At 63.5% G+C, this 57,671-nt stretch carries 48 protein-coding genes and 1 pseudogene (1 of these 49 running past the window's edge); 35 read left to right on the top strand and 14 right to left on the bottom strand.

Going from position 1 to position 57,671, the window contains the following annotated elements:
• Nucleotides 1-242: the end of a lysozyme inhibitor LprI family protein gene (locus tag ACTHNR_RS22575; RefSeq protein WP_440550384.1), read on the top strand. 613 nt of this gene lie to the left of the window's left edge; the window shows 242 of its 855 coding nt (coding positions 614-855); the start codon falls outside the window, past its left edge; it ends in the stop codon at nucleotides 240-242.
• A 19-nt stretch (nucleotides 243-261) separates the two neighbouring features.
• Here ACTHNR_RS22575 and ACTHNR_RS22570 read toward each other — a convergent pair whose 3' ends face one another.
• Complete coding sequence (locus tag ACTHNR_RS22570; protein WP_440550466.1) at nucleotides 262-1,848, bottom strand: NAD(P)H-hydrate dehydratase; 1,587 nt, start codon at nucleotides 1,846-1,848, stop codon at nucleotides 262-264.
• Nucleotides 1,849-1,964: 116 nt separating this feature from the next.
• Nucleotides 1,965-3,266 carry an FAD-dependent oxidoreductase gene (locus tag ACTHNR_RS22565; RefSeq protein ID WP_440550381.1) on the bottom strand — a complete coding sequence of 434 codons (1,302 nt, stop codon included), beginning with the start codon at nucleotides 3,264-3,266 and terminating at the stop codon, nucleotides 1,965-1,967.
• A 348-nt stretch (nucleotides 3,267-3,614) separates the two neighbouring features.
• On the opposite strand from ACTHNR_RS22565, the gene purL reads away from it, so the two are divergent.
• Nucleotides 3,615-7,694, top strand: coding sequence for a phosphoribosylformylglycinamidine synthase (gene purL / locus ACTHNR_RS22560; RefSeq protein ID WP_440550379.1), 4,080 nt, complete (start codon nucleotides 3,615-3,617; stop codon nucleotides 7,692-7,694).
• 117 nt (nucleotides 7,695-7,811) lie between these two features.
• Here purL and ACTHNR_RS22555 read toward each other — a convergent pair whose 3' ends face one another.
• The 5 genes from ACTHNR_RS22555 to ACTHNR_RS22535 all read right to left on the bottom strand — a co-directional run bounded on the left by ACTHNR_RS22555 (nucleotide 7,812) and on the right by ACTHNR_RS22535 (nucleotide 11,861).
• Nucleotides 7,812-8,591 carry a peptidylprolyl isomerase gene (locus tag ACTHNR_RS22555; protein WP_440550376.1) on the bottom strand — a complete coding sequence of 260 codons (780 nt, stop codon included), beginning with the start codon at nucleotides 8,589-8,591 and terminating at the stop codon, nucleotides 7,812-7,814.
• 121 nt (nucleotides 8,592-8,712) lie between these two features.
• Nucleotides 8,713-9,030: a BolA family protein gene (locus ACTHNR_RS22550; protein ID WP_440550374.1), complete on the bottom strand. Its 318-nt coding sequence runs from the start codon at nucleotides 9,028-9,030 to the stop codon at nucleotides 8,713-8,715.
• Nucleotides 9,031-9,033: 3 nt separating this feature from the next.
• Nucleotides 9,034-9,564, bottom strand: a complete 531-nt coding sequence (locus tag ACTHNR_RS22545) for a septation protein A (protein WP_440550371.1) — start codon at nucleotides 9,562-9,564, stop codon at nucleotides 9,034-9,036.
• A 118-nt stretch (nucleotides 9,565-9,682) separates the two neighbouring features.
• The gene (gene msrB, locus ACTHNR_RS22540; protein ID WP_440550368.1) at nucleotides 9,683-10,126 is read right to left on the bottom strand and encodes a peptide-methionine (R)-S-oxide reductase MsrB; all 444 of its coding nucleotides are present in this window, start codon (nucleotides 10,124-10,126) and stop codon (nucleotides 9,683-9,685) included.
• 178 nt (nucleotides 10,127-10,304) lie between these two features.
• Complete coding sequence (locus ACTHNR_RS22535) at nucleotides 10,305-11,861, bottom strand: protein adenylyltransferase SelO (RefSeq protein WP_440550365.1); 1,557 nt, start codon at nucleotides 11,859-11,861, stop codon at nucleotides 10,305-10,307.
• Nucleotides 11,862-11,996: 135 nt separating this feature from the next.
• Here ACTHNR_RS22535 and ACTHNR_RS22530 point away from each other — a divergent pair, with 135 nt between their 5' ends.
• The 15 genes and pseudogenes from ACTHNR_RS22530 (at nucleotide 11,997) to ACTHNR_RS22460 (ending at nucleotide 29,357) form a co-directional block, all read left to right on the top strand.
• Nucleotides 11,997-13,634 (top strand): 3-(methylthio)propionyl-CoA ligase, encoded by a 1,638-nt coding sequence (locus ACTHNR_RS22530; protein ID WP_440550362.1) that lies wholly within the window; start codon nucleotides 11,997-11,999, stop codon nucleotides 13,632-13,634.
• 14 nt (nucleotides 13,635-13,648) lie between these two features.
• A pseudogene (locus ACTHNR_RS22525) lies at nucleotides 13,649-14,938 on the top strand (3-hydroxyacyl-CoA dehydrogenase NAD-binding domain-containing protein); the annotation flags it as partial.
• A 58-nt stretch (nucleotides 14,939-14,996) separates the two neighbouring features.
• Nucleotides 14,997-15,623 carry a bifunctional nicotinamidase/pyrazinamidase gene (gene pncA / locus ACTHNR_RS22520; RefSeq protein ID WP_440550360.1) on the top strand — a complete coding sequence of 209 codons (627 nt, stop codon included), beginning with the start codon at nucleotides 14,997-14,999 and terminating at the stop codon, nucleotides 15,621-15,623.
• Between the two features lie 530 nt (nucleotides 15,624-16,153).
• Entirely contained in the window at nucleotides 16,154-16,819 is a 666-nt protein-coding gene (locus tag ACTHNR_RS22515; protein WP_440550357.1) for a lasso peptide biosynthesis B2 protein, read from the top strand.
• A gap of 9 nt (nucleotides 16,820-16,828) precedes the next feature.
• Nucleotides 16,829-18,589, top strand: coding sequence for an asparagine synthase-related protein (locus ACTHNR_RS22510; protein WP_440550354.1), 1,761 nt, complete (start codon nucleotides 16,829-16,831; stop codon nucleotides 18,587-18,589).
• Between the two features lie 23 nt (nucleotides 18,590-18,612).
• On the top strand, nucleotides 18,613-20,370 hold the full coding sequence (locus tag ACTHNR_RS22505) for an ATP-binding cassette domain-containing protein (RefSeq protein WP_440550351.1): 1,758 nt from the start codon (nucleotides 18,613-18,615) through the stop codon (nucleotides 20,368-20,370).
• A gap of 86 nt (nucleotides 20,371-20,456) precedes the next feature.
• Entirely contained in the window at nucleotides 20,457-21,062 is a 606-nt protein-coding gene (locus ACTHNR_RS22500) for a hypothetical protein (RefSeq protein ID WP_440550348.1), read from the top strand.
• Between the two features lie 265 nt (nucleotides 21,063-21,327).
• Nucleotides 21,328-22,524 (top strand): efflux RND transporter periplasmic adaptor subunit, encoded by a 1,197-nt coding sequence (locus ACTHNR_RS22495; protein WP_440550345.1) that lies wholly within the window; start codon nucleotides 21,328-21,330, stop codon nucleotides 22,522-22,524.
• A 2-nt stretch (nucleotides 22,525-22,526) separates the two neighbouring features.
• On the top strand, nucleotides 22,527-24,482 hold the full coding sequence (locus ACTHNR_RS22490) for a MacB family efflux pump subunit (protein ID WP_440550465.1): 1,956 nt from the start codon (nucleotides 22,527-22,529) through the stop codon (nucleotides 24,480-24,482).
• Between the two features lie 19 nt (nucleotides 24,483-24,501).
• Nucleotides 24,502-25,911 carry an efflux transporter outer membrane subunit gene (locus tag ACTHNR_RS22485; RefSeq protein ID WP_440550342.1) on the top strand — a complete coding sequence of 470 codons (1,410 nt, stop codon included), beginning with the start codon at nucleotides 24,502-24,504 and terminating at the stop codon, nucleotides 25,909-25,911.
• Nucleotides 25,912-26,017: 106 nt separating this feature from the next.
• Entirely contained in the window at nucleotides 26,018-26,320 is a 303-nt protein-coding gene (locus ACTHNR_RS22480) for a Dabb family protein (protein WP_440550339.1), read from the top strand.
• Nucleotides 26,321-26,332: 12 nt separating this feature from the next.
• Complete coding sequence (locus ACTHNR_RS22475) at nucleotides 26,333-26,842, top strand: PaaI family thioesterase (protein WP_440550336.1); 510 nt, start codon at nucleotides 26,333-26,335, stop codon at nucleotides 26,840-26,842.
• An 82-nt stretch (nucleotides 26,843-26,924) separates the two neighbouring features.
• Nucleotides 26,925-27,923: an NADP-dependent oxidoreductase gene (locus ACTHNR_RS22470; protein ID WP_440550333.1), complete on the top strand. Its 999-nt coding sequence runs from the start codon at nucleotides 26,925-26,927 to the stop codon at nucleotides 27,921-27,923.
• 76 nt (nucleotides 27,924-27,999) lie between these two features.
• Complete coding sequence (locus ACTHNR_RS22465; RefSeq protein WP_440550330.1) at nucleotides 28,000-28,857, top strand: SDR family oxidoreductase; 858 nt, start codon at nucleotides 28,000-28,002, stop codon at nucleotides 28,855-28,857.
• A gap of 68 nt (nucleotides 28,858-28,925) precedes the next feature.
• Nucleotides 28,926-29,357 (top strand): GNAT family N-acetyltransferase, encoded by a 432-nt coding sequence (locus ACTHNR_RS22460; protein WP_440550327.1) that lies wholly within the window; start codon nucleotides 28,926-28,928, stop codon nucleotides 29,355-29,357.
• 24 nt (nucleotides 29,358-29,381) lie between these two features.
• Here the strand turns inward: ACTHNR_RS22460 and ACTHNR_RS22455 are convergent, their stop codons facing one another.
• On the bottom strand, nucleotides 29,382-30,248 hold the full coding sequence (locus tag ACTHNR_RS22455) for an NRDE family protein (protein ID WP_440550325.1): 867 nt from the start codon (nucleotides 30,246-30,248) through the stop codon (nucleotides 29,382-29,384).
• Nucleotides 30,249-30,268: 20 nt separating this feature from the next.
• On the bottom strand, nucleotides 30,269-31,327 hold the full coding sequence (gene ygfZ, locus ACTHNR_RS22450; protein WP_440550322.1) for a CAF17-like 4Fe-4S cluster assembly/insertion protein YgfZ: 1,059 nt from the start codon (nucleotides 31,325-31,327) through the stop codon (nucleotides 30,269-30,271).
• Between the two features lie 78 nt (nucleotides 31,328-31,405).
• Here ygfZ and mltG point away from each other — a divergent pair, with 78 nt between their 5' ends.
• From mltG to ACTHNR_RS22410, 8 genes are all read left to right on the top strand, one after another.
• Nucleotides 31,406-32,458, top strand: coding sequence for an endolytic transglycosylase MltG (mltG, locus tag ACTHNR_RS22445; RefSeq protein WP_440550320.1), 1,053 nt, complete (start codon nucleotides 31,406-31,408; stop codon nucleotides 32,456-32,458).
• Nucleotides 32,459-33,079 (top strand): dTMP kinase, encoded by a 621-nt coding sequence (gene tmk / locus ACTHNR_RS22440; protein WP_440550318.1) that lies wholly within the window; start codon nucleotides 32,459-32,461, stop codon nucleotides 33,077-33,079.
• Between the two features lie 79 nt (nucleotides 33,080-33,158).
• Nucleotides 33,159-34,187, top strand: coding sequence for a DNA polymerase III subunit delta' (locus tag ACTHNR_RS22435; RefSeq protein ID WP_440550464.1), 1,029 nt, complete (start codon nucleotides 33,159-33,161; stop codon nucleotides 34,185-34,187).
• 19 nt (nucleotides 34,188-34,206) lie between these two features.
• Nucleotides 34,207-34,998: a TatD family hydrolase gene (locus ACTHNR_RS22430; RefSeq protein ID WP_440550315.1), complete on the top strand. Its 792-nt coding sequence runs from the start codon at nucleotides 34,207-34,209 to the stop codon at nucleotides 34,996-34,998.
• Between the two features lie 58 nt (nucleotides 34,999-35,056).
• Complete coding sequence (locus ACTHNR_RS22425) at nucleotides 35,057-35,788, top strand: ankyrin repeat domain-containing protein (protein WP_440550312.1); 732 nt, start codon at nucleotides 35,057-35,059, stop codon at nucleotides 35,786-35,788.
• 76 nt (nucleotides 35,789-35,864) lie between these two features.
• A complete protein-coding gene (locus ACTHNR_RS22420; protein WP_440550309.1) occupies nucleotides 35,865-36,242 on the top strand; it encodes a Rap1a/Tai family immunity protein in 378 nt (125 codons plus the stop codon).
• A 30-nt stretch (nucleotides 36,243-36,272) separates the two neighbouring features.
• Nucleotides 36,273-37,649, top strand: a complete 1,377-nt coding sequence (gene otsA, locus ACTHNR_RS22415; RefSeq protein WP_440550307.1) for an alpha,alpha-trehalose-phosphate synthase (UDP-forming) — start codon at nucleotides 36,273-36,275, stop codon at nucleotides 37,647-37,649.
• Between the two features lie 229 nt (nucleotides 37,650-37,878).
• Nucleotides 37,879-38,961, top strand: coding sequence for a glycosyltransferase family 4 protein (locus tag ACTHNR_RS22410; RefSeq protein ID WP_440550304.1), 1,083 nt, complete (start codon nucleotides 37,879-37,881; stop codon nucleotides 38,959-38,961).
• Nucleotides 38,962-39,042: 81 nt separating this feature from the next.
• Here the strand turns inward: ACTHNR_RS22410 and ACTHNR_RS22405 are convergent, their stop codons facing one another.
• The gene (locus ACTHNR_RS22405; protein WP_440550301.1) at nucleotides 39,043-39,642 is read right to left on the bottom strand and encodes a BPSL1445 family SYLF domain-containing lipoprotein; all 600 of its coding nucleotides are present in this window, start codon (nucleotides 39,640-39,642) and stop codon (nucleotides 39,043-39,045) included.
• Nucleotides 39,643-39,792: 150 nt separating this feature from the next.
• A complete protein-coding gene (locus ACTHNR_RS22400) occupies nucleotides 39,793-40,236 on the bottom strand; it encodes a hypothetical protein (protein ID WP_440550298.1) in 444 nt (147 codons plus the stop codon).
• 408 nt (nucleotides 40,237-40,644) lie between these two features.
• Between ACTHNR_RS22400 and ACTHNR_RS22395 the strand changes: the two genes are divergently transcribed.
• The 10 genes from ACTHNR_RS22395 to ACTHNR_RS22350 all read left to right on the top strand — a co-directional run bounded on the left by ACTHNR_RS22395 (nucleotide 40,645) and on the right by ACTHNR_RS22350 (nucleotide 55,040).
• Complete coding sequence (locus ACTHNR_RS22395; protein ID WP_440550296.1) at nucleotides 40,645-40,926, top strand: hypothetical protein; 282 nt, start codon at nucleotides 40,645-40,647, stop codon at nucleotides 40,924-40,926.
• Between the two features lie 256 nt (nucleotides 40,927-41,182).
• Entirely contained in the window at nucleotides 41,183-42,151 is a 969-nt protein-coding gene (locus tag ACTHNR_RS22390; RefSeq protein WP_440550293.1) for a sugar ABC transporter substrate-binding protein, read from the top strand.
• A gap of 194 nt (nucleotides 42,152-42,345) precedes the next feature.
• The gene (locus tag ACTHNR_RS22385; protein ID WP_440550290.1) at nucleotides 42,346-43,929 is read left to right on the top strand and encodes a sugar ABC transporter ATP-binding protein; all 1,584 of its coding nucleotides are present in this window, start codon (nucleotides 42,346-42,348) and stop codon (nucleotides 43,927-43,929) included.
• The gene (locus ACTHNR_RS22380) at nucleotides 43,926-44,936 is read left to right on the top strand and encodes an ABC transporter permease (protein WP_440550287.1); all 1,011 of its coding nucleotides are present in this window, start codon (nucleotides 43,926-43,928) and stop codon (nucleotides 44,934-44,936) included. The genes ACTHNR_RS22385 and ACTHNR_RS22380 overlap by 4 nt, the downstream gene beginning before the upstream one ends.
• A gap of 131 nt (nucleotides 44,937-45,067) precedes the next feature.
• Nucleotides 45,068-46,096 carry a LacI family DNA-binding transcriptional regulator gene (locus ACTHNR_RS22375; RefSeq protein WP_440550284.1) on the top strand — a complete coding sequence of 343 codons (1,029 nt, stop codon included), beginning with the start codon at nucleotides 45,068-45,070 and terminating at the stop codon, nucleotides 46,094-46,096.
• 34 nt (nucleotides 46,097-46,130) lie between these two features.
• Nucleotides 46,131-47,066, top strand: a complete 936-nt coding sequence (gene rbsK, locus ACTHNR_RS22370) for a ribokinase (protein WP_440550281.1) — start codon at nucleotides 46,131-46,133, stop codon at nucleotides 47,064-47,066.
• 205 nt (nucleotides 47,067-47,271) lie between these two features.
• A complete protein-coding gene (locus tag ACTHNR_RS22365) occupies nucleotides 47,272-49,170 on the top strand; it encodes a methyl-accepting chemotaxis protein (protein WP_440550279.1) in 1,899 nt (632 codons plus the stop codon).
• Nucleotides 49,171-49,983: 813 nt separating this feature from the next.
• Nucleotides 49,984-51,906, top strand: coding sequence for a PrkA family serine protein kinase (locus ACTHNR_RS22360; RefSeq protein WP_440550276.1), 1,923 nt, complete (start codon nucleotides 49,984-49,986; stop codon nucleotides 51,904-51,906).
• Between the two features lie 168 nt (nucleotides 51,907-52,074).
• A complete protein-coding gene (locus ACTHNR_RS22355; RefSeq protein WP_440550273.1) occupies nucleotides 52,075-53,343 on the top strand; it encodes a YeaH/YhbH family protein in 1,269 nt (422 codons plus the stop codon).
• Nucleotides 53,340-55,040: a SpoVR family protein gene (locus ACTHNR_RS22350; protein ID WP_440550270.1), complete on the top strand. Its 1,701-nt coding sequence runs from the start codon at nucleotides 53,340-53,342 to the stop codon at nucleotides 55,038-55,040. The genes ACTHNR_RS22355 and ACTHNR_RS22350 overlap by 4 nt, the downstream gene beginning before the upstream one ends.
• 39 nt (nucleotides 55,041-55,079) lie before the next feature.
• Here ACTHNR_RS22350 and ACTHNR_RS22345 read toward each other — a convergent pair whose 3' ends face one another.
• The 3 genes from ACTHNR_RS22345 to ACTHNR_RS22335 form a co-directional block, all read right to left on the bottom strand.
• Complete coding sequence (locus tag ACTHNR_RS22345) at nucleotides 55,080-55,730, bottom strand: phosphoribosyltransferase (protein WP_440550267.1); 651 nt, start codon at nucleotides 55,728-55,730, stop codon at nucleotides 55,080-55,082.
• Between the two features lie 176 nt (nucleotides 55,731-55,906).
• Complete coding sequence (locus tag ACTHNR_RS22340) at nucleotides 55,907-56,689, bottom strand: 2OG-Fe(II) oxygenase (RefSeq protein WP_440550265.1); 783 nt, start codon at nucleotides 56,687-56,689, stop codon at nucleotides 55,907-55,909.
• A gap of 207 nt (nucleotides 56,690-56,896) precedes the next feature.
• Nucleotides 56,897-57,448 carry a hypothetical protein gene (locus ACTHNR_RS22335; RefSeq protein WP_440550262.1) on the bottom strand — a complete coding sequence of 184 codons (552 nt, stop codon included), beginning with the start codon at nucleotides 57,446-57,448 and terminating at the stop codon, nucleotides 56,897-56,899.
• Nucleotides 57,449-57,671 lie beyond the last annotated feature (223 nt).

Raw genomic sequence — 57,671 nt, 5'->3', positions numbered from 1 at the left:
GCGGGACGTTTTACTACGCCGCGGTGGTATTCCCCGACGGACGAGGCACGACGTTCCAGATCGGCGATCGAATTCAGCCGATCAAGATCGCGATCAACGGCGACGATCTCGCCGTGACATATCTCGATCGCAAACCTGACGAGCCGATGGCGGTGCCGCCGACCGTCCCGCGCGATCGGCATTTCGCCTATATGAACGATCGGCTCGTCGAGCGCCCGCAGGCGGCCACGGCGGCGAAATGAGCGAGAGACCGCGCGCGGCCTAATCGCGGGCCGGGTACGCGAGCCGATTGAGCAAACCGCGCACGGCCGGCGCCAGTTCGCCGGCCGCTAGGCCAGCGGGTCCCGCGCCGGCGGCCGTCAGCGCATCGGCGGCCGATCCATGCAGATAGACGCCGGCGAGGGCCGCTTCGTAGCTCGGTAAGCCTTGCGCGAGCAGGGCGCCGACGATGCCGCCTAGGACGTCGCCCGTCCCGCCCGTCGCGAGCGCCGCATTGCCGGTCGGATTGACGGCTACACGGCCATCCGGTGAGGCGATCACGGTGCCGGCCCCTTTGAGCGCGATCACCGCGCTATATCGTTGGGAGAGCGCGCGTGCGGTGCCGATCCGGTCGCGCTGCACCTGGCTGGCGTCGCAGCCCATCAAGCGCGCCGCCTCGAGCGGATGCGGCGTCAGTACGCAAGGGCGAGCGCCGCGCGCCAACCCGTTCGCGCCTTTTTCGGCAAGCGCTTCGGCCAGGGCCGTTTCATGCGAGATCAAATTGAGCGCATCCGCGTCGATCAAAAGTGCGGCGTCGCACGCGAGCGCCGCCCCGAGCGACGACACCGCGTGTGGCCCGCGTCCCATGCCGCAGCCGATCGCCAACGCATCCATGGTCTCGTAGGCAAAGCCGCCCGGCGGATGCAGCATTAATTCCGGATAGGGGGGATCGTAAGGCGGGGCGCCCTTGCCCACGAATGCGACGTGCACTTTTCCCGCGCCGGTCAGCAGCGCCGCGCGCGCGGCAAGGATGGGCGCGCCGCACATGCCCGTATCGCCCCCGACCACCGCCAAGCTGCCGAATGTGCCTTTATGCGAGGCGAACGCGCGCGGTGGGAAGTGCGGCGCAAACAGCGATGGCGCATTCAGAAGGGCGACATCGGCTGCCGGGGGCAGGTCGACGCCTAACGGCGCGACCGTTACCGTGCCGGCGTGGTCTCGCCCGTGCGTCATATAGAGCCCGGGCTTCGCACCGAGAAACGTCACCGTGTCGGTTGCACGAACGACCGCACCGCCGCCGACGATGTTGCCGGTGTCGCTATCGAGCCCGCTAGGCACATCGAGCGCGAGGACTCGCCCGTGCGTGGCCGCGCGCTCTCCGATGCGCGCGGCCAGGTCGGCGAACACGCCGTCGAGGGGACGGGCCAATCCGATGCCGAACAGACCGTCGACGATCCACGCGAACCTGTCGAGCGACGAAGGCGGCACGTGGGAGATCGGGACGCCGGCGGCGCGCGCTTCGCCGAGTGCCCAGCGTGCGTCGTCGGCTTTCGCTTCGACCGGCATGCAGACTTCGGCAGCGATGCCCGCTTGGCGCAAGCGCGTGGCGAGCACGAGGGCATCGCCGCCGTTGTTGCCGGGGCCTGCGGCGATCCAAACCGGGTGCTCGGCGGCAAGCGAGCCGTCGTGCGCCGCGCGTTCGGCGAGATACTGCGCGCCTGCCGCACCCGCTCTGCCCATCAGCGTGTGCTCGGGTAGGCCGAGCGCGCCCCGCGCTTCAAGCGCGCGTAGCTGAGCGACCGTATACAACGGCAACGGCCGCTCGTGCGGCGAAAGCAGGGACGGGGCAAGAGCGGGGGCGTTGTTCATGGCAAGCGGGTTCACGTGCACGCTCGAACAAATCGGCGGCGGGCGAGACGACCAAACAAGCGGCCGACGATCCGGATAACAGCACTGCGCGCCCATGCGGCACGCCGGAGCGTCGGTTAGCTTGCGAAGCGTTCGGCTCGCAGCGCCGCCAGCGTTTCGGGTGGGACGAGCGGCGTCGCGCCCGAAATGAGATCTGCGACCACTTTAGCAGACCCGCAGGCGAGCCCCCAACCGGCGGGGCCATGCCCGACATTCACGAACAAGCGCGGATGGATCGCCTGCCCGACGACAGGCAGGCCGTCCGGCGACAGCAGCCGTTGGCCTTCCCAGGCGTGAGCGGCCGAAATCTTGGCCGCGCCGGGAACCCAATCGTGCGTCGCTTGCGCAAGGAGCGCGGTACCGGCTTCCAGAAGCGGCTCGGCCAGCGGCTTGGCCAGTTCACGGTCGGGCTGCAGCACCGCCGCGCCCGCCACGCGAATGCGCTGATTCATCCGCGTCATCGACACGCGACGCACTGAATCGACGACCGTCAGATGCGGCGCGCATTCCTCGTAGGCGATCGGCGCCGTGAGCGAGAGCATGCGGACGGCGTGCAGCGGCAACGACAGGCCGAGCCGCTCGAGCAGCGGCGCACTGCCGGCGCCCGCGGCGACCACGACGGCGTCGCACGACATGACGTCGACTTCCCGCGTGTGCGTGCGCTCGCCCTCCGGCGGCGCCAGTTCGACGGCCGCGCGGTGGCTTTCGAGCCGGATCGCCTCGACGGCCCGGCCGAACACGAATTGCACGCCGCCTTGTTCGTCGAGCACCTGCTTGACGAGCTTCGTGAACAACGGGCAATTGGCCGTGCGTTCCTGCTCGAACATGACGCCGCCGGCGAACGTGGGCTCGGCGGGGATCGAATGCTCGATGTCGGCGCACTCCGCGGCCGACAGCACATGGTGATGCGTCTCGAATTCTCGCAGTAGGTCGAACGCGCTCTGCGCCTGTTCCCATTCGCGCGGATGCCGCATCACGTGCAGAATGCCCGCCGTCTGCTCGAATTCCAGATGGAACCCCGCTTCGATCGAGGCGATCGCCTCGCGCGAGAGCTCGACGAGCGGGCGCAGCCGCAGCCATTGTGCCCGAAACGCCTCGCTCGCCTGCCACTGCGCGAGGCGCTTGGCGAACCGGCGCGCGCTGGAGCTCAGCCCCGGGCGGTAGACGACGCCGCTGCGCGCGCCGCGGCGCGGATCCAGAAACGTGGGACCGAACCAGGCGTCGAGCGGCGTCGGCAGCACGATGCCGCCATGCCCGTAGGTGGCGCCTTGGGCGACCGTGGCATGGCGCTCGACGACGCACACGCGATGGCCGGCCGCGCGAAGCTGGTAGGCGGTGGCGACGCCGACGATTCCGCCGCCGATGACGATGACATCCATGTATGACTGGGTTCGTGCTTGCAGAGAGCCGCGGCGTAAGCCCCGACGTAAGCCCCGGCGCGAGACGCGGCAAGCGGCGCGGACGCTCCGGGATAGGCTTCACGCCGATGAGGCAAACCGCGAATGATAGCGCCAAACGCGGCTTGGCGGCTGGGGATGCAGCGCAAATCGGACGCAATCTCCGCGCCTTGGGAACGCCCATTCGAAACGCGTCGCCGCGCGATGCCGGCCCGGACAGCCTCTCGGAGAGCGAGTTCCAGGTATAATCTCGGTCTTCCTTTCGCCTCACGTCGTGGCATGCGCGCGCGAACCGCGCGATGCGCGACTCATCGACGCCCAAGTCCTTCCATGGCCCACTTCTCGTGCTTCCCCGGTGCTTCGGCGCTATCCGACTTCCGTCAAACCCGCCTGCTCGAAACGCTTGCCCGCCTCGACGCCAACATCGTCGACGTGCGCGGCCAGTTCCTGCATTTCGTCAACGCGCTGACGCCGCTGTCGGCGCAGGACAACGAGCGCATCGCCGCGCTGCTGCACTACGGCGAGCCGTTCGCGGCCAATGAGGGGCGGGGCGCCTCGGAAAGCTTCCTCGTCGTACCGCGCATCGGCACGGTCTCGCCATGGGCGAGCAAGGCGACCGATATCGCCCATCACTGCGGGCTCGAGCACGTGCGCCGCATCGAGCGCGGCATCGAGTTCACGGTCACGTTGAAATCGGGCTTGACCGGGCTGTTGGGCGGCAAGAAGGCCCTTTCCGACGAAGTGCGCGCGGCCGTGGCCGCGGCGCTGCACGATCGCATGACCGAGAGCGTCGTCGCCTCGCGCGACGATGCGCTGCACCTGTTCGACGAACTGCCGGCCAAGCCGTTGACGAGCGTCGACATCCGCGCGCAAGGGCGCGCGGCGCTCGAGCGAGCGAACGGCGAACTGGGACTCGCGCTGGCCGACGACGAAATCGACTATCTCGTCGATGCGTTTTCGAAGCTGGGCCGCAACCCGACCGACGTCGAATTGATGATGTTCGCGCAAGCGAACAGCGAGCACTGCCGCCACAAGATCTTCAATGCGCAATGGACGATCGACGGGCAGGCCCAGGACATGTCGCTGTTCCAGATGATCAAGAACACCGAGAAGCTCAATCCGCAGGGCACGATCGTGGCCTATTCGGACAACTCGGCCATCATGGAAGGTGGCCCGGCCGAACGCTGGTTCCCGCGTCAGGCCAAGGCCGGCGAGCGCGGCGCGCTCGACGAGCGCTACGGCCGTCACGTGGAGCTCACGCATACGCTGATGAAGGTCGAGACGCACAACCATCCGACGGCGATCTCGCCGTTCGCGGGCGCCGCAACGGGCGCGGGCGGCGAAATCCGCGACGAAGGCGCGACCGGGCGCGGGGCGCGGCCCAAGGCCGGCTTGACGGGTTTCACCGTCTCGAATCTCGAATTGCCGGATGCGGTGCAAGCGTGGGAAAACGCACGCGATTGTGCAGAGCCGCCGGCGCTGCGCAACCCGAACGATCGGCACGCCGCCTACGGCCGGCCCGACCGAATCGCCTCGCCGCTGCAGATCATGATCGACGGGCCGCTCGGCGGCGCGGCGTTCAACAACGAATTCGGCCGCCCGAATCTTGGCGGCTACTTCCGCGTCTATGAGCAAAACGTAGGCGGCCAAGTGCGCGGCTATCACAAGCCCATCATGATCGCCGGCGGCATCGGCAATATTTCCGACGGCCACACGCACAAGCATGACCTGCCGGCCGGCACGCTGCTCGTGCAGATCGGCGGTCCCGGCATGCGCATCGGCATGGGCGGGGGCGCCGCCAGCTCGATGGCCACGGGCGCGAATACGGCCGAACTCGATTTCGATTCGGTTCAGCGCGGCAACCCCGAGATCGAGCGGCGCGCGCAGGAAGTCATCAACGCGTGCTGGCAGCTCGGCGAATCGAACCCGATTCTGAGCATTCACGACGTGGGCGCGGGCGGCCTGTCGAATGCGTTCCCCGAACTCGTCGACGGCGCGAACAAGGGCGCGCGTTTCGAGCTTCGCCAAGTCGCACTGGAGGAAAGCGGTTTGTCGCCGCGCGAAATCTGGTCGAACGAGGCGCAAGAGCGCTACGTGTTGGCGATCGCGCCGGCCGATTTGCCGGCCTTCGAAGCGATCTGCGCGCGTGAGCGCTGCCCGCTCGCCGTAGTCGGCGTCGCAACCGAAGAGCGCCAGCTTCAATTGATCGATGCGCATGCGGAAGGCGACGCCATCTATCCCGTCGATATGCCCATGGACGTGCTGCTCGGCAAGCCGCCGCGCATGCACCGCAATGTCGAACACGTCTTAGAGGAACGCGCGCCGGTCGACGTGACGGGCTTATCGCTCGACGAGTTGGCCGTCTCCGTGCTCAAGCACCCGACGGTGGCGAGCAAATCGTTCTTGATCACCATCGGCGATCGCTCGGTCGGCGGCACGAGCGTGCGCGACCAGCTCGTGGGCCCCTGGCAAGTGCCGGTGGCCGATTGCGCGATCACCGCAGCGGATTACGCGGGTTTTCGGGGGGAAGCGATGACGATGGCCGAGCGCACGCCGCTCGCGGTCATCGACGCGCCCGCATCGGGCCGCATGGCGGTCGGCGAAGCGGTGACGAACATCGCGAGCGCGCCGATCGCCTCGCTCGACAAGCTCAAGTTGTCCGCGAACTGGATGGCCGCCTGCGGCACGCCGGGCGAAGACGCCGCGCTGTTCGACACGGTCAAGGCGATCGGCATGGAGCTGTGCCCGGCGCTCGGCATCAGCATTCCGGTCGGCAAGGATTCCTTGTCGATGAAGACGAAATGGGAAGATCGGGGCGTAGCTAAGGAAGTCGTCGCGCCGGTCTCTTTGATCATCTCGGCGTTCGCGCCTGTCGAAGACGTGCGCCGCCATCTCACCCCCCAACTGCGCCGCCATGACGAAGTGGGCGATTCCGTCCTCATCGCGATCGACCTGGGGCGCGGCAAGCACCGCCTGGGCGGCAGCATTCTGGCGCAAGTCACCCAGCAGGTGGGCGACAGCGTGCCCGACGTCGACGATCCCGAGGATCTGAAGCGTTTCTTTGCCGCTATCCAGTCGCTCAACGCGAGCGGCAGCCTGCTCGCGTACCACGACCGGTCCGATGGCGGGTTGTGGGCGACGGTGTGCGAAATGGCGTTCGCGGGCCACGTGGGCGTATCGCTCAACGTCGATATGCTCACGCTGGATGCCGGGCACGAGTTCGATTATGGCGATGCGAAGGACTGGGCCAAGCAAACGAGCGGCCGACGTAACGACCAGACGTTGCGCGCGCTGTTTTCCGAGGAGCTCGGGGCCGTCGTGCAGGTGCGCGCCGCCGATCGCGACGCGGTGCTCGGCGCGCTGCGCGAACAGGGTCTCGGTGCCTGCTCGCATGTCATCGGCAAGCTCAACGAACGCGACGTGATCGAAATCTATCGCGATGCGAAAAAGATCTACGACACGCCGCGCGCCGAGCTGCAGCGTGCGTGGACGGAAGTGAGCTGGCGCATTTCGCGCCTGCGCGATAACCCAGCTTGCGCCGACGCCGAATACGATGCGCTGCTCGACGCGCAAGATCCGGGCATCTCGCCGCATCTCACGTTCGATCCGAACGAAGATGTCGCTGCGCCGTATATTCAAACGGGTGCGCGCCCGCGCATTGCAATCCTGCGCGAGCAGGGCGTCAACTCGCATTTGGAAACCGCGTATGCGTTCGATCGCGCCGGCTTCGACGCCTACGACGTCCATATGAGCGACTTGCTGTCGGGCCGGGCGACGCTGGCCGATTTCAAGGGCGCGGTGGCCTGCGGAGGGTTCTCGTACGGGGATGTCCTGGGCGCGGGCGAAGGGTGGGCGAAGACGATCCGGTTCAATCCGCAGCTCGCCGATATGTTCGCGGCCTTTTTCGGGCGCACCGACACATTCGCGCTGGGGATCTGCAACGGCTGCCAGATGATGAGCAGCTTGGCGTCGATGATTCCGGGCGCCGATGCATGGCCGAAGTTCACGCGCAATAAGTCGGAGAAATTCGAGGCGCGCTTCTCGTTCGTGCGTATCGAATCGTCGCCGTCGATCTTCTTTGCCGGCATGGAAGGCTCGCGAATTCCAGTGGCCATTGCGCATGGTGAAGGCTACGCCGACTTCTCGCAGCAAGGAGATGCTTCGCGCGTGGCGGTAGCGATGCGGTTTGCCGACCACCACGGCGAGGCGACCGAACGTTACCCGTTCAACCCGAACGGCTCGCCGGCCGGCATCACGTCGGTCACGACGGCGGACGGGCGTTTTGCGGTGTTGATGCCGCATATGGAGCGGGTGCACCGCACCGTCACGATGAGCTGGCACCCCGAAGGCTGGGGCGAGGCAAGCCCGTGGATGCGTGTGTTCCGCAACGCACGGCGCTGGCTGGGCTAAGCTGAAGCGGCCGAAAGCCGCCGCCGGGCGCGAGTCGCTCGGCCGTATCGCTACAAAAGACAATGCCGCCCAGGGGCGGCATTGTTACTTCCTGCTTGATGCAACGGCAGCGGGCGATTACTCGACCTTCGCCTTCGCACGCAGGCTCTGTTCGAACGCTTGCAGCTTTTCCTGCTGCATTTGCTGAACGATTTGGGCCTTGACCTGATCGAGCGGCGGCGGCGCGACGTCGCGAACGTCGTCGACACGGATGATGTGCCAGCCGAACTGCGTATGCACCGGCGTATCGGTCATCTGGCCTTTCTTCAGCTTTTCAGCCGCGGCCGCGAATTCAGGCACGTACGTCTTGGGATTGGCCCAGTCGAGGTCGCCGCCGTTCTTGCCCGAACCCGGGTCCTTCGAGAACTGCTTGGCGAGATCCTCGAACTTGGCACCGCCCTTGATCTTCGCGATCAAATCCTTCGCCTGCTGCTCGTTGTCGACGAGGATGTGGTGCAGGTGGTATTCCTTGCCGCCGGCCTGTTTGATCAGCTCGTCGTAGCGCGCCTTCACTTCGGCGTCGCTCGGCTTGTTCTTCGCGACGTAGTCTTCGATCATCGCGCGCAGAACGACGGTTTGCTGGGCCACGGCCACTTGCGCCTTCACGTCGGCACGGCTCGGGACACCTTCACGCACCGCTTCCTGCATGAGGATTTCGCGGTTGACGAGTTCGTCGCGCACGGCTTGGTGCAGCTGCGGCGTGTCTTGTTGACCTTGCTTCACGAGCTGGGCGATGAGCGCATCGGCGCGCGATTTGGGAATGGCCGTGCCGTTGACGACGGCGACGTTCTGCGCGAAGGCCGGAGCAGCCGCGAAAGCGGCCAGCAACACCCAAAGGCGGGTCTTTTTCTGGATCATCGGAAGTTCCTAGCGTTCCTGTCGAAAACAATCGGTGGAGGGAGCGCGCCCCCGGCATTGCCCCGTCAGCGGGGGTGGAGGCGCTCGAGATGCAAACTTCGGACGGGCGTCGAACGGCGCGTCACGCACCGGGCAACCGGGCGTACTCCTCGGGCGTGTAGGCCACGATCGCGAGCGCGTGTATTCCGCGTTGCATCACGTCGGCCAGCGCATCATACACCAGCCGGTGCCGAGCCACGCGCGGCTTGCCCGCGAACGCTTCCGCCACGATCGTGACCGTGTAATGGCCGCCCGCGGCCGCACCCGCGTGTCCTGCATGCTGCGCGCTGTCGTCGCGCACGTCGATCGACTGCGGCGCGAGCGCGCTCGCGAGCCGGGCCCGGATGAAGGCGAGGCGAGCGTCGGCCGAGCCGGCGAGGAAATCGGAGGCTTCGCTCATGGCTTACTCCTCTTTCATATACTTCGCCAGCCAAAGGCTTTGCGCGACGATGAACACGAACATCGCGCCCGTGGTGCCGAACAGCTTGAAGTTGACCCACTGCGCCTCGGTGAAGTTTCCGACGACATAGAGGTTGGCGATTCCGAGCGCGACGAAGAACAACGCCCAGGCGATATTCAGCTTGTCCCATACAGGCGTGGGCAGCGTCAGCTGCTTGCCCATCATCTTTTCGATGAGATTCTTGCGGAAGCCGTAGCGCGCAACGGCCAGGCCGACGGCGAACAGCCAATAGAGCGCAGTGGGCTTCCACTGAATGAACTTTTGGTTGTGCAGCACGAGCGTTGCCCCGCCGAAAACGACGATGACCCCCAAGCTGACCCACAGCATGGGATCGACCTTCCGGTGGCGGAACGCCACCCATGCGACTTGCACCAGCGTTGCCGCGATCGCCACGGCCGTGGCCGTGAAGATGCCCCACAGCTTGAACGCAACGAAAAACAGGATGATCGGGAACAGATCGAAAAGAAATTTCATGAAAGCTGAGCTGGAGAGTCCGAAAGCGTCGAGGGGCGCGGCGTGCCGCATCGGCCAGGCACATGCCGCGCCGAGAGAAGCGCCCGGTGCGACATGTCGCGCGGCGACGCCGTGCCGCCTACTTGGGCTCGAATTGTAGCGCAGCCGAATTGATGCAGTACCGCAGGCCGGTCGGGGCGGGGCCGTCTTCGAACACGTGGCCCAAATGCGCGCCGCATTGCTTGCAGCGCACCTCGATGCGCAGCATGCCGTGCGTGCGATCGGTCTTCTCTTCGATCACCTCGCCGTTGATCGGCTTGAAGTAGCTCGGCCAGCCGCAGCCGGCGTCGAACTTCGTCGACGATTCGAACAGCGGGGTGCCGCAGCAGACGCAGTCGTAGACGCCGCCTTCCCAATGGTCCCAGTAGCGTCCGGTAAACGGGCGCTCCGTGGCCGCGTGGCGCGTGACTTGATATTCCATGTCGGACAACTGCTCGCGCCACGCTTGATCGGTTTTCCGGACCTCGTAGTCGTCGCGCGGCGCGTCGGCGTTATCGGGCAAGCCGGTGGGGCGTTCGTTCATGTCGATGTGTCTCCGTAAAGCGGCACGGCTTTGGGCGCGTGCCGGGTGGGTAGCGTCGGCGGCGGCAGTGCGGCGCGTATTCCGCCGATTCAATGCATGTACGTTGCGCAGCGCGAGTCGGATGCACGGCGCGGTATGCGGCGCAACCCCGCAGAAGACCGCGGCGGCGGGATTCGGTTCACGACGAGCAGCTCACTTCGAGCGCCCCGGCCCAATCGGGCGGCAGCGCCGCGTACGCCTCGCTTTCGGGCTGCTCGTCGAACGGACGGCGCAGCACGGCCGCGAGCCGCTCCACTTCGGAAAAATCCTTTTCCTTCGCCCGCCGAATCGCCGTTTCGGCCAGATGATTGCGCAAGACGAATTTCGGATTGACGCGGTCCATCGCCTCGCGGCGCGCGGCATCGGCTCGCGGCTCTGCGGCCAACCGGGCGCGATAGTCGATCAGCCAGCCGTCGATGCCGGGCAGATCGAGGAACAAGTCGCGCACGGGGCCGTCGCCGCTCGCATCGTGTCGCGACACCTTCGATAACCCCCGGAATGTCAGCGTGAAATCGGCGCGGCTCGCGTGCATGAGTTCGAGCAGCCGATCGACGAGCGCGCTGTCGCCCTCGCGCGTCTGAGCGAGGCCGAGCTTGGCTTGGAATCGCTGCTCCAGCGCGGGCGAGAAGTGCTCCTTGAACCGTCCGAGCACACCCTGCGCGTCAGCGACCGATCGTTCCGTCCGGGCCGCTTCGTCGTAGTGCGCGCCGACGAGCGGCAGCAGCGCCTGCGCCAGGCAAAAACAGTTCCAGTAGCCGATCTGCGGCTGCATCCGGTACGCGTATCGGCCTTGCGAGTCTGAGTGATTGCAGACATAGCCGGCGTCGAACCCGTCGACGAAACCGAACGGGCCGTAGTCGATCGTCAGGCCGAGGATCGACATGTTGTCGGTATTCATCACGCCGTGACAGAAGCCGACCGCCTGCCATTGCGCCATCAGTACAGCCGTGCGCGCGACGACGGCGTCGAGCAAGGCGAGGTACGGGTCGTCGGCCTCGCGGCAGGCCGGATAGAAGCGGTCGATGACGTGATCGGCCAACGCGCGCAGCTCGCTCGTGCGATCGGCGGCGTAAAAGTGCTCGAAATGGCCGAAGCGCACGAAGCTTTCCGATACGCGCGTGACGACGGCGGCCGTCTCGATCTCCTCGCGTCGCACCGGCTGGTCCGAGCCGACGATGGCGAGCGCGCGCGTCGTCGGGATGCCGAGATGATGCATGGCTTCGGAGCACAGAAATTCGCGGATTGACGAGCGTAGGACGGCGCGACCGTCGCCCATGCGCGAGTACGGCGTGCGCCCGGCGCCCTTGAGCTGCAGCTCGTAGCGCGCGCCGCCGTGTTCCAATTCGCCCAGCGAGAGCGCGCGGCCGTCGCCGAGCTGGCCCGCCCATACGCCGAATTGATGGCCGGAGTAGACCGCGGCATACGGCAGCGCGGCTTGGGGCCATTCGCGCGTGGCATTGCCGATGAACAGTTCGGCGAAGCCGGGCTCCGACACGATGGCGGGATCGAGCCCGAGCATGCGCGCCGCTTCGTCCGAAAAGCCGACGACGTACGGGTCGCGCAGCGGGGACGCCGGCAGGCGCGTATAGAAGGCGCCGCCTAGGCTCGCGAACCCATCCGAACGTGGAGCGGATAAAGCCTCGGTCAGCGACGCGATTCGGGGAGAAAGTTCGGCAAAGCTTGGGGAAAACGACATATTGAGGGCCTCTCGGTTACCCGATATTGTAAGTCGCCGCCTCGCGGCGCGCTGAGCGTGGCCAAACCCGCGCGCATGCGCGACCTGCGAGGCGAGAGCGACCTGAATCGTCCACCGCGCGAGGAGACCCCCGCCATGCAAACGCCGTTGCTGGGCCAGATGATGGACGTACCGCTGAACGTGTCGACGCTGCTCGCGCATGCCGCGCGCTACGCGGGCGACACCGAGATCGTGTCGCGCCGCATCGAAGGCGACATTCATCGCTATACCTACCGCGATTGCGAGCGCCGCGCGAAACAGCTGGCCAAAGCGCTGATGAAATTAGGCGTCGAGCGAGGCGACCGCATTGGAACCCTCGCCTGGAACGGGTACCGGCACCTGGAAGCCTACTACGGCACGACGGGCTTCGGCGCCGTTTGCCATACGATCAACCCGCGGCTCTTTCCGGAGCAAATCGCCTATATCGTCAATCACGCCGAGGATCGCTACGTCCTGTTCGACACGACGTTCGCGCCGCTCGTGGCCGCGCTTGCACCGCGCTGCCCGAAGGTGTTGGGATGGATCGCGCTGGCCGACGACGAGAACATCCCGTCGATCGACGCGCCGCTGCTCGGGTACGAATCGCTCGTGACGGCGCAGGACAGCGACTTTGCATGGCCTCAACTCGACGAAAGGCTCGCCTCGTACCTGTGCTACACGTCGGGCACGACCGGACATCCGAAAGGCGCGCTGTATTCGCACCGTTCCGTCTACCTGCACGCGATGGGCGCGGCGTTGCCCGACGCCATGGGATTTTCGGCTCACGATTCGGTGCTGCCGGTCGTACCGATGTTTCACGTCAACGCATGGGGCATCCCCCATGGCGCGCCGCTCGCGGGCGCGAAGCTCGTGTTTCCTGGCAAGGATCTCGACGGCAAGTCGCTGTTCGAGTTGATGGAGGCGGAACGGGTGACGTTTTCGGCGGGCGTGCCGACCGTTTGGATGAGTCTGCTCGCGCACGTGAAATCGATCGGCGCGCGCTTCTCGTCGCTCGAACGTACGGTCATCGGGGGTTCGTGCTGTCCGCCCTCGATGCTCGAGACCTTTGAGGACGATTACGGCGTACGCGTGATACACGCATGGGGCATGACCGAGATGTCGCCGCTCGGCACGCTCGCGCGCCTCAATTGGGAACAGGCGCAACGCCCGCTGGAAGAACGCAGGCGTCTGCTGCAAAAGCAGGGCACCGTCATTTGCGGCGTCGACATGAAAATCGTCGGTCAAGACGGGCAAGAGCTGCCGCGGGACGGCGTCGCGTTCGGCGACCTGCACGTGCGGGGGCCGTGGGTCATCGACCGCTATTTCTCGAGCGACGAGTCGCCGCTCGTCGACGGCTGGTTTCCGACCGGCGACGTGGCGACGATCGACCCCGACGGTTTCCTTCAGATCACTGACCGCAGCAAGGATGTCATCAAGTCGGGCGGCGAATGGATCAGTTCGAGCGCGCTTGAAAACATCGCCGTCGCGCATCCCGATGTGGCTGAAGCCGCATGCATCGCTTGTCGTCACCCCAAATGGGACGAGCGACCTTTGCTCGTCATCGTCAGGCGCCCGGGGGCGAGCGTGACGCGTGAAGCACTGCTCGCGTTCTATGAAGGCAAGGTCGCGAAGTGGTGGATGCCGGACGACGTGGTGTTCGTCGACGAGCTGCCGCATACGGCCACGGGCAAACTGCTGAAACTGAAGCTGCGGGAGATGTTTCGCGATCACGTGTTGCCGACGCAAGCGCCATGACCATGGATCAAGAGCACGCATTGCGCTATGCGCGGCTCGCGGAACGCGCGGCGGCCGAGATCGCCGACGTGCCGCCCGATACCCCGCTGCGGCCCATCGCCCGCGTGGCGGTCATCGGAGCCGGTACGATGGGAGGCGGCATCGCGATGAACTTCATCAACGCGGGCGTTCCGGTGACGCTCGTCGAAACGCATGCGGAGGCCCTCGAGCGCGGCCTGGCGACGATTCGCCGCAATTACGACGTCACGATACGAAAAGGCAAGCTCACTGAAGCGGAGCGCGATGCGCGCATGGCGCGGCTCGCGCCGACGCTCTCGTACGAGGCGATCGCCGACGCCGACCTCGTCATCGAAGCCGTATTCGAGGAAATGAGCGTCAAGGAGCAGGTGTTCGGCCAAATCGACGCCATCGCCAAACATGGCGCCATTCTCGCCTCCAATACGTCCACGCTCGACTTGAATTGCATTGCTGCGTTCACGCAACGACCGGCCGATGTCGTCGGCATGCATTTCTTCAGTCCCGCGAACGTCATGAAGCTGCTCGAGGTCGTGCGCGGGTCGGAAACGGCCAAGGACGTACTCGCCACGGTCATGCATGTCGCGAAAGCGATCGGCAAGACGGCGGTCGTGTCGGGCGTGTGCGACGGCTTTATCGGCAATCGGATGCTCGAGCAGTATTTCCGTCAGTCATGGTTCATGCTCGAGGAGGGCGCGCTACCGGAGCAGATCGATGGGGCGATCGAGGGATTCGGTTTTGCGATGGGCCCGTTCCGCATGAGCGACTTGGCCGGAAACGACATCAGCTGGGCAATCCGCAAGCGGCGCTACCGCGATACGCCGTGGCTCCGTTATCCGCGCGTGGCCGATCGGCTATGCGAAGCGGGACGATTCGGACAGAAGACCGGGGCGGGATGGTACGACTACCGGCCCGGCGAGCGCGAGCCGCATGTATCGAGCCTCGTGACGGACATGATCGTCGATTATTCTGCCGAGATCGGCTGCCCACGGCGCGCATTCGGCGATGATGAAATCGTCGAAAGGCTAGTCTATTCGCTTGTGAACGAAGGCGCGAAAATCTTGGCCGAAGGCATTGCATCGAAAGCGTCTGACATCGATGTCGTCTACTTGAACGGCTATGGTTTTCCGGCTATGCGCGGCGGCCCGATGTACTACGCGGACAGCGTGGGGCTCGATGCCCTCGCGCGGGCGATTCGCCGATACGCATCGCAGGTCAACGGCGACGCCTGGGAAACTGCGCCGCTTTTGGTGGAACTGGCGCGAAGCGGGCGACGCTTCTGCGAATAACACATTGCATACGGGCAGGCAAGCGGCCATGACGCCGGCCCATACGAGGCAAGGAAACATGAAGGGTTCCGAAGACGTACTGCTCGTCATCGACATGCAGAACGATTTCATGCCGAACGGTGCGCTAGCGGTGCCGAACGGCGACGAGATCGTCCCGATCGTCAACCGGCTGGCGGCCGGGTTCGAACATGTCGTGCTGACACAAGATTGGCATCCGCGCGACCACGTGTCGTTCGCGGCGAATCATGACGGACGCAAGCCGTTCGAGACAGTGACGCTCCCGTACGGCGAACAAGTGCTGTGGCCAGTGCATTGCGTGCAAGGCACGGCCGGCGCGGCGTTTCATGACGGGCTCGATGTGCCGCACGCGCGGCTCGTGATCCGAAAGGGCTATCGGCGGCACGTCGATAGCTACTCGGCCTTTGTCGAAGCCGATCGCCAATCGTCGACGGGCCTTGCCGGCTATCTGCGCGAACTCGGTGTCAAGCGCGTATGGTGCTGCGGGTTGGCGACGGATTATTGCGTGGCGTGGTCGGCGCTCGATGCGCGCGCGGCGGGCTTCGAAGTCATCGTCGTGGAAGACGCGTGCCGCGCGATCGACCTCGACGGCTCGCTGGGGCAGGCGGTGCGTCAGCTTGATGAGGGCGGGGTGCGGAGGGGGGATGCGGGCGAGCTGGCGACATAACTCATTGGAGGCGTGTCTGTTCCGACGACTTTGCGCAAGATAGGCCTCGCCACACTTTCATAATGGCGCTCTCGACAGTCAGCGTGAATCTTGGTCCGTGGGCTGCAAGATTTGATCAACAACGATTGCAACGACATCAGGTGGCCCGCCGAGCCCTGACGATCTTGCGGCCCAAAATAACTCATGCTTCCGCTCGATTATTAGCTTATCCGCATATCTCGAAATCCGTCTCATAAATTCCGAATCCTCCTGTTTCGCATAGCATTAATATTTCGTAACAAGCCTCGATTACCCAAACCTTTCATTAGTGTTACATTGTCGTCGCAGCATCCGCTGCACGAAACTGAGAGGTGTATAAAATGGAATCAAACAAAGCCGTTGTTTCCTTGATTGATTTTCTAGGACTCGAATCAACCAACGCGACTAGCAACACACGTGGCCGCCCTGGCGGTTCAATGCAAGAGATGACTATGTGGGTCTATCGACGTTAATAGAAATCATCAAACCCCGCTTGTGCGGGGTTCACAATCATGCATCGACACCTTAACGACAATATTCGCTGCGCATGGTTTGAGGATCAATTGATCATTCTTGATCTGGTTGCGGACGCATACGCCATTCTCTCGCACGAACAGTCTGAAGAACTCCGGGCGGCGTCGAAATATTCGATAGCAAATCAAAGCCCATTCATTCGTTTATTCAAGCGTGAATTATTTGAACTACCAGACCCTAAATTGTGGACGGCACAAGCCTCGTACACCGGCGTCTCGGAGAACTGCTGGTCGCTGTCGGCAGATGAGGTGGCAGGCATCCGCAGTTTGAAAAAATTAAGACGGGCCGTGCGAATCATTCATTTAGTGCACAAAACGTCGAACAAGCACCGCATACATGGACTGATCGGGCTGCTGCGCGAGTACCCACCAACTGGCGCACCAGGCGTGATAGAGAACAATCTGGCCGAGTATACGCGCACTCTAAATCTCGCATGCCTACTTTACCCACGAAGAACAAAATGTCTTGAATGGGCATTCGCACTTAATATTTTACATGCTGAGTTTGGGGTGCGATCGAAAATCGTGATTGGCGTGCAAAATCGGCCATTTTACGCTCACGCGTGGGTTGAAGCCGATGCAACGGTCTGCGGCGACGATTCTCGCCTTCGCGAGCAACTCTCCGTCATATATGAATCCATCTGAGTTTATCTTATGGTTTATTTTGTAACGTTTCCATCTAAGTCACAAATCGATGATTCCAAGGGAAACGGAGATTTGACCTGGAAGGCGAACAATTCGATAATTGCGACGCATCGACTATCCGACGAGGCGAGAGGAGTCGTGTCATCATGCTTCGGGCAAGCGAAATTTGGCTTCTGGTCAATTGCCGGCGACATATTTTCGTCCTTAGATGACGAGAAAATTGACGGTGAGCGATTTTCCAATGATTTAATTTCTCGCCCAAATTTCGTTTGCCGTCATTATTGGGGGCGATATGGTGCGTGTGTCTACGATAAAAAGGCAAATCATTTTATTGTTCTAGTCGACCCGTGCGGTCAGTTTCCGCTCTATTATCGAAGAATGCGCAACGGAGAGGTACATTTCGCATCGAAATTGCAAGAACTTCTTTACATTGGGGGGAGCAAGCCTGAGCCAGACATTCCGTACCTGCACGCGTATATGCACTACGGTTACGGAGAGAGTACGCGTACTGGCTGGAAGAACATCGATATGCTGGAGCCGGGAAGGGCGCTAATCGTCGCTTCGAATCGACCGCTCGAACGGCCGCGGTTGTGGTCGCCGGGCCGACGTCCGCAACCATCCGGCACGGGGGATTTCATCGCACGGCTTGGCGGTGTGTTGGCCGCGACGATGCCAACGAACTCGCGTGTGATTCTGGAACTATCGGGTGGCGTCGAATCGAGTGCCTTGGCGGTTGCACTAGAGCAGCAATCGAGGCAGGACGGTGTTGTTGCGGTGACGTACTTCGATCCGTCCAGGTCGGCTTCTAACGAAGTGGACATAGCACAGCAGGTGGCCCGCGCTTGCGGCCTGCGCCATGAAGTTTTCCCATTGCTTCAGCGGTTGCCGTTTGCTCCATCGATGAAGTCGCCCATCACAGCGAGGCCATCGATGGAGTTGTGTTTCCTCGCGCAGATAGAAGCATTTGCCGAAGCTGGTCTATCGGGTGCAGACGTAACGCGATTGAACGGGCATGGTGGCGATGCGTTGTTTCTTGCCCCTCCGCCATTCGGGGTCGCGCTTGATGCGATGAGCAGAGGGCGCCTGGCGCGAGCGATGGCAGCGGTTCGCGATCTCGCCTTTACGTATCGCATGCCTGTATGGCAGGTCTTGCGTGAACTTCTGAGTGATGCTAGCCGCTATTTGGCGAACGACGTCGGACCGATTGCGTCGCCGTCGGTCATTCGCGTCCAGCCGCCACCGCCTTTGGGTCTCTTCGATGACATCCTTCGCGCGTTTTCACTCAGACTTCAGCCTGGTCGACGCTGCCAGATCGTCGCGTTGAACGCCACGATCGATGAGACGTCCGACGACGCGCGTCAAGCTGCTGCTTTACCTCTAAGGCCTTTCTTGACGCAACCTATCGTGGAGTGGGCGTTACGCGCGAGACCCGAGGATCTCTTTTCCGCCTTTTCAAATCGACTCCCGATTAGGGAAGCAACGTATCGGGCGAAGCCGTTGCCTAGCGTATGGCGTACAGACAAAGGCGATACGACGCACACCACGCTTCTTGGCCTGCATCGGCACCGAAATTATGTCAGGGAGATTTGCCTCGAAGGTAAGTGTGCGTCGGATGGATCTGTCGATCGCGCCGGCATGGAGAAACTGCTTAACAGAGCCGCGCTCGGGTACGCCGAGGGTTTGCACGAGATTACACGGGTCTTCGCCGTGGAGATGTTTTTAAACAGTTCGCCGTCTGGGGAGGGCGCGGATCATAAGGTCACGCGCTGATCATTTCACAACGGGGATAAACGATGCGTCTTCGTACTATTTCAACCGATTATGCTTCGGCCTATCGGGTAGTCCGCTCCCGGTATGGAAAGCTGTCGAATCACATCGTCTTGGCGTCGCTGTTCGTGGTTGTAGCCGCTATTCTTGAAACCCTGATCCCGTACGTGTTTCGCGAAACGACAAATCAACTGACCACGCGCGGTGATGGTATGGCTGTCACATCGGTTGTTTTGGCGGGGGCATACGGCACACTTTGGACGATCGCCCGAGTGTTGGATTGGATCAAAAATGCGGTATCAGCCGCGATGCTCGCAAGGTGCGATGCCGCGTTCCAATCGGCCTTTTACGCCCGCTTCCTGCGCTTGGAATTCGATCGATGGATCGGGATGGATCAGGGCGCAACGATCGCAACGATCAGTCGTAGCAAGGATGCCTTCAGCTCGATGACGTTCGCACTCATGTGGGCCATCGGCCCGGCGATTTTGCAATTGGCATTTGCTTCCACTGTCCTTAGCCTGACGACAGGGCCCCTCTTCGGCCTAGTGTTCGCTGCATCGATCCTCGTGCTATTCACCATAACGTGTACGTTGGCCGAGCGTAGCAAAGGCGCATACGCGGCGATCTTCGACGCAAATAACCGGGTGACGAGCTATCTGCTGGAGAGGCTAGCATCGTTGGCCGATTTGAAGCTGAACGACGCATATGCTAGAGAGGAAGCCCGATTCGGGAAAGTGCTGGATCGATATGTTGCCAACGTATCTCATGGCAATGCGCGAATCGCGGGGTTGCTGGCCTGTCAAAGCCTTTTTGCCGGCGTGCTGTTGACGGTTTTCACCGTGCTATCCGCAACAAAGGTCGTCAGCGCATCGCTGACGCCAGGCGACTTCGTGATGGTCGTCGGATACATCGTCGTCCTGACCGCCCCCCTTACAACGCTCGCAGCCTCTCTCTCCGAGCTGAGGAAAGACCATCTAGCACTGCAAGAAGGATTGGAACTGATACGGTTGCCGAACGAAGCCGGTTCGGCATCCTGTCGCTTCGACCGGTTAGCTCCCGTGGCTTTGTCGATGGAGGGCGTCACCGTCAAGCGCGGGGAAAGGGAACTACTGTCGGCCGTCGACCTCCAGGCTCTCGTCAACGAGATGACGGTAATTGTTGGCCCGTCAGGCGGTGGCAAATCTACGCTTGTTCACATCGCGCTGGGTCTTGTTAGACCGCTGAACGGATCGGTCCGCATGCTTGGGGTCGACCTGAAAGACGTGGCGACACCGGTCGTTGCAAGCGAAGCTGGGGCAGTCCTCCAACGCTCGTTTGTTTTCACCGGAAGCCTTAGGGACAACCTCTTGTTCGGATGCGAGAGCGAGCCGACCGACTCGTTCCTGATGGAGATAGTGACGGAGCTGGAACTTGAGGGGCTGACGAAGTGCCGAAGCGGAGACGTTCTGGATCAACAACTCGGCGTCCAAGGCAATGAATTGTCCGGGGGGGAACGCCAACGAATTGCGCTGGCGCGCGCCCTGGTGCGGCGCCCGCGGGTGCTGATTCTGGATGAACCCACTGCCTCGCTCGACCCTGAACGGGAAAGACGGATCATCGAGCGCGTGAGGCGCAGGGTGCCCACGATCATCGCGGTAACGCATCGGGAAGCGTTGCTTGCACTCGCGGATCGCGTGTACGAAGTCAATGACGGCCGCGTCTCTGAGTTGCTTCCTGCTCGGGCACGATCCGCCGGCGCGTTCCAGAGCGGACACAGAGAGTGCTTTCGTTCGCGGGAGGTTTGAACCCCGAAACAGTCGGAGGGGGGCCGCCACGCGGTCCTCCGCCGAGAGGCTCAACGTTTTGTAACTTACTAGGGCAGGACGAACGCATGAACTTCTTCACCGAGCACATCTATGTCGAGCCGCGAGCACTGACGCCGGCGGCGACGCCTGAACGTTTCGCCGCGATCGTCGGCACGGTCGTCGTCTCGACCGAGCATGAAATCATTGGCCGCAATGGCGAGCACTTGCAGTTTTATGTCGCCATCGGCAACGGCGTGAGATATCAAGTCGACGTCAATATTCAATCGAGCGACGGCCGTCCGATCGAAATGTACGTCGGCGCGGAAAACGTCGACGCTGTCGGCGTCTCGCCCAACGAACCGTTCGGCGCGCCGCAATACGGCGTGTTTTCCAACGCGGCCTTAAGCTACGCGGGAATCGGCCTAGCCGATGCCATGTTTTCATCGGTCAGCGCCGTGCGCATCCAGCAGCAACTCGAGGCGGCATTCGCGCAGTCCAGCTTCGTCGCCATCTACGGCTTGGTGTTCGACGACGGCGGACCGAACGGCAAAGGCATCCACGAAACGCATTTGAACGTCACGCGCTCGAATCAGGACGGCGCGCTCGCCGTGTACGCGAAGGATGCCGGCGGCCAGCCGCAACGCAAGTGGTTCTTCTTCAAATTCGTCGAAGACCACATCGCCGCACGCTAGGTGCCGAGCCGATACCGGTGAGCATCCCGAGAGGCATACCGATTGGGCATCCCTGCGTTTGAGCGCCCGCGAAGGCGTCTCGTTAACACTTTGTAACAACTACTTCGTTCGCTCAGATTTTCGAGACGATTACAGTACTTCGCCGGCGCCTCACCGGTACCGCGCAGCCCATCTGATCGCGCGCGGCGGGTCCACCGCTTGCCGCTGTCTCACGACAGTGGAGGGCGTTTCTTCGTCGCCGGTTGCGGCGCCCATCTCCTATTGCATGATCGATAAACGATACCGTTGGCCTCTGGCCGGCTTCGCATTGCTCGTTGCGCTCGCGCTGACTGTCGGCCTCTATCGCCGCCTGACGGCGAACGAGACGCCACCGTATCTCACGGCCCGCGTCGAGCGCGCCGACTTGGAAGACGCCGTACTTGCGGTAGGCACGCTGCACGCGCATCGGCAGGTCGATGTGGGCGCTCAGGTGTCGGGGCAACTGAAGGTTCTCGCAGTCGAACTTGGCGATCAAGTACACGCCGGCCAGCGTTTGGCCGAGATCGATCCCACGTTGCTCGACCATGCGCTTCGCCATGCGCAAGCCAACGAGCGCGCACTGCAGGCTGAGCGCAATGCGTCGCTGGCTCGCCTGCAAAAAGCATCGCTCGCGGCAAAGCGTGAGCAAGCCCTATGGGACAGCGGCGCAACGTCGCAGGACGCACTCGAGCGCGCTCGCGCCGATCTGCACGTGGAGCGCGCCAATCTCGACGAACTCGGCGCACGTGCGGAACAAGCGCGCATCGAAGTCGAAAAGGCGAAGGCGAATGCCGGCTATACGCGCATCGCCGCGCCGATGTCCGGCGAGGTCGTCGCTATCGTGACGCGCCAAGGACAAACGGTCATCGCCGAACAGCAGGCGCCCGTCATTCTCAAACTGGCCGATCTCGATACGATGACTGTCAAGGCGCAGGTATCGGAGGCGGACGTGCTGCGCGTCATGCCCGGCCAGCCGGTGCACTTTACCGTCCTAGGCGATCCCGACAGCCGCTATGAAGGCACAGTGCGCGCCATCGAGCCCGCTCCGCCTGAATTCGCCGAATCGCCGTCTGCGCCTGCCTCCACCGGTACGAGCGGCGGGACATCTCGTGGCGGGGCAGCCGTCTTTTACAACGCCTTGTTCGAGGTGCCCAACCCCGACCATCGTCTGCGTATTGCGATGACGGCCCAGGTGTCGATCGTGCAAGGCACGGCGAAGCAAGCGCTTGTGGTTCCCGCCTCCGCGCTGGGTGCGAAGTCTTCCGATGGGGCTTACGCCGTACGCGTACGCGCCGCAAGCGGCGAGGTGCAATCGCGGCAGATTCGCGTCGGGCTCAACAATCAAGTGAAGGCACAAGTGCTATCGGGCCTGAGCGAAGGCGAGCATGTCGTCGTCGGCGAAGCGCCGGGTGACGGGGCTGCTTCATCCGCCGAGCGCAGCTGATGATGGCCACACCCCTGCTGCAACTCCTCGGCGCCACGCGCTGCTTCGAGGCGGGAGAGAAGCGGATTGCCGTCCTGCATGAAATCGACCTGACGATCGATGCCGGCGAATTCGTCGCGATCATGGGAGCGTCCGGCTCGGGAAAGACAACCCTGATGAATCTGCTGGGGTGCCTCGACCGTGCAAGCACGGGTTGCTATCGCGTCGGCGGCATCGACGTCGATACCCTTGGGCCCGACGAACTGGCGCGTCTGCGTCGCGAGCGCTTCGGGTTTATTTTTCAGCGATACCATTTGTTGCCTCACTTGACCGCCGTCGACAACGTACAAGTGCCGTCGGCTTATGCGGGCGTCGGGAAACGTGATCGTTCGGCCCGCGCCCACGCGCTGTTGGCCCAGCTCGGACTAGCGGAGCGCGCGAGGCATCGACCGAATCAGCTTTCAGGGGGACAGCAGCAGCGTGTCAGCATCGCCCGAGCATTGATGAACGGGGCGGACGTGATCTTGGCCGACGAGCCGACGGGCGCCCTCGATAGCCGCAGCGGGCGCGATGTCATGCGTATCTTGGGCGAACTGCACGCCGCCGGACACACGGTCGTCGTCGTGACGCATGACGAACATGTTGCCTCGCACGCGCACCGTATCGTGGAAATGCACGACGGCAAGATCGTCGCAGACCGTATGCGCGCTGAATCGCCGCCTAGCGAGCGCGCCGCAGCACGTGCCCAGCCGTTCCTCCGCCCGGCCGCGCGAAGCATCTCATCGAGCGCAGGCCAAGCGCTGTCGATGGCCTGGGCCGCGCTAACCGCCCACCGGCTGCGCACGCTGCTGACCATGCTCGGAATCGTGATCGGCATCATGTCGGTGGTATCGATCTCCGCCATCGGCGAAGGCGCGAAACGGTTCTTGCTCGATGAGATCGGTTCAATAGGCACCAATACGATCGATGTGTATCCAGGCCGAGATTGGGGCGACAGCGACGCCGAGCGGATCAAGACGCTCGTCGCGGCCGACGCGGATGCACTCGGCGAGGAAGCCTACGTCGACAGCGTCACGCCCAGCATCTATCGGACTGCCACGGTTCGACACGGCAACGCCAATGTGCAGGCCACGATCAACGGCGTGGGCGAGCACTACTTCCAGGTGCGCGGACGCTCCATCGCTTCCGGCATGGCATTGACCGCGGAGGCGGTGCGCCGCTACGCCCAAGTGGCCGTAATCGACGAGCACACGCGGCGCACGCTCTTCGGCGTCGCGGGCGATCCGATCGGCCGAACCATCCTGATCGGCAACGTTCCGTGCACCGTGATCGGCGTGACGGCGGACAAGCAGTCCTTTCTAGACGGGGGCATGCGCAATTTGACAGTGTGGGTGCCGCACACCACGGCTGCCGCGCGTCTGTTCGGCAGCCGGCGCCTAGACGGCATCACGGTGCGGATCAAAGCGGGGCAGTCGGGCGAGGCGGCAGAACAGAGCGTCGTGGAGCTGCTCACGCGCCGTCACGGCAGAAAGGACTTTTTCACTTACAACATGGACAGCGTGGTCAAAACGGTCGAGTCGACGAGCCGCACATTGACGCTGCTGTTGTCGCTGATCGCGCTTGTCTCGCTCGTCGTGGGGGGCATCGGGGTGATGAACATCATGCTCGTCTCCGTTACCGAACGCACGCGCGAAATCGGCATTCGGATGGCTGTCGGCGCCAGGCGCCATGACGTACTGCTGCAATTTCTCGCCGAGGCGGCGCTCATTTGCTTCATGGGCGGCGCCATCGGAATCGCGCTGTCGTTCGGCCTCGGCTTCATGTTCTCGGCGTTCGTCACGCAATGGAGCATGGTCTTTTCTCCGAGTGCTCTGCTGATGGCCGTTGCCTCGTCGACGGCGATCGGCATCGCGTTCGGTTTCCTACCCGCGCATCGCGCGGCGCGGCTCGACCCGGTCGAAGCGCTTGCGCGCGATTGAAACGGATAGGAAATCAACGATGAACGCTCCAACGCTTCTCCGAGCACTCACGACAATTACGACACTCACGATCATGCCGCTCTTGGCAGGGTGCGCGCAGTGCGCGCGGCACGCGGCCCTGCCAACGCCCGATCTGCCCAACCAATGGCGTGCACCCGACACATCGTCGGTCGTATCGGAGCCGAAGTCGCGAGGCGACGCAACGCCTACCGATCGCATTCAATGGTGGCAAGCCTTTGGCGACGCGTCCCTCGACGCGTTGATCGAGGAGGCGCTTGCGAAGAATGCCGACCTGGCCGATGCCGCAATCCTCGTTCGCCGCGCGCAGATCGAAGCTGGGCTCGTCGGCGCGCGGCTCGGCCCGCAGGCAAGTATGGTCATCAGCGCGGATGCGGCTCGCGATCTCGATACGGGGCATGCCGGGCTGCGCTCGGGCGTCAACGGAACGGTGTCGTACGAACTCGACCTCTGGGGAAAGCTCGCGGCGCGACGCGATGAAGCGGCGTGGCGCGCCGATGCGAGCGAAGCCGACCGTGAAGCTGCGGCGCTCGCGCTCATCGGCGCCACAGCGAAGCTTTACTGGCGCATTGGCCACTTGAATGAAGTCGTGGCGCTAGGGCAAGCCGCGATCGCCGATGCGGAACGGATCGTGTCGATCGCCCAAGCGCGGCTAGCCGCCGGCGCGAGCTCGCCGGTCGATGTCGCACAGGCTCGCCAGCAGCTCGCTCAAGCACGCGCCGATGTGTTGCAGTGGCAGCAACAGCGAGAAGCGAAACGCAACGCGCTGGCGCTGCTGCTAGGGACGGCGCCCGAGACGCGCCGCGCCGAGCCAATCGACCTTTCGTCGTCAGTCGTACCGCAGGTACCGCCGCGCGCGCCGGCTCTCATGCTCGCGCACAGGCCAGATGTGCGCGCGGCCGAATGGCGACTGCGGGCGCAACTGGCTCGAATCGATTTCTCACGCGCCAGCCTTTACCCTGGCTTTACGCTCACGGGCGAATTCGGCACGAGCAGCGATATGCTCGTACGGGCAGTGCAAAACCCGGTCGCTTCGATCGGCGCGGCGATTGCATTGCCGTTCCTGCAATGGAACACCCTGCGGCTGAACGCTGCGTTGGCCGAAGCGGACTTCGATCGCGCCTCGGTCGACTTCCGCCGGGTGCTCTATCGAGCGCTCGCCGACGTCGAAGATGCCTTGGTCGTCAAGGCGCAACTCGACAGTGCGGCAAGACTTCGATGGCAGGCGGCAAGCGACGCGGCGATGGCGTCGGCGCTCGTGCGCACGCGGTACGAAAATGGGGCAATCGATATTGCGCCGCTGCTCGACGCTCGGCGCAGCGAGCGCAAGGCTCAACTCGATCGGGCCGCGAATCGTCTGGCGCGGCTGGAAAATCGTATGGATCTGTTTCTGGCTCTAGGCGGAGCGTAGCGCGGCGGGCAACTAGCCATTCAGCCGACTGCCGCCTCCCAACGATGCGAGTATCATCCGTCGCTACCGCCGAATTTACGGCACCCCACACAGAGGAGTTCGTAAAGTGATTCGTCACATCGTCATGTGGAAGCTGAAAGAATCGGCCGAGGGCGCCGGCCGGGCCGAGAACGCACGCATTTTCAAGGAACGGCTCGAAGCCTGCCGCAATATCGTGCCGGGCATTTTGCGTCTCGAAGTCGGCATTGCCCAACCGGGGCTCGAGTCGACCTACGATGTCGTCCTCGTCTCCGAGTTCGCGGACAAAGCCGCGCTCGATGCCTATCAAGTGCATCCCACGCACGCGGCGTTGAAGGATTTCGTGATGGCTGTTCGCGAATCGCGCGAGTGCGTCGATTACGAAGTCTAGAGAGGCAAGCGCATGACATCCGAACGGCAGCATCCGGCTGCTACAGCCGCAGCCCCGGCGGCCGAGCGTGAACGCACGATCGAGAGCCCGTTCGTCGATCATCTTGGCGTCCGGCTCGTTGGCGCCGCGAACGGCGAAAGCGAGGTCGCGCTCGCGCTTGCCGACACGCAGTTGAACACCTGGCAAGTCGCTCATGGCGGCGTGACGATGACACTGGCCGACGTAGCACTCGCCACTGCCGCTCGCAGCTTGGCCGACGATGGCGTCGGGGTCGTCACGGTGGAGATGAAGGTCACGTTCATGCAGCCCGGGCGAGGGGAGTTGCGCGCGTTCGGTCGCGTGCTGCATCGCTCGAGCACGATGGCGTACTGCGAGGGCGAAGTGCGCGACAGCAGCGGGCATTTCGTCGCCAAGGCGCTGGGCACGTTCAAATACATGCGGCGGCTCGCGGTAGGGCGCGATGTCGTCGAGCAGAAGCGGCGCGGCTCGCCCGGCGCCAAGCCCGGCCCCAGTGACGGTTGAGCGACCCGCCCTTACCCTCGCGCATCCGTGCATGTTTTTCGCTGCGGCTCCGTCCACTTACCCACCGGAAAGAGGGATTGCCATGACACAGATGAATCGCCGCATCTTGCTCGCATCGCGTCCGCAAGGGCCGATCTCGTCCGACAACTTCAAACTCGAGGCTGCGCCGCTCGCTCCGCTGGCCGAAGGCCAGTTTCGCGTCCGCAATCTCTATTTGTCGATCGACCCCTACATGCGTGGCCGCATGAGCGACGCAAAGTCGTACGCGCAACCTCAGGCGCTCGGTGAAGTGATGCTCGGGGGAGCGGTGGGCGAGGTCGTCGAGTCGAAACATCGGGGGTTTGCAGCGGGCGATAAAGTCACCGGCATGTTCGGCTGGCAGGAATACGCCATCTCCGACGGTGCAGGCGTGCGCAAGGTCGACGACTCGATCGTGCCGCTCACGGCCTATCTGGGCGTGGCGGGCATGCCGGGCGTGACCGCTTGGTATGGGTTGAACAAGATCATCGCGCCGCGCGCAGGTCAAACCGTCGTCGTCAGTGCGGCGAGCGGGGCTGTCGGCAGCGTCGTCGGGCAATTGGCCAAGCTGGCCGGATGTCGGGCCGTCGGCATCGCGGGCGGCGAGCGCAAGTGCCGCTACGTGGTGGACGAACTCGGGTTCGACGGCTGCGTGGACTACAAGGGCGGCAATCTCTATCGAGACTTGAAGGCGGCAACGCCCGACGGCGTGGACGGCTACTTCGAAAATGTCGGCGGCGAGGTGCTCGACGCAACGCTTGCGCGCATGAACCCGTTCGGCCGCATCGCGGTGTGCGGCATGATCGCGGGCTATGACGGACAACCGGTGCCGATGAAGCAGCCATCGATCATCCTGACGATGCGCTTGCTCGTGCAAGGCTTCATCGTGACGGAACACCTCGACGTTTGGCCCGAAGCGCTGAGCACGCTCGCTACGCTTGTCGCACAAAAGAAGCTCCATTACCGCGAAAGCATCGTCGAGGGGCTCGAACAGGCGCCGGAAGCGTTGATGGGATTGTTGCAAGGCAAGAATTTCGGCAAGCAGATCGTCAAGATCGCCTGACCCACGCTCGTCCGTCGCATCGCCAGCCGCCGCGCTTCGCCGCGGCCGAGCGCGGGCAGGGCATAGCGGAGCAAGCATGGAACTATTCGAAAACAAAGTCGCGGTCATTACGGGCGCCGGCAGCGGCTTTGGCCGGGCCTTCGCTCAAAAGGGCGCCGAGCTCGGCATGAAGCTCGCGCTGGCCGACATCGACACGCGCGCGCTCGACGAGGTTGTCGGCTCGCTTGCGGCTTCGGGCGCCGATGTGATTGGCGTGCCGACCGACGTATCCGACGGCAGCGCCGTCGAGGCGCTCGCGCAACGAACGCTCGATGCGTACGGCAAAGTCCACTTGGTGTTCAACAACGCGGGCGTGGGGGCGAGCGGCTTCGTTTGGGAAATGAGCTCCAACGATTGGTCTTGGGTCTTCGGCGTCAACGTCATGGGCGTCGCACACGGCGTGCGCGTGTTCACGCCGATCATGCTTGCGCAAAACGAGCCGGCGCATATCGTCAATACAGCCTCCGTGGCCGGCTTGATTTCTCCGCCCGCGATGGGCGTCTATAACGCCTCCAAGCACGCCGTCGTCGCGCTGACCGAGACGCTTTATCACGATCTTCATCGCGTCGGCGCGTCGGTAGGCTGCTCACTCCTATGTCCAGCCTTCGTCCCCACGGGCATCGCCGAAGCCGAACGCGGGCGGCCCGAGCGCTGGCGAAACGAGGCGCTGCCTTCGGCCTCGCAATTGCTGGCGGGTAGGGAGATCCGCAAGGCCGTGCGCTCGGGGCGGCTCAGCGCGGACGATATCGCCGAGGCGACATTCGATGCCGTGCGCGCCAATCGGTTCTACATCATCACCCACCCGGCCATCATGGAAAGCGTGCGTGTGCGGCATGACGACATCGAGCAAATGCGCATGCCGTCAGATCCTTCGCCGCCGCGGACGCAGGCGTAGCGGCGCCGTCGCCCGCGTGCGCGCGGCGAGATGAGTGCTGGGAAGGGTAGGGAACCAGGGAGAAGCCGATGCGGAGCGTCACGATAGCGGCAGGAGACTGGGGCAAGCTCGGCGCGGACGCCGCACGCGTGCGTGAGGCAGTTTTCGTCCGCGAGTTGCAAATCGCCGCTCCGTTCGTATCGGACGAAGCCGATTCCGATGCGCTCCATGTCGTGGCCTATGCGCACGGCGATGCGGTGGCGGCCGCGCGCTTACTGCCCAACGGCGCGGTCGGCCGGCTTGCCGTGCTTCCCTCGGCCCGCCGCATGGGAGTCGGTTCATTGGTCTTGCGCGCGCTGATCGAGCATGCCGCTCATCGCGGCGATGCCTGTCTTAGGCTATACGCGCAACACGAAGCCGTGCCGTTTTACCTTCGGCACGGGTTTTCGACTGTGGGAGCGCCGTTCTACGAGGCCGGCGTCGAGCACATCGAAATGATGAAATCGCTCGACGCAGTGTGAGTCTAGGAAGGCGGCGTTAGCGCGCTAACGCACAGGATCGTTGAAGCCGACACTTCGGTGGCGCCCCCTCTTGTCAAAGGGCGGGTCGATCGCAAACTTGAACCGGCGCTCGTAGTTGCCCGGGCGTACGAGACGATGCGAACCGTCGTCATCGCTTCGCTCGATGATGTCCACACTCAAGGCCGCGCCGTCGGTCGCAACGCGCAGCGCAGTCGTGCCGCGCGTACCGTAACCTGCCGTTTCGATGAACGCTGCCGATAGCGCCCGTTCTCTTTCGAGCGAGATCCCCGTGGAAGGCAGTTCGGCGTCCGGCGCGATGCGCGGGTCACGCATCAATGCGATCAAGGCGTCGAGCGAGGGCGCATCTTCGCCTTTCGCGAGCGCACCGAGCTCGGTCCGCTTGCGCACGAGCTTGGGCCACGGCGTATCGAGCACGGCGTTGGAAATCCCGTGCACGCCGGCCGGCAGCCTCGACGGCGGCGAATCGGCCTGATTGCAATACCAGGCGAGTTCACGGCGTGCCAAATCGCCGACGATCAAGTTGAACCCGTTGTACTGGGCCGCGCGCGCGGAGACGCACCGCAGGTAATCGAGCGGCTGCTGCACGGGGCCGGTCAAATAGTCGGCGACGAGCGTCCCGCGCGTAGGCGCATCGGCGCGGAACGCTTGCGGGGCGCGATAGTTCGTCAGTGCGGCGAAGCGTCCGTCGCGCGAGAGTCCGAGCCACGTTCCGCCGCCCACGAGGTCACGCCCCGCCAGCACGCCCGAGCCATCGGGCCACCAGTCGAGCGGCGCGGTCTCGCGCGAAAGGTACTCGTCGCGGTTGGCGGCTAACGTGAGCACCGCCCCGCCGGCAGCTTCGGGACGCCAGTCGAAAACGATTAGGCACATAGGTCGGCTCGATCAGCCGCTCACACTTCGCTAGGCAAAGCGTAAGGCAGCGGCTGGAAGGCCAGTGCGGGACCGTCCGCCGCGCCCAGATGGACGCTACCACCCTCGAGCGCGGCTAATTTGATCTCGGCAAGCAGATCGAAGCCGCCATTAGGCGCGGCGGCCGCATTCACGATCATGCCGCACGGCTGACTCGGATCGTCAGAATGAAACAGCTCGACGCCCGCATGCACCGAAGGCTCGGCCGCTTCGCCCGAAGCGGCGGCGCCGGCCACATGCGCCAGCGCCGTGCGACGTTTGATCGTCCCTCGATACTGGCTGCGCGCCACGATTTCCTGCCCCGGATAGCAGCCTTTGCGGAAATTCACGCCGCCGATCACGTCGAAATTGACCATTTGCGGCACGAACTGCTCAAGCACGCCCTGCGTGATGCGCGGCTCGCCCGCATGAATGTCCAGCCAGTCCCATACAGCCGGGGACACCCGCGACAACTCGCCCTCGAGCGCCGGTAAGCGCTCTTGCACGAGCGCCTTCGGTCCCACCCACAGGTATCGGGCACGCGAAGCCGCATCGGGAACGCGAATGAGCGACCCGGCAGGCCCGGCCACGTGCACGTGCACGCCGTCCGGCAACGCATCGAATAGTCGCGACAGCGGCGCGCGAACGTCGCCGGCGAAACCGACGACGGCCACCGAATCGGTCACATCGGCAAGCTTCGCCTTGGCGCGCAAGACGAACATCGACAGCCGCTTTTGCACGGCCGCGGTCAGTTCCTTCGACACGAGCAAGCGCACCGCATCCGCCGCGCGCCAGACCAGCATGGAGGCGAGCAGGCGGCCTTTGGGCGAGCAGTAGCCGGCCAGCCGGGCGCCAGCGGCGTCCAAATGCTCGATGTCGTTCGTGAGCTGACCATGCAGGAAGGTGGCGGCATCGTCGCCGGCCGCGTCGATGACGCCGAACTGGTCGAGCGTCATGAACGCGCCACGCGAGAGCGCCGCTTCGAACTCGGCGGCAGCCGGCCGCAAGGGCGCATGGATCGGTGCGGAAGGGGAGGAAACGGGGGCGTTCGGTTCGTTCATGGAATTCGTGGCTAGTCAATCCTGACTTCGGCTTAGGCGAACAAGTATTATATGGGGTCCATCCGAGCCTTGTTCCGCATGTCCCTGTTGAAGAAATGCCTCGCTTTCGGGGTAGTGGTCGCCGTTCTGCTTGCCGCGCTGTCCGTCGCCGGCGGCTATTACTGGGCCACGCGCCCGCTTGTGCTGTCCAGCCCCACGCTCGATGTCACGATCCAACCGCGCAGCACCGTGCGCGGCGTGGCCGCGCAACTGAACCGCGGCGGCGTACCGGTCGAGCCCGCGCCGTTCGCCTGGATGACGCGGGTGCTCGGCCTGCAAAGCCGCCTCAAGTCCGGAAACTACGAATTCAAGACCGGGGTCACGCCCTATGAAGTGCTGCAAAAGCTGGCGCTGGGCGACGTCAACGAATCGGTCGTTACGGTCATCGAAGGCTGGACCTTCAAACGGATGCGCGCCGAATTCGACGCCAATCCCGCGCTCAAGCACGACACAGCCGGCATGAGCGACGCGGCCTTGCTCGCGGCAATCGGCGCAAGCAGCGTGCAAGAGGCCCATGGCGCGGACAGTGCCGACCCCGCCGTCGCGACGAACGCCGAGGGGCTGTTCTTCCCCGATACCTATTTGTTCGACAAAGGAACGAGCGATTTGAACGTCTACCGCCGCGCCTACGGCCTGATGCAGCAGCGGCTCGCGGCAGCTTGGTCCACGCGTGCGCCGGGCTTGCCGTACCGAACCCCGTACGAGGCGCTGACGATGGCCTCGCTGATCGAAAAGGAAACGGGCAGGGCGAGCGATCGTCCACTCGTCTCGGCCGTGTTTGCGAATCGCCTGCGCATCGGCATGCCGCTACAGACAGACCCGGCTGTCATCTACGGGCTCGGCGAAAGTTACGACGGCCATCTGCGCAAGCGCGATCTGCAGCAGGACACGCCGTACAACACCTACATGCGCCGCGGCTTGCCGCCCACGCCGATTGCCCTGCCGGGCGTGGCGTCGCTGCAGGCGGCATTGAACCCGGCGCCCACGAGCGCACTCTATTTCGTGTCACGCGGCGACGGCAGCAGCGTCTTTTCCGATACGCTCGGCGATCACAACCGGGCCGTCGACAAATACATTCGAGGACAACAATAAATGGGGCGCGGCAAATTCATCACGTTCGAAGGCATCGACGGTGCGGGAAAGACCACGCACCTGTCGTGGTTCCGCGAACGGCTCGAAGAGAAAGTGGCCGCGATCGGCCGTGCGGTCGTGACGACCCGCGAGCCGGGCGGTACACCGCTTGGCGAAGCATTGCGGGAATTGCTGCTGCACGAGCGCATGGATCTCGAAACGGAGGCGCTGCTGATGTTCGCCGCTCGGCGCGAGCACCTCGCTCAAGTCATCGAGCCTACGCTCGCGCGCGGCGACTGGGTGTTGTCGGATCGCTTCACCGATGCCACTTTCGCCTACCAGGGCGGCGGGCGTGGCTTGCCGCGCGATAAGCTCGAGGCCCTGGAACGCTGGGTCCAAGGCGGCTTCCAGCCCGACTTGACGGTATTGTTCGATTTGCCGCCCGAGACCGCGAGCGCGCGGCGCGGAGCGGCACGTTCGCCGGACAAGTTCGAAAGCGAAACCGAGGCGTTTTTCTTGCGCACGCGCGCGGAATATCTGCGGCGCGCGCAAGAGGCGCCGCACCGGTTCGCGACGATCGACGCGTCGCGCAGCATCGAGGAGATCCGCAAGACGCTCGGTGCGCTCGTCGACGCACTTTGACATTGGCCGCCCCCTTCGATCCGTCAACCGCGTGACCGACGCAACCCGAGGCGAATACCCCGCGCATGAAGGCACGACAATGATCTACCCGTGGCAGCACGACGACTGGAATCGCTTGCAGCGCCTACGCGCGCAGTGGCCGCATGCCTTGCTTCTATACGGGCAAGCCGGCATCGGCAAGCTGCGCTTCGCGCAGCATCTCGCGCAAGGCATGCTGTGCGAAGCGCCGACCGCCAACGGCGAGCCGTGCGGCCAGTGCGTCGCGTGCAATTGGTTCGTTCAGGGCAACCACCCCGACTACCGCGCCTTGTTGCCCGAAGCGCTCGCCGGCGAGGCGGGCGGGGCGGCCGCTGGCGCCGATGAAAAAGGCGAGGGCGAGGAGGGCAAGAAGACGCGCGCGCTCAGCAAGGAAATCAAGATCGAGCAGGTGCGCGCGCTGCTCGACTTTTGCGGCGTCGGCGCGCACCGCGGCGGTGCGCGCGTGGTCCTGGTTTATCCGGCGGACGCGCTGAACGCGGCGTCGGCCAACGCCTTGCTCAAGACGCTCGAGGAGCCGCCCGCCGGCGTGGTGTTTCTGCTCGTTTCCGCGCGCGTCGACCGTTTGCTGCCGACGATCGTCAGCCGATGCAGGCAATGGCCGATGACGACTCCGTCGCCGGATCAGGCGCGCGGCTGGCTGTCGGAGCAAGGGGTGGCGGATTCGGCGGCGCTGCTGGCGGAAGCAGGCGGTGCGCCGCTCGCCGCACTGGCGCTGGCCGCGGACGAAAACCGCGCGTTGCGCGACTTCGCGCTCAAGCAATTAGCGGCCGGTGCCGACTGCGACGCGTTCGCCTGCGGCGAAGCGCTGCAAAAGCTGCCCGTGCCGGTCGTGCTGGGCTGGCTGCAGCGATGGCTTTACGATCTCGTCGCCGAGCGCGCGGCGCAGCGGCCGCGCTATTTCCCCGCGGCGCAACGCGAGTTGGCCCGCTGCGCGGCACGTATCGACGCCAATGCATTCGCCCGCTTCATGAAGACCGTGACGCGCGAGCGCGCGGTCGAAAATCACCCGCTCAACGCGCGGCTCGTGTTCGAGGCGTTGTTCCTCGGCTACCGCGACTTGTTCGTTTAATGTTGGACAGGATGACTCGATGTTCGTCGATTCGCATTGCCATATCAATTTCGAAGGGCTCGTGGAGCGCCTGCCCCAGGTGCTCGAGAACATGCGCTCGCACGACGTGACGCACGCGCTGTGCGTCAGCGTCGACTTCGAAACGCTGCCGAGCGTTTTGGAAGTCGCATCGAGCTACGAAAACGTCTACGCGTCGGTAGGCGTGCACCCCGACCACGAGGACGCGCGCGAACCGAGCGTGGCCGAACTCGTCGAACTGGCCGCGCACCCCAAGGTCGTGGCGATCGGCGAAACCGGGCTCGACTACTACCGGCTGGAAGGCCGCTCGATTGCCGAGCTCGAATGGCAGCGAGAGCGCTTTCGCACACATATTCGGGCCGCGAAGAGGACGATGAAGCCGCTCATCGTCCACACGCGTGCGTCGGCGGACGACACGCTTCGCATCATGGAGGAGGAGCAGGCGAGCGTGCCGGGCGGCGTCATGCATTGCTTTACCGAGCCGTGGACGGTGGCGCAACGCGCATTGGCGCAAAATTTTTACATTTCCCTTTCGGGCATCGTCACATTCAAGAGCGCGACCGACGTTCAGGACGTCGCGCGGCGCGTGCCGCTCGAGCGCCTGCTGATCGAAACCGATTCTCCCTATTTGGCCCCGGTGCCCTATCGCGGTAAACCCAATGAACCTGCGTACGTCAGTTATGTCGGACGTTTCATCGCGCAAGCGCGCGGTATACCGGAAGCGGATCTCGGCGCCGCGACGACTCGGAATTTCTTTCGCTTGTTCGGCATCGCCGCGCCGCACGGCGGCTGAACCGGCCGCGCCACCACCGTTCATACGACAAAATAAAGGAAGCCTCTTGGAAACACTCATGTCCCCGTCGTTCTCGTTCCTTGCTCGCCGCACGCTGCACGGCTTCGCGCTGATATGCGCTGGCGCGCTGGCCTCGATCGCCGTGACCGCGCAGGCGTCGAGCCTCGATTCCCTCGTGAAGGCCGTGAAGTTCGACGACGTGAGCGCGGTTCAGAAGGCGCTCGCCCACGGGGCGGACCCGAACGCGACTGATGACCAAGGCATGCCGCTCATCGTGTTGGCCGCGCGCGAGAAGTCCGACAAAGTCGCCAAAGCCTTGATGGCGAACGCCAAGACGGACGTCGAAAAACTCGACGCGGCGGGCGAAAACGCGATGATGCTCGCGGCGCTGAACGGCGATACCGCCCTCGTCAAAGCGCTCATCGCCAAGGGTGCGGAAGTCAACAAGAAGGGCTGGGCGCCGCTGCACTACGCCGCCGCGAACGGTCACGACGATATCGTCCAACTGCTGCTCGACAATTCGGCCTACATCGACGCGAGCTCGCCGAACGGGACGACGCCGCTCATGATGGCTGCCCGCGGCAATCACCTGTCGACGGTGAAGGTGCTGCTCGATGCGGGCGCCGACTCTCGCTTGAAGAACCAGATCGGCATGACGGCGCTCGATTTCGCCAAGCGTTACCAGGCCAAGGACGTCGAGCAAGGCCTGCAAGACATGTATGCGCGCGAAGCCGCGGCAGCGTCGGGCGCTTCGGCGGTGTCTACGCCCGCTCAAAACGGTGCAAAATAAGCACTTTTGGCCCCGGCCCGGTTTGGGCCGGGCAATTCACGCAATACCCGTTCACCGCTCGGAAAAAAGGAAGATTATGTTGCGGGCTTTGATTTGCGTCGGCACGTTGACGATGCCGGTTGCCGCGATGGCGGTCACCTCGCTCGGGGGCGGCAAGTTTACGGCCGGGGATCTGCACAAGCTGTGCAGCCAGACCGACGCGATCTCGCGGGCTGCTTGCGTGGCCTACATCACGGGCGCCGCCGATGGCGTGTTCAACACGATCGACGCCATCGGAGGCACGACGGGGCCGCGCGTGGGCCAGTACTTCTGCCTGCCCGAGCGCGTCGAGTCGCAGCGGCTCGTCGACGCCGTACGCCGCTATGTCGCCGAGAATCGCGACGCAGCCGACTACAACGCCAGCACGGCCGTCTCGCTGGGCCTGGAAAAGGCCTTTCCCTGCAAAGGCGACTGACGCTCGCCGCCGACCTGAACCGCCACGACCATGGGACGACTGATCGCCGTATCGAACCGCGTTGCAACGCCTACCGAAACGAAGGGCTCGGCGGGCGGGCTCGCCGTCGGCATTTTCAGCGCGCTCAAAGACATGGGCGGCATCTGGTTCGGCTGGAGCGGCGACGTCGTCAGCGAAGCCGTCGCCAATGCCGGGCCCACGCTCAAGGATGAAGGCTCGGTCACCTTCGCGACGGTGGGCCTCACGCGGCGCGACTACGATCAGTACTACCGCGGGTTTTCGAACGCCACGCTGTGGCCCGTGTTTCACTACCGCAACGACCTGGCCGGGTACGAGCGCGAGGAGTATGCGGGCTACCGCCGCGTGAACGCCTGGCTCGCGCACAAGCTCGTGAAGCTGATCGAGCCGGACGACATCGTCTGGGTGCACGACTACCATCTAATCCCGTTCGGCGAAGCGCTGCGCCGCGAGGGCGTCGCCAACCGCATCGGCTTTTTCCTGCACACGCCCTTTCCGTCGCCGCAGGTATTGCTGAACGTGCCGCCGCACCAGGAACTCATCAAGTCGCTGTGCTGCTACGATCTCGTCGGGTTTCAAACCGACTCCGATCTCTGCGCATTCCACGATTACATCGTTCGCTACGCGGGCGGGACGGTCAGCGAGGACGGCGAAGTCGAGGCCTATGGCCGCCGATTGCGCTCGGGTGTCTATCGGATCGGTGTGTTCCCCGACGAAATCGAGGCCGAAGCCGCCCGCAACGAAAGCCGCCAGCAGGTGCTGGAACTCAAGCACAGCCTCGAAGGCCGCAAGCTCGTCATGAGCGTCGACCGCCTCGACTATTCGAAGGGGCTCATCGAACGGTTCCGCGCCTTCGAACAATTGCTCGAGCGTGCGCCGCAGTGGCGGGGGAACGTCACCTTCGTCCAGGTGGCGCCGCCGACTCGGGCCGACGTCGACAGCTACCAGCTGATCCGGCAGAACCTCGAATACGAGGCAGGGCGGATCAATGGGCGTTACTCGAGCCTCGACTACACCCCCATCCGCTACCTCAACCAGCGGTTCGCCCGGTCGCAGCTCATGTCGATGTGCAGAGAATCGCAAGTCGGCTTCGTCACGCCGCTGCGCGACGGGATGAATCTCGTCGCCAAGGAATACATCGCTGCGCAGAACCCGGACGATCCGGGCGTGCTCGTGCTCTCCGAGTTCGCCGGTGCGGCTGCGGAATTGTGCGCGGCGCTGATCGTCAATCCGCACGACATCGTCGGTATGTCGGAAGCGCTCGAACGCGCACTTTCGATGCCGCTTGCCGAACGTAAGCAGCGCCATGAGGTCAATATGGCCGTGCTCAGGCGAAACGATCTGGGCGTTTGGCGCGACTCGTTTTTGGCCGATTTGCGCGGACGCTGAGCGACCGCGCGTCAATATTACGGTGGCAGGCCCGCTGTTTCGCGACTGTAACAGCGCGCAGGAAATGAAAGCGAAGCGTGCCGGGAGGCGCGTCGTCGCGAATAATTGAGGCCACGGACGCCGTTTAGCGTTTGCTCCGTAGAGAGCACCTAGGCGTCGCCGCGGTACAACCGGCGGACCGGGCATTCGGGGAGAGAGCCCCGAGGTCCACTTGCATGGAGTCGATCGAATGAAAATTGCCCAAATCGCGCCGCTGACGGAGTCGGTGCCCCCCAAACTTTACGGCGGCACCGAGCGCGTCGTCTCATACATCACGGAAGCGCTCGTCGATCTGGGCCACGATGTGACGTTGTTCGCAAGCGGCGACTCGAGTACGAGCGCCAAGCTCGAAGCCGTCTGGCCCCGCGCGCTGCGGCTCGACCCGGGCATTCGCGATCGCATCGCACCGCACATGCTGCTCATGGAGCTCGTGCGGCGCCGCGCGGAAGAGTTCGACGTCCTGCATTTCCATATGGACTACTACTCGTTCTCGCTATTCAAGCGGCAAGAAACGCCTTTCGTGACGACGCTGCACGGCCGTCTCGATCTGCCCGAGCAGCAGCCCGTGTTCGATACGTTCGACACCGCGCCCGTCATCTCGATCTCGAACGCGCAGCGGCACCCGATGCCGCAGGCCAAATGGCTGTCGACGGTGTATCACGGGTTGCCGGAAGCGCTCTATACCCCGCAGCCCGTCGAGCAGCGGTATTTGGCCTTCCTGGGACGTATCTCGCCCGAGAAGCGTGTCGATACGGCCATTCGCATTGCCGCGCATTGCGGGCTGCCCATCCGCGTCGCCGCGAAAATCGACGCAGCCGACCGCGAGTACTTCGAGCGGGAAATCAAACCGCTTTTCGATTTGCCGCATGTCGAATTCATCGGCGAGATCGCCGACGAGCAGAAAGCCGACTTCCTCTCGGGCGCTCACGCGCTGCTGTTTCCCGTCGATTGGCCCGAGCCGTTCGGGCTCGTCATGATCGAAGCCATGGCCTGCGGCACGCCCGTCATCGCCTTCAATCGCGGCTCGGTTCCAGAGGTCGTCGACGAAGGGATATCGGGCTTCATCGTCGAGGACGAAATCAGCGCGGTGGCCGCCGTCAATCGCTTGCACACGCTCTCGCGGGCGCGCGTGCGGCAGCGCTTCGAGGAACGATTCACGTCGCATCACATGGCGCGCCAATACGTAGCGGCGTACCAATCGGTGATCCGCGCGCAAAAGCGTTCGCGATTCAAAGTGGTCGATTCGGCGCCGGGAGAAGAGGCCGCGCGTTAGCGGCGTCTACTCGGCCCGTCTCGGAAGGGGGAATAGACAACGCGGCGCCCACGAGCGCCGCGCTGTCATATCGGCTCGAGCTTAGATGTTGAGCCGCGTGATCTTCGTGCCTTCGAGCGAGAGATCGCCCATGAGGCCCGCGTTGGTCATGACGATGACTTCGACGGGCTTGGTGGCCGTCGTCGTGTCGATGGCGCCGTTCGCACCCATCTTCAACACGGCAACGGAAGCGTCGCCGCCGACCGACCATCCGTCACGCGAGCGGAACGAGTTCAACGCGTCGTCGGTCATGAAGAGGAAGACCACAGCCTTGGATTGCGCACCGGCCTGGAATCCAAACGATCCGGAGACAGTGTTGTAGTAGCCGGCCGTCTGGCCGCCCACGCGCAACGCGCCTTCGCCGTACTGCCCGCCGACGACGAAGCCGGCCTGCAGCACCTTCGGGAAGACAAGTACGCCGTGCGCTTTCTGCACGAGTTCGCGGGAGCCGGGCACTTGCGCGTACAAACGCGAAAGCGTCGCATCGACGCTCGAATTGATCTCCTGCCGCTTAGATACGTTGCTGCCCGGCGTCGAGCCAACGGGGTTGCCGTTGTTCGTGGTTGTCGTACAGCCGGCGAGGGCAAGCGCGCCGACGACGACGGCGGCCGAGGCCTTTAGTATCAAGTTTCGTTTTCGCATGGACTCTCTCCGTTATGTTCCGTCGGTCAAACCGCTCGACGGCGGGTTCGGACGAAGCGTGATCTCACACAACGCAACGGGGATACAGCATGAGCCATGCCAGGGCCGGGCCCGAATTTATGCGCCCGCGGCGCCGTGCCGACGCGCCGCCTAGTGCTGAACGGTGCGCTTGACGACGGGCGGGCGCCGCAGCGCGCGGCGAATTCCGGCGATCACGAGACCCACGGCAAAGATGAAGGCGGCAGGCACGACCCAGTACCCGACGAACGCGTGCCACAAATACAAAAAGAGCGTGCGGCGCCGGAGCGCGTATTCCGCGACCGCCTCCTGCTGGCGCGGCGCATTGGCGCTCAGCACGTCCGCCGGACAACCGGCCGCGCGGGCCTCGTCGGGCTTGCCGCGGCAGCGCGCAGGGGCGCCTGCGGCGCGTTGCGCGTCGGTGAACTGCCATGTGGTGAGCGCGTGGTCCAGGTCGACGACGTTATAAGCCATTTGCACCTGAATCTCGCGCACCGCTACGATTGCCACCGGGACGGCCCAAAAGACGATGACGATGAGCCAGCGTCTTACCCAGCGGTTGTGTCTCCATGCCATTTAATGCCTCCGCAATGCATTGCGCATCCACGATGAGACGGCGGCCCGATGGCTTGAATTCGTTAGGTCTGCGGGCCGTCTTGGCAGCCATCATAGAAGAAATGCGACGAATCGTCGCTCCCCAGAAACCGTTGGATGCTCGGACGGCCCCGTTTCGGTTCCGGAGACGCTCGGTAATTTCTTCAAAGCTTCCGGCATTTCGAGCCCCCGCCTTCGGGGTGGGGGCGAAAATTCCGGGCCGCGGGCAGGGCGCCCCGGAAGGTACGACCCTTGCATGTCATTGCATGCAATTTCATCGCGGCCGTTTCGAATCATGCGCGTCTAGAGGTCTCTAGAAGCATGCGGGCTGCGCCGGCCAATGCCCCTCGAGCCGGCGGGCCAATCATTCATCCCAGCGGAGCGTCAGCCATGTCCGTACCGTTTTCCGAGCAGTACAAGGGGTTCGCGATCGGCGTGCAAGCCCTGCGGCGTGCAAAAGAGCCCGATCAGGGCGATGACGCGCCTCGCCGGTTCGACATCGTCGTCACTATCTCGCGCAAGGCGAGCGGCGAGCATGCGAAAGCGGAAATGTTCGGCGTTCCTGAACACGCGCCGCTCGACGATCAGATCGAGGCGCACAAGATCGGCGCGCAATACGCGCGCGACATCATCGACGGGAAGGTCGACGGCACCTCGGTCTCGCACCTTTAGCCGCGCCTGCGAACCCCGAAAACCCGCGCGCAGCGCGGTTTTCGGGCTTTTTGCCTCGCGATCGATCAGCACAAACCCGAACTTGTCGCGCGCCATCCTTGCGCGCTATCGCGGAAGAGTCCAGCATAGGCGATCCCCTTCATACGTCGGGGATCGCAGCGTATCGTCGCGCCAGGCGATGATGCGTTGCGGCAATCCAGTGTTCCAATCGAAAAATCGGGGCTCCTCGAGAGCCGAATAAGAAAAGGAGAACTCTATGCTGCACCGCACCCGTCGCCGTATGCTCGTCGCTGTCGCCGCTCTGACCTGCGCGGCGCTCGCCCCGCTCACGGCGACCGACGCACTCGCGCAGACCAAGAAGCCCAAAGTGGCGCTCGTCATGAAATCGCTGGCAAACGAGTTTTTCCTGACGATGGAAAACGGTGCGAAGGACTACCAAAAGCACAACGCCGGCAAGTTCGACCTGATTACGAACGGCATCAAGAACGAGACCGATACGGCTGCGCAGATCAACATTATCGAGCAGATGATCAATAGCCACGTCGATGCGATCGTGCTCGCGCCGGCCGATTCGAAAGCGCTTGTGCCGGTGGTGAAGAAGGCCGTCGATGCCGGCATCATCGTCGTGAACATCGACAACCGGCTCGATCCGGATGTGGTCAAGTCCAAGGACTTGAACGTGCCGTTCGTCGGCCCGGACAATCGCAAGGGCGCGGAAAAAGTCGGCGACTACCTCGCCAAAAAACTGAAATCCGGCGATGAAGTCGGGATCGTCGAAGGCGTCTCGACGACGACGAATGCGCAGCAGCGCACGGCCGGGTTCAAGGATGCGATGCAGAAGATCGGCGCCAAGGTCGATTCGGTCCAGTCGGGCGAATGGGAAATCGACAAGGGCAATGCGATTGCCTCCGCGATGCTCAATCAGTATCCGAACATCAAGGCGCTGCTGTGCGGCAACGACAACATGGCGATCGGCGCCGTGTCGGCGGTGCGGGCAGCCGGTAAGCAGGGCAAGGTGCTCGTCGTCGGCTACGACAACATCGGGGCGATCAAGCCGATGCTCAAGGACGGGCGCGTGCTCGCCACGGCCGACCAGTACGCCGCCAAGCAAGCCGTGTTCGGCATCGACGTAGCGCTCAAGGCGATTGCGGAGCACAAAAAGCAATCTGAGCTGTCGCAAGTGGTCGAAACACCGGTCGACCTCGTCACGAAGGCGACGAAGTAAGCAAAATTCGTCGTTCATGTGAAAAACGCGGCGCGCGGCGCCCCGCAAGGGCGCGCGCTGTCGCGCCCGTTCGGGCCGAGCATGCGCGCTCAAGAAAGTGCGCGCAGCTGCCGTTAACTTCCGACATATGCGTCATGGCGGCGAGCCGGCGCGCGACGGCTGCTTGACCCCGCCGCCCCGACAACGGAAACCCGATGGATTTGACCGACCACGACGAAACGAACGCAGTGCTCAGTGTGACCGGCATCGGCAAGGTCTATGCCGAGCCTGTGCTCGCCGACGTCACGCTGGCGCTATACGCGGGCCAAGCGCTGGCGCTGACCGGCGAGAACGGCGCGGGCAAAAGCACGCTGTCGAAAATCATCGGCGGGCTCGTCGCACCGAGCGCCGGCGACATGCGGCTGTTCGGTGCGGCCTACGCTCCTAAGAGCCGGCACGACGCCGAGGCGCTGGGCGTGCGCATGGTCATGCAGGAACTGAACCTCTTGCCGACACTGAGCGTGGCCGAAAACTTGTTTTTCGACAGGCTGCCGCGTCGCGGTCCTCGTGCGCTCGGTTGGATCGACCGGGCGCGTCTGCGCGAGAATGCGCGCGCCGCGATGGCGCGGGTGGGGCTCGATGCAATCGATCCCGACACGCCCGTCGGCGCGCTCGGCATCGGGCACCAGCAAATGGTCGAAATCGCGCGCAACCTGATCGACGATCCGCGCGTACTGATCTTCGACGAGCCGACGGCCATGCTGACCGCCCGCGAAGTCGATTTGCTGTTCGAGCAGATCGACCGGCTGAAAGCGAGCGGCGTCGCCATCGTCTACATCTCGCACCGGCTGGAGGAACTCGCGCGCGTGGCCGAGCGCGTCGCCGTCCTGCGCGACGGCCGCCTCGTCCATGTCGACCGGATGTCGAACGTGACGAGCGAGCGCCTTGTCACGCTCATGGTCGGGCGCGAGATCGGCGAACGCATCGATCTGGGCGAACGGCGCATCGGCGCGCCCTTGCTGAAGGTGGAAGGGCTCAGCCGCGGCACGGCGGTGCGCGACGTTTCGTTCGAGGTTCGCGAAGGCGAGATTTTCGGCGTCAGCGGGCTGATCGGCGCGGGGCGGACCGAATTGATGCGGCTCATCTACGGCGCCGATACGGCCGATCACGGGACCGTATCGATCGGCCGGCCCCTGAAGACCGCGCGCATCGCCTCGCCTGCCGACGCCGTTAGGCACGGCATCGCGCTGATTACCGAGGATCGCAAAGGCGAGGGACTGCTCCTGCCGCAGTCGATCGCCGCCAACGTGGCGCTCGGCAACATGGACAGCGTATCGAGCTGGGGCGTCGTCGAGCCGCGCCGCGAGCAGGCGCTCGCGCGCAAGCAAATGGAGGCGCTGCGCGTGCGGGCTCACGGGAGCGCGCAGCCAGTAGGCGAACTGTCGGGCGGCAACCAGCAAAAGGTCGTGATCGGGCGCTGGCTTGCCCGCGACGCGGACGTCCTGTTGTTCGACGAACCCACGCGCGGCATCGATGTAGGCGCCAAGTTCGACATCTACATGCTGCTCGGGGCGCTGGCGCGCGAGGGCCGCGCGCTCGTGGTCGTATCGAGCGACCTGCGCGAACTGATGCTGATCTGCGATCGAATCGGCGTGATGTCCGCCGGCCGCCTCACCGGCATCTTCAATCGAGACGAGTGGACGCAAGACGCGCTGCTCGCCGCGGCGTTCGCGGGCCACATGAACGGCTCGCGCCACACCGCGCCTACTCACCCTCAAGACGCACGGAGTCTGTCATGACCGACCCGAACGCACGCCCCGATGGCGGATCGGCCATCATCGGCGATGCGCCGAGCGCGCGACCGTCCGGAACACGGCTCGGCTTTTCGAACTACCTCGGCCTGGCCGGGGCGCTGGCCGCCATGGTTGCGCTGTTTTCCGCGCTCAGTTCGCACTTTTTGACGTACGAAACGTTCAGCACGATCGCCAATCAGATACCCGATCTCGTCGTCATGTCGGTCGGGATGACGTTCGTGCTCATCATTGCCGGCATCGATCTTTCCGTCGGCTCGGTCTTGGCGCTTGCGGCTTCCGTCGTCAGCGTCGCAGCGCTCAAATGGGGCTGGGGCCCGGTGCCGTCCGCGTTGGTCGGCATGGCCGCGGCCGCGGTGACGGGCACGTTGACGGGCGCCGTCACGGTCGGCTGGCGCATCCCGTCTTTCATCGTGTCGCTGGGCGTGCTCGAAGCAGCGCGCGGGCTGGCCTATCAACTGACCAACTCGCGCACGTCCTATATCGGCGATGCATTCGATTTCTTGTCCGATCCGATCGCGGTCGGCATCTCGCCTGCATTCGTGATCGCGGTCGCGGTGATGATCGCCGCGCAGCTCATCTTGACGCGCACGGTTTTCGGCCGGCACCTCGTGGGCATCGGCACGAACGAAGAAGCCGTACGGCTCGCGGGCGTCGACCCGCGGCCGTACAAAGTAGCGGTGTTCGCTTTGATGGGCGCCTTGTCGGGCCTCGCGGCGCTATTTCAGATCTCACGGCTGGAAGCGGCCGATCCGAATGCCGGCGTGGGGCTGGAGCTGCAGGTCATCGCCGCCGTCGTCATCGGCGGCACGAGCCTGATGGGCGGGCGCGGTTCGGTCATCAGCACCTTCTTCGGCGTGCTCATCATTTCTGTGCTTGCCGCGGGACTGGCGCAGATCGGCGCCAACGAGCCGACGAAGCGGATCATCACCGGCGCCGTGATCGTGGTGGCCGTCGTGCTCGATACGTATCGAAGCCGGCGCAAGCGAGGCTGAGTGGGCGATTCGCGTGGGAGGCACGTTCGTCGCGCGGGGAAACGCGGCGCAACGCTGTCGCAAGTACGATGTAGAGTAGGTGATGGGCTGCTCCTGCCCGCGGAAGAAAAACAAGCGAGAGAGAATCGGTAATGGCGACGATCAAGGATGTGGCGGCCATGGCCGGCGTGTCGTTCACCACCGTATCGCACGTGGTCAACAACACTCGGCCGGTGTCGGCCGACGTGCGCGCGAAGGTCGAGCGCGCTATCAGCCAGCTCAACTACGTGCCTTCGGCGGTAGCGCGGTCGTTGAAGGCGCGCGCCACGGCGACGATCGGGCTCGTCGTGCCCAACAGCACGAATCCCTACTTTGCCGAGCTCGCACGAGGCATCGAGGACGGTTGCGCGCGCGCGGGATTTTGCATGTTTTTCTGCAATTCCGACGACGACCCGGGAAAGCAGCGCAATTATCTTCGCATCCTGCAGGAAAAGCGCATCGACGGGCTCATCATCGCATCGGCCGGCGAGGACGCCGTCCTGGCCAGCAGCTTGACCGATACGCGCGAACCGCTCGTCATCGTCGATCGCAACATCGAAGGGCTGTCGGCCGATCTCGTGCAGATCGACCATGAGCGCGGCGCATACCTTGCCACCAAGCATCTGCTGGAACTCGGCCACGTACGGATCGGCTGTATCACCGGGCCGGTGGCGACGGCGGTCAGCGCCATGCGGGTGCACGGCTTCATTCGAGCGATGGCGGAGCGGGGCATCGACATCGAGCCGAGCGCCATCGTCGAAAGCGATTTTTCGGGCCGCGGAGGGCAGGAAGCGGCGGGGCGTCTGTTCGACACGGTTCGACCGACCGCGATTTTCGCCTGCAACGATATGATGGGCATCGGCGCCTTGCGTGTGGCCGCCGAACGCGGCATTCGCGTGCCGCAGCACTGCTCGATCATCGGCTTCGACGACATCGAACTGAGCAGCTACACGTACCCGGCGCTGTCGACGGTCGGACAGTCGGTGCGCGCGCTCGGCGAGGCCGCGGCGCAGATGCTGATCGAGCGCATCAGCGGCGGCGTCAGCGGGCCGACGCGCCGGCGCGTGATTACGCCGCGGCTCGTCCTGCGCGAATCGACAGCCGTTTTTGCCGGGCCGATGAATACCGCTTTGTGCGCTTGACGCCACCTATCCTCGCGCGAAGGACTCAAAGACGATGACTGAAACGAACTCGCAAACTACCGCCATGAAAGGAACCGTGGCGGTGGTAGGCAGCTTGAACATGGACCTCGTGGTGCGCGTGCCGAGGCTGCCCGTAGCCGGCGAGACGCTGGCCGGGCATACGTTCGACCAGGTGCCGGGGGGCAAAGGCGGAAATCAAGCGGTTGCGGCCGCCAGGCTAGGCGCCCGCGTGGCGATGATCGGACGGGTCGGCGCCGACGGCAACGGCGCGTCGCTGCGCGCCGGGCTCCAGGCCGAAGGCATCGATTGTGCAGCGCTCGACACGAGCGAAGCGGCGCCGACAGGCGTGGCGCTGATCTCAGTCGACGAAGAGGGGCGCAATTCCATCGTCATCGTTGCCGGCAGCAATGGCGAGCTGACGCCCGCCGACATCGCGCGGCACGAAGCCGTGCTGGCCTCGGCCAACGTCATTGTTTGCCAATTGGAAACGCCGCCCGACACCGTGCTTGCGGCGTTGAAAACGGGGCGTCGTCTCGGCAAAACCGTCATTCTCAACCCGGCTCCGGTCATCGGGCCCTTGCCAAGCGATTGGCTGCCGCTCGTGGATTATCTGATTCCGAACGAAGTCGAGGCCGCCGCGCTGACGGGTTTGCCGATCGGCTCGCCCGCGCAAGCCGCCGATGCGGCGCAGGTATTGCGCCGCCAAGGCGTGCGCAACGTGCTAATCACGCTCGGGGCGTCGGGCGTCCTAGCCGCGCTGGAATCCGGCCCCACGCATTTCGAGGCGCCCCGCGTGACAGCGGTCGATACGACAGCGGCGGGCGACACGTTCATCGGCGCATTCGCCGCGCAACGTGCAGGAGGCGTAGCCGTCGATTCGGCTATCCGATTTGCGCAACGCGCGGCTGCGCTATCGGTGACTCGGCCTGGCGCGCAGCCCTCCATCCCAACACTTTCCGAACTGACATAACGAAAACAAGCCCGCCGAAGTGGCGAAGCGGTCTACCTCGCACCGGACAATTAGCCAAATCAATCGACTATTCCAAGTTAATTCGTCTTATCAATCAATTCTCTCAAGTCCTTCTCTCACAAGGCCGTAAACGAATTCAGCGCGCTTGCTCTCACCGCACTCGGCCAGCGCGCGCCCCTCGTTTCGCAGAAAAGAAGGACATCGCATGTTTAAACACGGTATGACGATCAAAACGCGCATCGGCTTGGCCGTGGCGTTCTTATCCGCGTTGTTGCTCGCGCTCGGCACATTAGGCTTGTCCGGGATGAGCAAGGTGAGCGATGCGACAAAAAACATCTACGAAAACCAGATGCCGGGCGCCGTGGCGATTGGCATGGCGGAGAGCTACGCAGCGCGTGAACGCCTCGCCTTGGATCGCGCGGCGATGCACGCCGGAGAACCCGACGAAGCGAAAAAGAATTTCGACCGAGCCGACGTGCTTCGAGCGACCTCCGACGAGTGGTGGAAAAAATACCTCGCCTTCCCGCGCGATACAGACGAAGACAAGTTGGCGCAGGACGCGGCCGCCAAGCGTGAAGCGCTGCGGGCGGTCGTTTCCACGTACGTCGACGCGATCAAATCGAACGATCACGACAAGATCCTGAGTACCGCCGACGCGTTGCAGGGCGCCTTCGTGGCGCTTTCCAAGAGCGACGACACGCTGAGCAAGCTGCAGTTCGCGCAGTCGAAGGCGCAATACGACGAGACGCTGGCGACCTATGACACCCTGCGCGCGGCGACGGTTGGCCTCTTGGCCGTCGCATTGGCCGCCGCACTATTCGCCTACGTCAATTTGCGCCGGGCAATCGCTCGCCCGCTGGCGGATGCGCTGGCGAGTTTCGATGCGATCGCCGCCGGCGATCTGCGCAAGCCTATCGTCGTACGCACGCACGACGAAATGGGGCTGATGCTCGAAGGTCTGTCCAAGATGCAGCGCAGCTTGACCGAGACCGTGCGGACGGTGCGCAGCGGCAGCGAATCGATTGCATCGGCGACGAAGGAAATCGCGGCGGGCAATCTGGATCTATCCGCGCGGACCGAAGAGCAAGCCGCTTCGCTGCAAGAGACGACGTCCAGCATGGATCAGCTCACGGGAACGGTGCGGCAAAATGCCGAGAACGCTCGACAGGCCAGCGCCTTGGCGACCAATGCGTCGGCGATCGCGAATAAAGGGAGCGCTGTCGTCGGTCAGGTCGTCGGAACCATGGGCGAGATCAACGACAGCTCCGCGAAGATCGCGGACATCATCACGATCATCGAAGGCATCGCGTTCCAAACGAACATCCTCGCGCTCAACGCGGCGGTCGAGGCGGCGCGAGCCGGCGAGCAGGGGCGCGGGTTCGCCGTGGTGGCGGGCGAGGTGCGGGCGCTCGCTCAGCGCTCATCGGGCGCGGCCAAGGAAATCAAGACGCTCATCGACACCTCCGTGGAACGCGTACAGTCCGGATCGGCGCTGGTGGGCGAAGCCGGGCGGACGATGGAAGAAATCATTGCGGCGGTGCAACGTGTGACGGACATCATGGGCGAAATCGCCGCAGCCTCCGAGGAACAAAGCGGCGGGATCGGCGAGGTTGCGCGCGCCGTGTCGCAGATGGACGAAGTGACACAGCAAAACGCGGCGCTCGTCGAGCAAGCGTCGGCAGCCGCACAGTCCCTGCAAGAGCAGGCCGAACGTCTACGCAGCGCCGTCAGCGTGTTCCAGCTTGCCGACGACGGCACGGCCTGGCGCGCCCAGGCAATGCCTGTACGCGTCGCCGCGGCAGCCGAAGCGGGCGCATCGAAACGGCAGGGGAAGCTCGCCGGCTCGACGAGCCGCGCCACATTCGGTCAAAAGTTGTCCGCGCAACCGCGTGCGGACAGAAAGCGCAACGCACCAGCGCTCGAGCGTCCGGCCTTGTCGCCGGAAGCCTCGCCCGCGCTCGTCGCCGCGCCGGCAACCGCAAGCGCACCTTCCACGCGTCCGCCGGCGCCGACGATCGCATCGAAACCGCCAGTGGCCGCCGCGCCCGCGCGCAAGAGCGCTGCGGCGAGTGGGGCATCCGACGACGATTGGGAAACCTTTTGAGCATGTCGGCCCGAGGCTGCGGCGGACCGAGCGGTAGGTAACGCTCGCAACGTCCGCCTCTCGGTCCAAGATCTTCACCAATGCTCGCCGGCCCGGCTGCTCCTTCACCGAGCGGTCGGGCCGCTCCACATCCGGCCCCCAAAACGAGCGTCCGACCGACGTGGCGGCCGGCCCTGGCCATTGGCGCGACGCCTCTCTTTCCCGCCGCTATCGTTTGTTTAGAAAAAAACTTGTAACCGATGCGCACGGACGTCATCGAAATCGCGCCTTGGTGCGTATACGGCGTAATGGTCAACTCGTGCGAAGTGCGCGCCGCAGTATGCTCCGCGCCCGTGGAGCGGCACGAATGCCGAGCGGGCATCGTGTGTGCAATGGGGGCAAAGGAAGCAAGAGCGATTGCACCGATGTCGAGCGCGAAGCAAGGAAAGGTCGAGCGTGCGCGATCGATGCCGTGGCGGATGTCGCTATATGAGAAAGCGAACGCACATGCGGCGCTGTCGCACGTTGCGCCTCAGCTGGCGCGCACGCGACGCGGCAACGTGAAGTACCGTTGGATGTAACACGCGGGGGGATTCACACGTGGGCGATCGCAAGAGCGCGACGGGCAAACAGCTAGGAAGGTGCAAACGAAGAGCAGGTGGAAGATTGTAGGCGAGTGTGCGCACATCTCCAAGTTAGGGCACACGTGTAGCGCCTAGGGCAACGTAGGTCGTGAAAAAAAATTTAAAAGGGTTTAGGATGATTTCGAGCGAGGTCGTTTCGGTATAACCGCCAGTAGACGACATCGTCCGCAGACTTCGGCGAGGAGGTAGCATGGATATTTACAGCAGCTTCGCGGAACGCTTCGAAAAAACGCGGGAGGAGGAATTCTCGCTCGAAGAGTATCTCGCGCTCTGCAAAAACAATCCCGCCGCGTACGCGACGGCCAGCGAACGCATGTTGACGGCTATCGGGGAGCCGGAACAAGTCGACACGCGCCACGATCCCCGCTTATCGCGAATCTTCGCGAACAAGGTCATCAAGGTATACCCCGCGTTCCGAGAGTTCTACGGCATGGAGGACGTGATCGAGCAAGTCGTCGCGTACTTCCGCCACGCCGCGCAGGGGCTCGAGGAAAAGAAGCAAATTCTTTATCTGCTCGGTCCTGTAGGCGGCGGCAAGTCGTCGATCGCCGAGCGGCTCAAGCAGTTGATGGAACGGGTACCGTTCTATTCGATCAAGGGCTCGCCCGTCAACGAGTCGCCGTTAGGGCTTTTCGACTACGACGAAGACGGTCCGATTCTCGAAGAGCAATACGGCATTCCACGCCGCTACTTGAAGAGCATCTTGAGCCCATGGGCAGTCAAGCGGCTGCACGAGTACAACGGGGACATCCGCAAGTTCCGCATCGTACGTCGCTATCCGTCCATTCTTCGTCAGATCGGGATTGCCAAAACCGAGCCTGGCGACGAAAACAATCAGGACATCTCTTCGCTCGTCGGCAAGGTGGACATCCGCAAGCTGGAGCAATACGCGCAGGACGATGCCGACGCCTATAGCTACTCGGGCGGCTTGTGCCTAGCCAACCAAGGCTTGCTCGAGTTCGTCGAAATGTTCAAGGCGCCGATCAAGGTGCTGCATCCGCTGCTCACGGCAACCCAGGAAGGCAACTTCAAGGGCACGGAAGGATTCGGAGCGATTCCGTTCGAAGGCATCATCCTCGCGCACTCGAACGAGTCGGAGTGGAAGGCGTTCCGCAACAACCGCAACAACGAAGCGTTGCTCGACCGGATCTTCGTGGTGAAGGTGCCGTACTGCCTGCGCGTGTCCGAAGAGATCAAGATCTACGAGAAGCTGATTCGCAACTCGTCGCTCGGCCAGGCGGTATGCGCGCCCGGAACGCTCAAGATGATGGCGCAGATGTCGGTGCTCACACGCCTGCAAGAGCCGGAGAATTCGAACCTGTTCTCGAAGATGCAGGTGTACGACGGAGAAAACCTGAAGGACACCGACCCGAAGGCAAAGTCGTACCAGGAATACCGCGACTATGCCGGCGTGGACGAGGGCATGACGGGCGTATCGACTCGGTTCGCGTTCAAGATCCTCTCGCGCGTGTTCAACTTCGATACGTCGGAAGTGGCGGCCAACCCCGTGCACCTCATGTACGTGCTCGAACAGCAAATCGAACGCGAGCAGTTTCCGCCGGAAACCGAGCAAAAGTACCTGTCGTTCGTGAAGGATCTGCTGGCTTCCCGCTACGCCGAGTTCATCGGCAAGGAGATCCAAACCGCGTACCTCGAATCGTATTCGGAGTACGGCCAAAACATCTTCGATCGTTACGTCACGTACGCCGATTTCTGGATCCAAGATCAGGAGTTCCGCGACCACGATACGGGCGAGAGCTTCGATCGCGCCGCGCTGAACGCCGAACTCGAGAAGATCGAGAAGCCGGCGGGCATCAGCAACCCGAAGGATTTCCGCAACGAAATCGTGAACTTCGTGCTGCGTGCTCGCGCCGCCAACGGCGGGAAGAATCCGGCTTGGATCAGCTACGAAAAGCTGCGTGTCGTGATCGAAAAGAAGATGTTCTCCAACACGGAGGAACTGCTGCCGGTCATTTCGTTCAATGCCAAGGGGTCGGCTGAAGAGCAGCGCAAACACGAAGACTTCGTCAATCGGATGGTGGCGAAAGGCTACACGCCGAAACAGGTCCGCTTGCTCTGCGACTGGTACCTGCGCGTGCGCAAGTCCTCGTAGCCGTAGCAGTAGAGGGATAAGTAGTAGCGGGCGCGACGCGCTCGTGGGTTCGCCGCCCACGAGCGCCAACCAAGCGCTTCACGCGCAAGCGACGCGCGGTGCGCGGGCAACTAGCCTGCGCCAGGGCTCGTCGTGTCGCTTTCGGCAATTAGAAGCGGGAGACTGGATGTGCTTCATCAAATCATCGACCGCAGGCTAGCAGGCAAGAACAAAAGCATTGCGAACCGCGAGCGCTTCTTGCGTCGCGTAAAGGGTTACATCCGGCGCGCCGTGTCCGAAGCGGTGCGCGATCGCAGCATCAAAGACATTCAAAACACGCAGAGCATCACGATTCCGCGCAAGGACATCGCCGAACCGCAGTTTCATCACGGGCCGGGCGGCCGTCGCGAGATGGTGCATCCGGGCAATGAAGAATACGTGCGCGGCGACAAGATTCCGCGCCCGAACGGCGGCGGAGGGGGCGGGGGCAGTCAAGCGAGCAATGAAGGGGAAGGGCAGGACGACTTCGTCTTCGAGTTGAGCCGCGAAGAATTCATGCAATATTTCTTCGACGACTTGGAATTGCCGCGACTCGTCAAAACGCATCTGCTGGCCGTGCCGACCTGGAAAAACATCAGGGCGGGCTGGGCGGCGGAGGGCACCCCGAACAATATCGACGTCGTACGCTCGCTGCGCAGCGCACTCGGCCGGCGCATCGCGCTCGGCGCGCCGCTCGTGAATCAACTGCATGAACTCGAGCGTCAGTACGAGTTGTTGATGAACGAGCCCGGGGATCATGCGGATGAGATCAAGCGGCTCGAGGAGGACATCCATCACCTGCGCGGGCGCATTTGGCGGATTCCCTTCATCGATCCGTTCGACCTACGCTACGTCAACCGCGTCAAGCAGCCGCAGCCGTCGAGTCAAGCGGTCATGTTCTGCTTGATGGATGTTTCCGGCTCGATGGACGAGCAGCGCAAGGATCTGGCCAAGCGCTTCTTCATCCTGTTGTACCTGTTCCTCAAGCGTAACTACGAAAAGATCGAGGTCGTTTTCATCCGGCACCATACGCGGGCGGAGGAAGTCGACGAGGACACGTTCTTTCATTCGACGGAAAGCGGCGGGACGGTGGTGTCGAGTGCGCTCGAGCTCATGCACAAGATCCAAAGCGAGCGATATTCGCCGACTGAATGGAACATTTACGGGGCTCAAGCGTCGGACGGGGACAACTGGACGGACGATTCGCCCAAGTGCCGCCGTATTCTGCAAGAGGACATCCTGACAAAGGTCAGGTACTTCGCCTATATTCAAGTCGCGCCCGAAGAGCAAAATCTTTGGCTGGAGTACGCGCAGCTCGCCATGAGTGAACCGCATCTGGCGATGAAGAAGGTGGATGCCGCAGCCGATATCTATCCCGTGTTCAGGGAGCTGTTCGAGAAGCAAGTGGCGGCCTCATGACGACTAAGCATTTGCATAACGAGTCGCGCGGCTATCAGCCGGAGCGACGCCGGAAGGGTGCGCGCGGGCAGGGCCCCGATCACAAGCAGCAAGCGAAGCCCGAGCCCGCCGATACCGAACAACGAGGCCGCATCGAAGCACCTGCACCTGTCGTGGCGCAAAGGGAACCCCGTATGAACATCGCCGACCGCAGACCGTTGCCGTGGCCGTCCGATTGGACCTTCGAGCTCATCGAAGAATACGACACACATATCGCCGAAGTCGCCGAGCAATACGAGCTCGACGTCTATCCGATCCAGCTCGAGCTAATCAGCGCCGAACAGATGATGGACGCTTACGCGTCCGTCGGCATGCCCGTCAACTACCGCCACTGGTCGTTCGGCAAGCATTTCCTTTCCACGGAAAAAAGCTACCGGCGCGGCCAGATGGGATTGGCCTACGAAATCGTCATCAACTCGAACCCTTGCATCGCGTATCTGATGGAAGAGAACACGATGACGATGCAGGCGCTCGTGATCGCGCACGCCGCCTATGGCCACAACTCGTTCTTCAAGGGGAACTACCTGTTCCGCCTGTGGACCGATGCGCACGCGATCATCGACTATCTCGTGTACGGCAAGAACTACATCGCCGAGTGCGAGGAGCGCTACGGGATGGATCGCGTCGAAGAACTGCTCGACTCGTGCCATGCCCTGATGAACTACGGCGTGGATCGCTACAAGCGACCGCAAAAGCTCTCGCTTTCGAAGGAGGCAGCGCTGCGTCGCGAACGCGAAGCCTATCTGCAGTCGCAGGTCAATGAACTGTGGCGCACGCTACCTTCGCATCAAACGCCGCTAGCCGAGGAGGAAGAAGAGCGGTACCCGCCCGAGCCCCAGGAAAACCTGCTTTATTTCGCGGAAAAGAATGCGCCGCTGCTCGAGCCGTGGGAACGGGAAGTGATCCGCATCGTACGTAAGATCGGACAATATTTTTATCCGCAACGGCAAACGCAGGTGATGAACGAAGGTTGGGCGACGTTCTGGCACTACACCTTGCTCAATACGCTCTACAACCAGGGCCTGCTCGAAGACGGCTTCATGATGGAGTTCTTGCACTCGCACAGCAACGTCATCTATCAGCCGCCCGTGACGAAGCCGTACTACAGCGGCATCAACCCCTATGCGCTCGGCTTTTCGATGATGAGCGACATTCGGCGGATCTGCGAGGCGCCGACCGAGGAAGACCGCCGCTGGTTCCCCGATATCGCCGGCTCGCCCTGGCTGCAGACGCTGCACTATGCGATGCGCAATTTCAAGGACGAGAGTTTCATCGCGCAGTACCTGTCGCCGCAGCTCATTCGCGACATGCGGCTGTTCTCGGTGCTCGACGACGATACGCGCGACGCGCTCGAGGTATCGGCGATCCACGACGACAGCGGGTACCAGCACGTGCGCCAGTCGTTGTCGCGCCAGTACGACATGCATCATCGCGAGCCGAACATTCAAGTGTGGTCCGTCAACACGCGAGGGGACCGCAGCCTCACGCTGCGTCACTTCATGAGCGACAACCGGCACTTGGCGAACGACAGCGAAGAGGTGCTCAAGCACATGGCGCGTTTGTGGCAGTTCGACGTGTATCTTGAGAGCGTGGACGAGAACGGCACGGTCAGAAAGCGGTTCGAGTGCCGGTATGTCCCACCGGCCGTGCGGCTTTGAATTAGCGCGTCGGCTCCAGGCGGCCAATTCATCGTCGAATTACGCCGCGCCATCCCAGGCGCGGTGTAGCAATGCGCGCACATCGTCGTCGGTCGTCTCGCCGAAGTCTTCATAGTGCTGGCCGACACTGAAAAATAACGTCGGCTGCGACGGACAGATGAACGCGTCGACGACGCCGGCAAATTCCGCATCGACTCCCTCCGGCGCCACCGGTACCGCGGCGATGATGCGCTTGGGCCTGCGCGCCCGCAATGCGAGCACGGCTGCGCGCATCGTGGCCCCCGTGGCGATTCCGTCGTCGACGAGCAGCACAGTCCGGCCCTCGACCGATGCAGGCGGGCGATTTCCACGATACAACGCCTCCCGGCGCGCTAGCTCGACGCGTTCATGAGCAAGCACGGCATCGAACTGCGCTTGTGAAACATGTGCGGCGCGCATGGTGTCATGGTCGACGTAGAGGGCGCCGCCCGATGCGATAGCGCCCATGGCCAGTTCCTTCTGACCGGGCACACCGATTTTTCGCACGGGAAGAACGTCGAGTTCGGCATGGAGCGCCGTGGCTACTTCGAATGCGACGGGTACACCGCCGCGCGGCAGGGCGAGGACGACGGCGTTGGTTCCGGCCTCGTTGCGTAAGTGCTCGGCCAGCACGCGTCCGGCTTGCGCACGATCTTTGTACAGAGCAAACATACGCGCCCCAGCTCGGGATCGGCAATATTCAATGGTTGTCGCGCACGGCCGAAAAAGCGAGACCGCCGCGGCGCCGTATGCGTTTTATTTTAGTCGCCGCGCGGGTATTAGTGCGGGAATGGGGGCCGAGCCCAAGGGCGGTCTTCGGCACATCGTTATGGCGCCCCAGCGCGAGCCTACAGCGCGTCGTGAAAAATAATACCGACCGTATGACGGCGGCCCGACCTGAGCCGACTGACGCCGTGGCGCATATTGACGCGGTAGACGCCTCTCGTTCCCTGTACCGGGCGGTGGCTGACGGCGAAGATCACCGCGTCGCCTTGTTCCAGTTGAACGACTTCAGCACGAGACTGCATGCGCGGGCGCTGCTCGGTCAAGACGAATTCCCCGCCCGTAAAATCGCGCCGAGGCTGCGACAGCAGAACAGCGACTTGGATCGGGAACACGTGTTCCCCGTATAGGTCTTGGTGCAGACAGTTGTAATCGTCCTGCTCGTATTGAAGGATGAGGGGAGTGGGGCGCAATTGGCCCGCCGCGTGGCAGCGGTCGATGAATGCAGCATGCGTCTTCGGGTAGCGCACGACGATGTTCATCATTTCGTTCCACCGGTTCGCGATGGGTACGAGATGAGGGTAGAGCGTCGCGCGTAGCGTGGCGATGATCGGAGGCAGCGGGTAGGCGAAGTACTTGTATTCGCCTTTGCCGAAGCCGTGGCGACTCATGACAATGCGGCTGCGGTAAAGGGGATCGAGATCGTATTGCTCGGCTAGCGCATGGCAATCGCTTGGGCGGAGCAAGCCTGGCACGACGTCATATCCGTATGCATCGAGACAGGCTTGGATATGGGGCCAGTCGATGGCGTCTATGTTTTCGGTCGCGGGGGATGTGGACGCAGAAAAGCCATCTGCTGGCTTCTCGGCGAACAGCGGTGCGGCGTGGCGGTGGGCTAGGGTGGTCACGATTCGGTTCGCGTGTTGGGCGATACCGGCTATTGTGCCCCGGCAGCGGCGCGATCCGCCTTCCGAGTCTTGCGCTCTTATTCTGAGCTACGTCCGCGTCGGCGGGATTACGCTGTTTGCAGCGTCGAACGTCGACGGACCGGAGATACGCTGCAGATCACTGCGTCAGTGACGCGCGGGACTGTTTCGAATCAGTCGTAGTGGGCGTTAAAACAATGCTGCGACGGCCCCGAGCCCGCCGACGACATCCACGGCGACGGCCGCAGTACCGCCCAAGACGACCGCGACACCGGCTGGGACGCCGATCTGCTCGGCGTGACCTGAAATGAAATGTCCGGTGCTATTGGCGGCGGCTCCGACGGCATGCACAGCCGAACTAGCGGCATGAACGGCAGTATGGGCTAACGAGGAAAATTCGGTTTCAGTATTGTCCGGCGTGTCGTCCGTACCGGCGTCGTCCCCTCGCTCGCGTCGTCCAAGCTCTTTGGCCAGCTGTCGCTGCTGTGCTTTGCTCAAAGGTATGCCGAGATCCTTCGCCGCTTTTATGACTTCGTTCAACCTTCGTTGACTGGCCTTGCTCATGCCCATGATCGACGGCGAATCCAATGGATCCTGCGCGGCGGGATCTGTGCCGGTCTTGGAGGTTGAGGTCGCCGGCGAAAGCGTATTGGGTTGAATGGGCGGGTCCGTTCGATCTGAATACGGCAGGTGCACCACATCCGGTGTCGCAAGGTCACGCGAGGCAACTGGGAATGTCACGACTCGTCCTCCGTTAAGGGATAAAGGGCCAAAATGCTTGATTCGGCGCGTCACGACTGCGCGCCCGAAATCTCGTCCGTCCTGCGGCGAGATGGATGGAGCGTAGTGGAATCGGAGCGGACTTTGGAGGTGGCGGCTCGTAGTTGGCCGCAGAACGGCATGGCGCGCTAACGGCTTGAACGTGCTCCGGTCAGGCCGAGGATCGGATGTGGGCAGTGAGGTT

Source organism: Trinickia sp. (assembly GCF_051954495.1).
GTDB lineage: Bacteria > Pseudomonadota > Gammaproteobacteria > Burkholderiales > Burkholderiaceae > Trinickia.
This window is presented reverse-complemented; position numbering and strand designations above follow the sequence as displayed.

Excerpts from the sequence above, each read along its gene's own strand:
- ACTHNR_RS22570 (WP_440550466.1), bottom strand. The coding sequence starts at position 1,848 with ATGAACAACGCCCCCGCTCTTGCCCCGTCCCTGCTTTCGCCGCACGAG.
- ACTHNR_RS22405 (WP_440550301.1), bottom strand. The coding sequence starts at position 39,642 with ATGCGAAAACGAAACTTGATACTAAAGGCCTCGGCCGCCGTCGTCGTC.
- purL (WP_440550379.1), top strand. The coding sequence starts at position 3,615 with ATGGCCCACTTCTCGTGCTTCCCCGGTGCTTCGGCGCTATCCGACTTC.
- ACTHNR_RS22380 (WP_440550287.1), top strand. The coding sequence starts at position 43,926 with ATGACCGACCCGAACGCACGCCCCGATGGCGGATCGGCCATCATCGGC.
- ACTHNR_RS22485 (WP_440550342.1), top strand. The coding sequence starts at position 24,502 with ATGAACGCTCCAACGCTTCTCCGAGCACTCACGACAATTACGACACTC.
- ACTHNR_RS22550 (WP_440550374.1), bottom strand. The coding sequence starts at position 9,030 with ATGAGCGAAGCCTCCGATTTCCTCGCCGGCTCGGCCGACGCTCGCCTC.
- tmk (WP_440550318.1), top strand. The coding sequence starts at position 32,459 with ATGGGGCGCGGCAAATTCATCACGTTCGAAGGCATCGACGGTGCGGGA.
- ACTHNR_RS22470 (WP_440550333.1), top strand. The coding sequence starts at position 26,925 with ATGACACAGATGAATCGCCGCATCTTGCTCGCATCGCGTCCGCAAGGG.
- ACTHNR_RS22500 (WP_440550348.1), top strand. The coding sequence starts at position 20,457 with ATGAACTTCTTCACCGAGCACATCTATGTCGAGCCGCGAGCACTGACG.
- ACTHNR_RS22530 (WP_440550362.1), top strand. The coding sequence starts at position 11,997 with ATGCAAACGCCGTTGCTGGGCCAGATGATGGACGTACCGCTGAACGTG.
- ACTHNR_RS22565 (WP_440550381.1), bottom strand. The coding sequence starts at position 3,266 with ATGGATGTCATCGTCATCGGCGGCGGAATCGTCGGCGTCGCCACCGCC.
- mltG (WP_440550320.1), top strand. The coding sequence starts at position 31,406 with ATGTCCCTGTTGAAGAAATGCCTCGCTTTCGGGGTAGTGGTCGCCGTT.
- ACTHNR_RS22375 (WP_440550284.1), top strand. The coding sequence starts at position 45,068 with ATGGCGACGATCAAGGATGTGGCGGCCATGGCCGGCGTGTCGTTCACC.
- ACTHNR_RS22505 (WP_440550351.1), top strand. The coding sequence starts at position 18,613 with ATGCGTCTTCGTACTATTTCAACCGATTATGCTTCGGCCTATCGGGTA.
- ACTHNR_RS22555 (WP_440550376.1), bottom strand. The coding sequence starts at position 8,591 with ATGATCCAGAAAAAGACCCGCCTTTGGGTGTTGCTGGCCGCTTTCGCG.
- ACTHNR_RS22510 (WP_440550354.1), top strand. The coding sequence starts at position 16,829 with ATGGTTTATTTTGTAACGTTTCCATCTAAGTCACAAATCGATGATTCC.
- ACTHNR_RS22410 (WP_440550304.1), top strand. The coding sequence starts at position 37,879 with ATGAAAATTGCCCAAATCGCGCCGCTGACGGAGTCGGTGCCCCCCAAA.
- ACTHNR_RS22430 (WP_440550315.1), top strand. The coding sequence starts at position 34,207 with ATGTTCGTCGATTCGCATTGCCATATCAATTTCGAAGGGCTCGTGGAG.
- ACTHNR_RS22495 (WP_440550345.1), top strand. The coding sequence starts at position 21,328 with ATGATCGATAAACGATACCGTTGGCCTCTGGCCGGCTTCGCATTGCTC.
- ACTHNR_RS22545 (WP_440550371.1), bottom strand. The coding sequence starts at position 9,564 with ATGAAATTTCTTTTCGATCTGTTCCCGATCATCCTGTTTTTCGTTGCG.
- ACTHNR_RS22400 (WP_440550298.1), bottom strand. The coding sequence starts at position 40,236 with ATGGCATGGAGACACAACCGCTGGGTAAGACGCTGGCTCATCGTCATC.
- ACTHNR_RS22465 (WP_440550330.1), top strand. The coding sequence starts at position 28,000 with ATGGAACTATTCGAAAACAAAGTCGCGGTCATTACGGGCGCCGGCAGC.
- pncA (WP_440550360.1), top strand. The coding sequence starts at position 14,997 with ATGAAGGGTTCCGAAGACGTACTGCTCGTCATCGACATGCAGAACGAT.
- ACTHNR_RS22360 (WP_440550276.1), top strand. The coding sequence starts at position 49,984 with ATGGATATTTACAGCAGCTTCGCGGAACGCTTCGAAAAAACGCGGGAG.
- ACTHNR_RS22535 (WP_440550365.1), bottom strand. The coding sequence starts at position 11,861 with ATGTCGTTTTCCCCAAGCTTTGCCGAACTTTCTCCCCGAATCGCGTCG.
- ACTHNR_RS22475 (WP_440550336.1), top strand. The coding sequence starts at position 26,333 with ATGACATCCGAACGGCAGCATCCGGCTGCTACAGCCGCAGCCCCGGCG.
- ACTHNR_RS22395 (WP_440550296.1), top strand. The coding sequence starts at position 40,645 with ATGTCCGTACCGTTTTCCGAGCAGTACAAGGGGTTCGCGATCGGCGTG.
- ACTHNR_RS22460 (WP_440550327.1), top strand. The coding sequence starts at position 28,926 with ATGCGGAGCGTCACGATAGCGGCAGGAGACTGGGGCAAGCTCGGCGCG.
- ACTHNR_RS22350 (WP_440550270.1), top strand. The coding sequence starts at position 53,340 with ATGACGACTAAGCATTTGCATAACGAGTCGCGCGGCTATCAGCCGGAG.
- ygfZ (WP_440550322.1), bottom strand. The coding sequence starts at position 31,327 with ATGAACGAACCGAACGCCCCCGTTTCCTCCCCTTCCGCACCGATCCAT.
- ACTHNR_RS22455 (WP_440550325.1), bottom strand. The coding sequence starts at position 30,248 with ATGTGCCTAATCGTTTTCGACTGGCGTCCCGAAGCTGCCGGCGGGGCG.
- ACTHNR_RS22385 (WP_440550290.1), top strand. The coding sequence starts at position 42,346 with ATGGATTTGACCGACCACGACGAAACGAACGCAGTGCTCAGTGTGACC.
- ACTHNR_RS22390 (WP_440550293.1), top strand. The coding sequence starts at position 41,183 with ATGCTGCACCGCACCCGTCGCCGTATGCTCGTCGCTGTCGCCGCTCTG.
- ACTHNR_RS22365 (WP_440550279.1), top strand. The coding sequence starts at position 47,272 with ATGTTTAAACACGGTATGACGATCAAAACGCGCATCGGCTTGGCCGTG.
- ACTHNR_RS22345 (WP_440550267.1), bottom strand. The coding sequence starts at position 55,730 with ATGTTTGCTCTGTACAAAGATCGTGCGCAAGCCGGACGCGTGCTGGCC.
- msrB (WP_440550368.1), bottom strand. The coding sequence starts at position 10,126 with ATGAACGAACGCCCCACCGGCTTGCCCGATAACGCCGACGCGCCGCGC.
- rbsK (WP_440550281.1), top strand. The coding sequence starts at position 46,131 with ATGACTGAAACGAACTCGCAAACTACCGCCATGAAAGGAACCGTGGCG.
- ACTHNR_RS22435 (WP_440550464.1), top strand. The coding sequence starts at position 33,159 with ATGATCTACCCGTGGCAGCACGACGACTGGAATCGCTTGCAGCGCCTA.
- ACTHNR_RS22490 (WP_440550465.1), top strand. The coding sequence starts at position 22,527 with ATGGCCACACCCCTGCTGCAACTCCTCGGCGCCACGCGCTGCTTCGAG.
- ACTHNR_RS22515 (WP_440550357.1), top strand. The coding sequence starts at position 16,154 with ATGCATCGACACCTTAACGACAATATTCGCTGCGCATGGTTTGAGGAT.
- ACTHNR_RS22425 (WP_440550312.1), top strand. The coding sequence starts at position 35,057 with ATGTCCCCGTCGTTCTCGTTCCTTGCTCGCCGCACGCTGCACGGCTTC.
- ACTHNR_RS22420 (WP_440550309.1), top strand. The coding sequence starts at position 35,865 with ATGTTGCGGGCTTTGATTTGCGTCGGCACGTTGACGATGCCGGTTGCC.
- otsA (WP_440550307.1), top strand. The coding sequence starts at position 36,273 with ATGGGACGACTGATCGCCGTATCGAACCGCGTTGCAACGCCTACCGAA.